This window comes from Actinoallomurus sp. NBC_01490, assembly GCF_036227085.1.
Lineage (GTDB): Bacteria > Actinomycetota > Actinomycetes > Streptosporangiales > Streptosporangiaceae > Actinoallomurus > Actinoallomurus oryzae.
Map to the genome: position 1 here is coordinate 3,611,059 of NZ_CP109433.1, position 55,966 is coordinate 3,667,024.

The window sequence follows — 55,966 nt, forward strand, 5'->3', positions numbered from 1 at the left end:
CGGCGACGCCGAACTGGACGAGGGAAACGTCTGGGAGGCCATCGCCGACCCGGCCACCCAGGGCCTCGGCAACGTCATGTGGCTGGTCGACTTCAACCGCCAGTCGCTGGACCGGGTCGTGCCGGGCGTGCGGATCGCGCAGTGGCGCGGCCAGTTCGAGGCGGCCGGCTGGCACGTCGTCGAGGTCAAGTACGGGCGGCGGCTGCGCGAGGCGCCCGCGTCCGTACGCGGCTGGATCGACCTGATGTCCAACGAGCAGTACCAGGCGCTGTTCGGGCTGACCGGCCCGAAGCTGCGTGAGGTGTTCCTCGACGGCGCGCCCGCCGAGGTCGGCGAGGCCGTGGCCGGCCTGCCCGACGACGAGCTCGCCCGGCTCGTCCAGGACCTCGGCGGCCACGACCTGGTGGCCATGCTGGAGGCGTACGCACAGTGCGACGCCGTCACCGACCGGCCCAGCGTGGTGTTCGCCTACACGGTCAAGGGCCACGGCCTGCCGATCGCCGGCAACCCGCGCAACCACTCGGCGCTGCTCACCGCCGAGCAGATCGCCACGCTGCGCGAGAGCATGGGGCCGGCCGGAGACTGGGACCGGTTCGACCCGGCCACGCCCGCCGGCATCCTGTGCAACCAGCGGCGCGAGGCGCTGCGGCGCCCGCCGGCGAACGTCGCGCTCGACGTGACCGTGCCCACCGCGACCGGCGTGCGCACGACACGCCCGGTCTCCACCCAGGACTCCTTCGGCAAGATCCTCGTGGACCTGTCGCGGGAGGAGAGGCTCGCGCCGTACCTCGTCACGACCGCGCCGGACGTGGCGACCTCGACGAACCTGGCCGGCTTCATCAACCGCATGGGCGTCTTCGCGCCCGCCGAGCAGCGCGCCTGGAGCCCCGACCCGCTGCTGAGGTGGACCGAGGGGCCCCAGGGCCAGCACATCGAGCTGGGCATCTCCGAGATGAACCTGTTCCTGCTGCTCGGCCAGCTCGGTCTCTCCGGTGACCTGCACGGACGCCCGCTCCTGCCGGTCGGTACCGTCTACGACCCATTCGTGTGCCGCGGCCTGGACGCCTTCATCTACGGCGTCTACTCGGGTGCCCGGTTCGTCGTCGCCGGGACGCCGTCCGGTGTCTCGCTCGCCCCCGAGGGCGGCGCGCACCAGTCGAGCATCACCGCCTCGATCGGCCTGGAGCTGCCGAACGTCACCTACATCGAGCCGGCCTTCGCCACCGCGCTGGACTGGCTGCTGTGCGACGCCCTCGGCCGGATCGCGGCGGGGCCGGGGGAGACGCCGACCGCGGTGCCGGCCGAGGAGGGCGCCTACTACTTCCGGCTGACGACCCGGCCGCTGGACCAGACGCCGTTCGAGGAGGCGCGGGCCCGGCACGGCGACGCGGTTCTGCGGCGGCAGGTCCTCGCCGGGGCGTACTCGCTGCGCGAGTCGAACGTGGACGGACCCTCGGTCACCCTGGCGGCCACCGGAGCCGTGCTGCCGGAGGTGCTCGCCGCCGCCCGCGAGCTGGAGGAGGAGGGCATCGCCGCGAACGTCGTCGACGTGACCTCGCCGGACCGGCTGTACTCGGCCTGGCGGCGCACACTGCGTCAGGGCGTGCGGACCGCGACGACCCCCTCCCAGGCGGGTGCGCTGCGGGCGGCGTTCCCGGACCGGGCGCCGGTCGTCACCGTGCACGACGCCGCCTCGCACGCCATGGCCTGGCTCGGCTCGGCGCTCGGCGTGCCGTGCGTGCCGCTCGGCGTCGATGAGTTCGGCCAGTCGGGTTCGATCCCGGAGCTGTACGAGCTGCACGACCTGCTGCCGGGCTCGATCGTCAACGCCGCCCTGGCCGCCTTGTCCCTGTGAGACTCGTCCCTGTGCGGCTCGTCCCTGTGCGGCTCGTCCCTGTGCGGGACCGCCCGGAACCCACGAGGGCTCCGGGCGGCCTCCGGGTCAGCCGGCCAGCGACTCTCCGGTCTCCAGTAGCGTCTTCAGCCCGCTGAGGACGCGCATCCAGCCGGGGCCGGAAACGCTCCTGGCCGTCTTGGGTGCGCCCTCCAGCCGGTCGTGGACGGCGGTCAGCAGGCACGTGCCGTCGTCCTGGGGCTCGATCTCCCAGGTCACCCGGCTGGTCTCCTCCTTGGCCATCTCCTCGTCGTACAGGGAGCGCCAGCCGTGGACGAGCCGGCGCGGCGGGTCCCACTCGATGACCTCGTCATCGCCCCACAGCTCGCCGTTCGGACCATGGGCGACGTACCGGCCGTTCGTCATCGTGATGCGGGCGCCGTGGAAGTACTCGGCGGTGAACTCCGGGTTGGTGATGGCCTCCCAGATCCGCTCCGGGGTGGCCTTGATGAACACCTGGTAGACCTGCGTGGTCAGTGTGTCGGTCGTGCTGGTCACGGTCTCCTCCAGCCGGGTCTTGAGCTCGCTGAGGGCGGCTGCCCGCCGCTCGGTGTACTTGCCGATCCAGCGGTCGTGGATCCGCCGGACCGGCACGGGGTTGAGGTAGTGCGTTCGGCTGCGTCCGGTCTTTCGCGAGACGACCAGCCCGGCCTCCTCCAGCACCCGCAGGTGCTTCATCACGCCGAAGCGGGTCATGTCCAGCTGGGACTCCAGCTCGGTGAGCGTGCGGCCGTCACGCTCGAAGAGCCGGTCGAGCAGCAGCCTCCGCGTCGGGTCGGCGAGCGCCTTGAAGACGAGGTCGTCGTCCATGCCGGAGAGAATAGGTGACCAAACGGTCACATGTCCAGGGATGGGTGGGCCATGGCCGGGTCGCCTTGGTCGTGGGCCCGAGCCGGGGTGTCACGTATCCGCTGAAAGCCGTCGTCGTACGGATGTCTCGCAAGGTGGCCGAATGCGGGCATGGTTCCGGCGGAACCGTGCCCGGCACGCCGCTCGTCTTACGATTGTGATCATGTCCGGGCCGTATACGTGGTCGACTCTTCCTGAGGGGGACGGGGTCGAATTGCGGGACACGGCCTCCCAGCGGTCGACCATCCTCCGCCGGCCGCCCCCCGACCTGCTCGAGATGGACGACATCGTCCGCATCGAGGCCCTGGCGTTCCGCGAGGGCGACCGGCCGCAGGCGGAGCTGTTCGGCGCGATGGACACCGACCCGTTGCGCGTGCTCACCGGGATGAACTGGCTCATCGCCTTCTGGGCCGTTCTGTGGGACCTGCGCACCGGCGAGCCGGCCGACGGGCTGATTCGGTCACTCGACTACAACGGCCCCTGGCGCAGCGGCGCCATCCCCGAGCGGGAGCAGGTCTGGCACACGATGAGCCAGCGCGTGCGCTCGGGCGTGCTCGCCGCGCTCACCGGCAACCCCGAGGCCCACCGTGTGTACGAGGACGAGGTGCGCCGGCTCGCGCCCGACGTCTTCCTGCACGTCACGCTGACCATCATGGACACGCTGAGCCGTGACCTGGTCCGGCGGGGACTCGGCCTCGACGGCATGGCCGCCGGTCTGGCCGAGCGCACGCGCCCCGGCCCCGCCGGCGGGCCGTCGTTCTCACCGCCGCGCTGACGGCCCGGGCCGGCGGCGATCCGGCCGGGGGTCAGCCGCCGGGCAGCCGTTCGCCGCGCACGGCCTGGATGTCGATGGCCACGCGCAGCGTGGTGCCGATCGCGCCGATGCCCGCCGAGAGGATCTGGTTGTAGACCATCGAGAAGTCCTCACGCCGCAGCTCGGTCGTCGCGCGGAACGCCGCGCGGACGCCGCCCCACGGGTCGGGGCCGGTGCCGAGGTAGGACATGTCCAGCTCCACCGGACGCCGGACGTCCTTCAGGGACAGCGCGCCGTGGACGGTCCAGCGCTCACCGCCGACCGGTACGACGTGGGTGCCCAGATAGCTGATCACCGGGAAGCGCTCCACGTCGAGGAAGTCGGGGCCGCGCAGGTGCCCGTCCCGCATGGCGTTCGCGGTGTCGATGGTGGCGGCCTTGATCTCGGCGCTCACCCGGGACCGCTCGACCGGCTCGGCGATGTCGATGCGGCCCCCGAACTCCCCGAACCGCCCGTGGATGCTCGACAGGCCCAGGTGCCGGACGGTGACCATGATGCTCGAGTGCGCCGGGTCGATCGTCCATGGCCCGGGCAGGGGCAGCTCGCTGTCACCGGTCTGGCGGTCCAGCACCACGGTGCCGAGCTCGGCCGCGCCCGCCGGCCCCACCTTGGCGGTGGAGGCCGCCGGGGCGTAGCCGATGGCCGTGACGATCGCGGTGTAGCGCCCGGTGGGCAGCGGCCCGGTGCACACGACGCCCTCGGGGTCGGCCTGGGCGCGGGAGACCTGCTGGCCCGTCATGTCGGCGACGGTCACGACCGCGTGGGGCACGGCCCAGCCGTCCTTGGTACGGATCCGTGCGCGCACGCCGCGGTGGTCCGTTGACATCGATGTTCTCCTCGAAGGGTCACTCGTCCGGGTGGCTGAGGGTGAGACCGAACGGCTCGGGCGCCGTCTCGCCGACCGTCACCGCGGCGGCCACCGGCGGGTAGCCGCTGGCGATCACGGTGTACGGGCCGGGGTCGAGGTCCTCGAAGGAGTACGCCCCGTCGGGACCCGTGGTGGCGGTCGCGACGACGTTGCCGGCGGCGTCGACCAGCGTGACCCGGGCGTCGGAGAGCAACAGGTCGTCCGATCCCGCGCGTACGGTGCCGTGCACGCGGGCGCCGGCCGGCAGCCGGACCTCGCAGCGCGTGGTGCCCTGGCCGTCGACCGTGACCGGCAGCGCGCCCGGCCGGTGACCGGCGGCGGTCACCGCCACGACGAACGCGCCGGCGACGAGGTCGTCGAACTCGAACTCCCCGTCCGCGTCGGTCCGGGCCGAGGCGATCACCTCGCCGTGGGCGTCGGTCACGACCACGATCGCGCCCCCGACGCGCTCGCCGGTCGCGGCGCTGCGCACCACGCCCGCCAGGCCGGAGGTGCCCGAGAGCGTGACGTCGTAGTGGAGCGGCTCACGGGCGACCGCGACGGAGGCGGCCTGCGGCTGGTGCCCGTCGGCCGCGGTGATCAGCATGTACGGACCCGCGCTGGGCGCCCGCAGCGTGTAGGCGCCGTCGACGCCGGTGGTGGCCCGGTCGACCTGGCGTCCGCCCAGGTCGATCAGGGTCAGCGCGGCGCCGCAGACGGGCCCGCCGTCGCCGCCGCGCACCCGGCCGTGCACCGGAGTGCCGAACGCGCCCGAGCCGGCCGACGCCATCGGCGCGTACGCCGGTGACGTCTGGGCGGCGAGCGGCCCGTCGTCCGCCGGCTCGCCGCGCGCGCCGACGGAGGCGAGCACTCGGGCGGGTGGCGGCGCCTCGGCCGTCACGGCCTCGCGTACGCCGGGCTCGGCGACGACGCGTGCGGTGCGGCGCTCGCCCCGGCTGTCGACCAGCACCGAGACGACGACGGCCGCGAGGCAGATGACGCCGACCGCCCACCAGAGCGCGACGGTGAAGCCGTGCACCAGTCCGGCCGCGGCGAGCGCGGGCGAGGGCGGGCCCTGGGCGTGCGCCGCGATGTAGGAGGTCGTGGCCGTCGCGCCGATGGTGTTCAGCAGCGCCGTGCCGAGCGAGCCGCCGACCTGCTGTGAGGTGTTGACCATCGCCGAGGCGATGCCGGCGTCGTGCGCGTCGACACCCGCGGTGGCGAGGTTCATCGCCGGCATCAGTGCCGTGCCCAGCCCGATGCCCAGGAGTAACTGGGCGGGCAGCACCGAGGCGGCGTAGGGGCTGTCGACCTGCAGGCGGGTGAGCAGCATGACGCCCGCCGCGGCGACGAGAAGGCCGGGCACCATGAGCAGGCGCGCCGGCACGTGGTTCATCAGCCGCGCGGAGATCTGCGTCGAGCCGGTGATCATGCCGGCTGTCATCGGCAGGAACGCCAGGCCGGTCTCGACGGGGGAGTAGCGTTTGACGGTCTGGAGGTAGTACGTCAGGAACAGGAACAGGCCGAACATGCCGATCACCGACAGGCCGACGGACAGGTAGGCGCCGCCCCGGTTGCGGTCGAGGATCACCCGCATCGGCAGCAGCGGCGACCGGGTCAGCGTCTCGACGACGACGAACGCCACCAGCAACACGCCCGCGCCGGCGAGCAGGCCGACCACGCCGCGCTCGCCCCAGCCCTCGGACTCGGCGCGGGTGAAGCCGTACACCAGCGCGACCAGGCCGGCGGTGACGAGCACGACGCCGGGCAGGTCGAGGCGGGTGTGGGAGCGGGTGCTGACCGGGTCGCGGACGAAGGCGATGCCGCCGGCCAGCCCGACCACGGCGACCGGCACGTTGACGTACAGCGCCCAGCGCCAGTCGAGGTACTCGGTGAGCAGGCCGCCGACGATCAGGCCGACGGCGGCGCCCCCGCCCGCGATCGCGCCGTAGATGCCGAACGCCTTGGCCCGCTCGGCCGGTGCGGTGAAGGTGACGGCGAGCAGGGAGAGCGCCGACGGGGCGAGCAGCGCGCCGAACGCCCCCTGCAGGGCACGCGCGGCCAGCAGCATGCCCTCACCGGTCGCGGCGCCGCCGACCGCCGAGGCGGCGGCGAACCCGACGAGCCCGATGAGGAAGGCGTACTTACGGCCGATGAGGTCGCCGACCCGGCCGCCGAACAGCAGCAGGCCGCCGAACGCGAGCGTGTAGGCGGTGATGATCCACTGCCGGTCGGCGTCGGAGATGCCCAGGGCGTGCTGGGCGGAGGGCATGGCGATGTTCACGATGGTGGCGTCGAGGACGACCATGAGCTGGGCGAGGGCGATGAAGACCAGCGCGATCCAGCGCCGGGGGACAGGTGGGCCGGAGACCGGTGCGGTCATCGACATGAGGAGACGTCTCCAAAGTTGGGGAATCAGCGCCTGGGCGAGCGGTGTGTCGGCAGGACTGCCATCGATCGGAGATCGTGGGGCCGGGCGGCGCGTGCACCATGAGCCGCGCCACCCCCTGTCGCCCCGAATAACATAATGTACTGGTTCCGTCACTGAGGGTACATCAACCGTGTGACGGGATAAAGACCGAACACATCGCAAATGACCCCGCCGCTGACCAGGCCGTACGGAGCCAAGCGTCGTGTGTCAGTAACCTCCGGGCCGCCCGGCGGACCATGTCCGTCCACCGACGTTGATCAAACTGCTCGGTCGGCACGTCATGGGACGAGCCGGGGAGGATCGGATGAATCGCCTGCACACCGCCGTTGCCGCCACCACCGTCGTGGCGCTGTCCCTCGCGCTCGGCGGCAACGCCGGAGCCGCGCCCGCGCACGGCCGTACGCTCGCGCCGCACGACGACACCTACCGCGTGCGCGCCGGTCACACCTTGAGCGCGCCGGGGCTGTTCCGGAACGACGACGGCGACCCGATCACGCTGACCTCGCACACCTCGCCGGCACACGGCTCGCTCAGCCTCAGTCCGGACGGGACCTTCCGCTACACGCCGGCCGCGGGGTTCACCGGCATCGACACGTTCACCTACACGGTGACCGACGCCGTCCGGCTGTACCCCACGCACCTGGCGCCGCTCGCCACGATCGGCGGCGTGAAGATCACCGGCGGGGCGTACGGCTCGTCGCTGGCCCCGGTGCCCGGCTCGCGTGACGAGTACTACGGCCTGACCGACCGCGGCCCGAACGTCGACGGCCCGGACGGTGAGAAGATCCTCCCGCTACCGGGCTTCACGCCGTCCATCGGCCGGTTCCGGCTCGCCGGCGGGAAGGCGGCGCTGGAGCGGAAGATACCGCTCAGGGAGGCCGATGGCACCCCGTACACCGGGCGCGTCAACCCGGAGGCCACCACCGGTGAGAAGCTCGTCGACCTGAACGGCGAGGCGCTCGCACCGAACGAGTCCGGTTACGACTCCGAGGGCCTGGTGGCCATGCCCGACGGGACGTTCTGGGTGTCGGACGAGTACGGCCCGTTCATCACGCACTTCGACCGGAGCGGACGGGCGACCCGGCGGCTGTCGCCCTTCGACGGATCCCTCCCGCGCGAGCTGGCGAACCGCGTGCCCAACAAGGGCATGGAGGGTCTGACGGTCACACCGGACGGCCGGACGCTGGTCGGCGTCATGCAGTCGGCGCTGCAGCAGCCCGACGTCACCGCCAAGCCGGGGAACGTCACCACTCTGCGCATCGTGACCTACGACCTGCGCACGCGGGCGACGCACGAGTACATCTACCTGCTCGACGACCCCAAGGACAACAGCGGCGCGGTGAGCGAGATCACCGCGCTGGGCGGCACCCGGTTCCTCGTCGACGAGCGCGACGGCGGCTTCGAGCCGGACGCCTACAAGAAGCTGTTCACGATCGACCTGGCCGGTGCGACCGACGTCGGCCCCTCCGCCTCGGTGCCCGGTGCCACGTACGACGCGGCAAGGGGCGGCCTGCTCGTCGGCGGCAGGAGCATCGACGCGTACGTCGGCAAGGACGACACCGCCCAGTCGCGGGCCGACCTGGCCAAGGTGGGCATCACGCCGGTGCGCAAGTCGCTGGGGCTGGACCTGGGCGCGCTGCTGACCCGCCTCGACCCGAGCGGCGGCTTCTTCGGCCACGACAAGGTCGAGGGGGTCGCGACCACCGACGGCGGGCGCACGATCGTGGTCAGCAACGACAACGACTTCGGCGTGGACGGCGTCACCGGCGACACGCCGCCGTTCCAGCTGCACGCCAAGACGCTGCCGAACGGCGCGCAGGACGACGGCGAGTACCTCGCGATCGACACGACGCGGCTCCCCGTCGCGACGCGGACGGCGACCGTGACCATCAGGGTCACCGCCCGGTAGCATCGGCGGCCGTCCGGCCGCGGTCCGTGGCCGGACCGGTCGAGCGGGGCGAAAGATGGCGAGCACACACGCGGTCGAGGTCGGCGCCACGACGGTGGTCAAGCGGTTCCGCCGGTGGGACCAGGACGAACACCGGCGCGAGTGGCGCGCGCTGACCCTGCTCGCCGAGCACGCGCCCGGGCTGGCCCCCTCTCCCGTATGCGCCGACCTGGACGCGGACCCGCCGAGCGTGACGATGGCGCGCCTGGACGGGACGCCGCTCGACGGCCGGCTGACCGGCGTCCAGGTCGACGGGCTCGCCGAGGCGGTCGCCGCGGTCCAGACGGCGATCCCCGAGCCCGTCCTGCGCGGCCTGCCGTCGCGGCTGCTCCACCCCCTGGTCGCCCTGCGCCGGCTGCGTGGCCGGTGCGCACGGCGACCGCCGCCGGGCGAGGACCCGGTCGTCGCGCGGGCCTTCGGCGAGGTCGCCGGCTGGGTCGCCCGTCCCCGGCTGGATGAGGTCTTCGCCGCCGAGTTCACGCCGGTCTTCGGGCTCGGGGACGGCAACCTGGCCAACTACCTGTGGGACGGCGACCGGGTCCGGGTCGTGGACTTCGAGTACTCCGGGCGGAGCGACCGCGCCTACGAGCTGGCCGAGGTGGTCGAGCACATCAGCGTGTGGGTGGATGACGGTCTCGACGCGCCGGCGCTCCTGTCGCGGTTCGAGCTGACGTCCGCGGAGACGGCGCGCCTCCGTGAGTGCCGGCGGCTGCTGGCGCTGTTCTGGTTCCTGTCCGTGCTGTCGGAGGATCCACGGCACCCGCGCAACCCGCCCGGCACCGCCGTACGCCAGGCCGGGCGCCTGCTGGCGCTGCTCGGCGCCTGAACGCGAGGACCGGTCCCGCTGCCACCCGGGACCGGTCCTTCGCCGTCTCGGTCCGGACGCGCAGAGGACCCCTCGAGACGGTGTGCCGCGCCGGCGAAGCGATGGCTGCCGCTGAGGCGCCGGGCACATTACCTACTATATCTACCGGAAATCCTTTGTAAAGGCTCACGCCAGGGCATCGAGGGCGGGGCGGTACAGCTCCGCGCGGATCCTGGCGATCGTGGCGCCGTCCTTGGCCGCCAGCGGAGCGGCGAGGGCGAGCGCGGCCGCGGTGACCTCCGGCTCGGGTACCGCCCGGTGGGCGATGCCCGCGGCGACGGCGTCCTCGCCGCCGTACCGGCGGCCGGCGACCATGGCCTCGTGCGCGGTGATCTTCGGCAGCCGCGCCTGGATCAGCGCGCTCATGCCCGGCGTGAACGGCAGCCCGAGGTCCACCTCCGGCAGGCAGAACCATCCCCGGTCGGCGCGCATCACGCGGTAGTCGTGGGTCAGGGACAGCATCGCGCCGGCGGCGAACGCGTGTCCGTTGACCGCCGCGACCGTCGGCATCGGCAGCGTCAGCATCCGGGCGAACAGGCCGTGCACGCGCTCGAGGTACGGGCCCCACTGGTCGGCGTCGGCGCCGAGCCGGTCCAGATCGAGGCCGTTCGAGTAGAACTTGCCGGCGCCGGTCGTCACGAGCGCCTTGGGCGCCGGTGCGTCGGTCAGTTCGTCGAGGGCCGCGGACAGCGCGTCCAGGAACTCGGGGCTGAAGCGGTTCTCGCCGTCGTCGAACCGCAGGACGTACACGTCGCCCTCGCGCCGCAGATCGATCATCGTGGCCTCTCTCGCATCGTTATTACCCGTGGGTAACTGTAGAGGATCGGGCCGGCGTCTCGTTCTTCCCGCCGCGAGAGCGCGCGGACTATAGCCTTGGCCCCGGGGCGACCTGCGGCATGGCGCCGGCGCCCGTCTTCCCCGAAACAGAAGAGGCCCGCATGACCGAGGAATCCGGGGCCGTCGAGATCCTGTTCGTCGACGGCAAGGACGTGCCGATCAAGCACAAGCACGCTGACCGCATGGTCGTCATGCGCGACTCCAGCAAGCCCGACGGCGACGCGCTCTACTACACCCCGAACGAATGGGAGGCCTTCATTCTCGGGGTCAAGGACGGCGAGTTCGACGACATGGTCGAGAACTCCTAGGGCGTGTCTCAAGGTTCCCGTCCGTAGCGAGCGGCGCAGGAGGACAGCGGGGCTTTGAGACACGCCCTAGCCGTCGGAGAGCACGCGGTGTTCGCGCAGCTGCGCCGCCACCCGGCGGGGATCTTCGGGTGGCAGCGCGGCGGCGAGCCGCCCGAGGATCTCCAGGTCGTCGTCGCCCGTCTGGGCGTAGGCCCACAGGTCGTCCACGTCGCCGCGGTGCAGCAGCTGCCGGCGCAGCTGATTGCCGAGGTCGTCACGCTCGATCTTGATCGCCTTCGACTCCGAGCGCGGCAGTAAGGGCCCGGTGTAGAGACGCACGGCGCCGGCGACGTCGCCCGAGCCGAGCAGCCGCCGCACGTTGAGGAAGTCGGCCTCCACGTCGCAGTCGAGGCGGTACGGCTTGGCGCGCACCACGTCACCGAGCTGGCCGCGCAGCCGGTGGATCTCCGCGCGCACCGTCACCGGATTGCCCTCGTCGCCGTAGAGGTGGAACGAGGACTGCTCGCACGTCAGGCCGCGCGGGTGCAGGGCCATCAGCGCGAGGAGCTCGGCGTGGCGCAGCGACAGCGGGATGCGCCGGCCGTCGAGGACGGCGCACGGCTGCTGGTCGCCGAGCAGCCGCAGCTTGAGGGAGGGCCGTCCGCTCTCGACCGTGCGCAGTAGGAACGCCGAGCCGAGGTCCTCGGCGATCGCGCTGCGGCCGTCGGGCAGCGTCACCCGCCCCGCCTCCGGGATGACGATCCGCCGGTCGCGCCAGCGGTCGGGATCGGCCGCCAGCACCCGCCCGGTCGTCGTCACCAGCACCCGCGTGTCGCCGCGAAGGCGGTGGAGGTGCCGGGCGCGCAGGCGTTCGTCGCGGCGGTGCATCTCCACCGTGAGCTGTGCCTCGGTCAGCCGGGCCGCCGCCTGGGCGAGCGCGACGACGGCCGGGTGCAGGGCGCTCTTCGTGCCGCTGATGTCGACGCAGCCGATCACCTGGCCGGTGTCGGGGTCGGTGATCGGCGCGGCAGCGCACGACCAGGTGTGCAGGACCCGGACGAGGTGCTCGGTGGCCTGGATGCACACGGGCCCGCCGACGCTCAGCGCCGTGCCGATGCCGTTGGTGCCGACCGACTCCTCGGCCCAGCGGAACCCCTCGGCCAGGCCGATGCGGTCGGCCCGGCGGCGTACGGCGCGCGGCCCCTCACTCCACAGCACGTGACCGTCGGCGTCGGTGACCACCATGAGGTGGGCGGACGCGTCGGCCATCCCGCGCAGGGCCTCGCGCAGCATGGTCAGGTGCCGGTCGAGCGGGTGGGACCGCCGTACGCCGGCGATCATGTCGGCGTCGAACACCAGCGGAGCCGACGCCAGGCCGGGATCGACGCCCGCGGCGAGCGAACGCCGCCACGAGTCGGTGACCATGGGGCGGGGGGCGTCGCCGGGGGCGTGTCGGCCACGGTCGGCGATCGGATCGCGTGCGTCACTGCTCCGCGTCAAGGGCGTCTCCATGGGCTGTGGTCTTATGAGCATCCGTGCCGACGGCTCAGGTTGCAACCCAGTACGTAAAACCTTCACCTGGTATTTGTCACATGCTGCTATCGAGTGAGTGCAACCTGTTTGCAACCCGGTGTCGCCTAGTGTGCGTGTCGCGGCACGGCGGGTGACGACTTTCGCCCGGACGCAGCCGCACGACGGCGGTCCGCCCGGAGCCGTTTGAGGGGACGGGTCCGGCGCGCCGCGCCAGCGCCCGCCGCCGGGGTGCCTCAGGGAGAGGGGCATTCCCGGTGGCGGGTCGCGGGCAGGGGGGGAGATGGCTTTGCTGTGCCTGACCTGCAATCGGGTGCGCCCGGCGCGGAGCCCTGCGGAGTACACCGTGGTCCGCGCCCAGGCGATCACCGTCCACGGCCTGTGCACCTGCGCCCAGCCCGGCGCCTGGCCGCCCGAGGCGTACGGGGTCGCGGTCGCCGCGAGCCCGCGCGACCGGGGCGGCTGAGCGACCGGGACGCCTGAGCGGCCGGGCTGCCTGAGCGACCCGGCCGGGGCCGGTCTACGCCGTGGGGCTCAGGCCTCCGGCAGGTCGTCGAGCAGCTCGGCCCAGAAGCCCTCGACCGTGCGCTCGTAGCGGATGCCGAGCTCGAGCGACTTGAGCTGCCACCGGTCGATGGAGCCGCCGAACGCCTGGTGGATCCGCTCGTACTCATCGGCGCGCTCGCGGTGCGAACGACGCTGGTCGATCGCGAGGTGGCGGATGTCGCGGGGCCGGGCGTGCCTGGCGAAGAAGAGCTTGAGCAGGCCGGGGTCGCGCACGTCGGTCCGGTCGGGCGTGGGCGCGGCGAGCCAGTCGGCCAGGGCGGCCCGGCCGGCGGCGGTGATGCGGTAGGTGCGGCGGCGCCGGCCGCCCGGCTCGGTCTCCACGTCGACCAGCCCGGCGTCGGCCAGGCGCGCGGGTTCGTCGTAGAGCTGGGAGTGCGCGAACTCCCAGAAGTTGCCGATGCTCACGGCGACCTTGCGCTTGAGCTCATAGCTCGTCGCGGGACCGTCGGACAGCAGTCCGAGTACGAGGTATGACGTCGCGGTCATCCGATGGTCGGCCACGGGGCTCCTCTCCGCCGACGCCTATCCTGGCCCATGGCCGGACCACGGCCGACCGTCGAATGCGACCGTTTGATCGAGCGACGGCGAGAGCGTCCGGCGCCGGATTCCGCTCGGCGTCGTCGGCCGCCGCGCCGGAACCCGGCTCGCGGTGCCGTGAGACCGCGGCGGGGCCGCCGTCGCACCCGGCCGAGCTCGCTCTTCCTCACCGGCGCCTTCGATGGCGCAGGGGCGCGCGATCAGCCCGCGCCGGCGACCGTGGTGGGGACGTCGTGGTCGGTGAGGGTGGCCAGGGCGTCGGGCGGGGCGGCGTGGTCGGTGATGGCGCGGGAGAAGTCCGCGAGGTCGGCGACGCGGTGCAGGGCGGTGCGGCCGAGCTTGGCGTGGTCGACGAGCAGGACGCGGTGGGTGGCGACGGACAGCAGCGCCCGCTTGGTCACCACGATCTCCTGCTCCTGGTGGTGGACACCGCCGTCGGAGACCCCGGCGAACGAGTAGAAGCCGAGATCGGAGTGGAGCGCCCGAGCCGACGCGGTGCACGGTGAGCCGAGGAACGCGTCATGCGCCTCGTTGTACTCGCCGCCCAGCGCGATCAGCCGGATGTTCTTGCGGCCCATCATCAGCTGGATGATCGGCGCGAAGTTCGTGATGACGGTGAGCGGGTCGATGTCGACGGCCAGCTCGGCCAGCACCAGCGTGGTGGTGGAGTCATCGAGCAGGACGGACATGCCCGGCTCGATCAGGTCCACCGCGGCGCGCGCGATGGCCCGCTTCTCCGCGACGGCCAGCTGGCGCCGGTAGGTCACGTTGCTCTCGAAGACGCTGGACGGCTGGGCGGTCACGCCACCGTGGAACTTGCGGACCAGCCCGCGCTTGGCCAGCTCGTCGAGGTCGCGGTGGGCGGTGACGAGGCTGACGCCGAAGCGATCGGCCAGCTCCTGGGCGGTGGCCGTGCCGACCCGCAGGATGTGCTCGGCCAGGTCCTGCTGGCGGGACGCCGGGTCCTTGCGGCTTCTCATGCCATGAAATTACCACCTTGATTTTAACTTCGCTGATGGTAACTTCTCGGTCCAGACTGATAATTCGCAGTCGGAGGCCTACCGGACGGAGACCCGGATATGGCGGCCACCACCCTCGACCTGGCGGACCTCTCGGGATTCCGTCGCAAGCTCACCCTGCTGTCGTCGATCGGCATGTTCCTTGACGGCTTCGATCTGACGGTGATCGCCGTCGCACTGCCGGTACTGAAGAAGTCGTGGACGTTCACCCCGTTCACGTCCGGCGTCACCAGCTGTTCGGCCATCGTCGGGATGTTCGTCGGCGCGCTGGTCTTCGGCCGGATCGCCGACCGGCTCGGCCGCAAGAAGATGTACCTGGTCGACCTGATCGGCTTCGTGGTGTTCGCCGCACTGGCCGCGCTGTCCCAGAACGTGTGGGAGCTGATCACCGCGCGTTTCCTGCTCGGGCTGTGCCTCGGCGCGGACTATCCGATCTCGTCGTCGCTGACCGCGGAGTTCGGTGCCGTGCGTGACCGCGGCCGGCTGGTCGTGGCGCTCAGCCTGATGTGGAACGTCGGCGCGCTGGCCGCCTACCTGGTGGGCGTGGCGTTCCTGCCCATCGGCCCCACCGCGTGGCGCTGGATGCTGCTCGTCGGCGCGGTGCTGGCGCTCGTCACGCTGGCGTTCCGGACCAGCATCCCGGAGTCGCCGCGGTACCTCATCGCGCAGGGCCGGCACGACGAGGCGCGGCGGGTCATCGCGAAGGTGGTATCCGGTAGCGGTACGGCGGTCGCGCCGGAGGACGTGGTGCTGCCGGAGCCGCAGGTCGAGCCCGACCGCCCCACCGCCGCCGGCAGCGCCTCGTGGCGACGGCTGTTCGCCCGCGGGCTGGCCGGAGCAACGATCTTCGTCTGCGTTTTCTGGTTCGCGCACGACGTGGCGTACTACGGGATCCAGATGTACAGCCCGACGATCCTGACCGGGCTGGGCGGCTCGACGCAGCTGGCCGCGTACCTCGGATCGGCCATCATCGCGCTGCTCGGCGTGGTCGGCGCGGCGATCGCGCTCGCGTTCGTCGACTCGTGGGGCCGGCGGCCGGTGCTGATCACGGCGTTCGCCGGCGAGACGGCGGTGCTGGTGGTGCTGGCGCTGGCCCACGCGCCGGCGCTGGCGCTGATCGTGGTGCTGTTCGCGATGGCGATCCTGTTCTCCAACATGGGTCCGGGCACGCTCGACATGGTCTACTGCACCGAGCTCTTCCCGACCGAGCTGCGCGCCGTCGGCACCGGCCTGGGCACCGCGGTGAGCCGGCTCGGCGCGATCCTCGGCGTGCTGGTCTTCCCCGACATGGTGGACGCGTGGGGCGTGAGCGGCGCGCTGTGGCTGTTCGTCGCGGCCGGGCTCCTCGGCCTGGTGACCACCGTGTTGCTGGCGCCGGAGACCAAGAACCGCAGCCTGGAGCAGACCGCCGGGGCCCGCCGCGTGTTCGGCGGTACCGCGCCCGCCGCCGCGAGCCCCGGACTGGTGGCATTCACAACCGAGGAGGATCGGTGAACGACACGACACTGACGGTGCTCGGCTTCCGGGCCGGCCGGCCGGACGCGGACTCGGCCTGCTCCGGCTACCTGGTAGAGCACGCCGGCTCGACGGTTCTCGTCGACTGCGGGCCGGGCATCGTCACCGAGTTGGTGTCGCGCGGCCTGGAGCACCGGCTCGACGGGGTCGTGCTCACCCACCTGCATCAGGACCACATGTTCGACGTGGTGCCGCTGGCCTTCACCCGGCTGCTGACGAAGACGCCGCCGGCCCGGATCCCGCTGTGGGTACCGGAGGACGCCATCGGCACGCTGGCCACGCTGGACGAGTGGGTGGCGGTGCCGACCGATCCGGTGGTCGGCCGGCCGCTCGCCACCGCGTTCGACATCCGGCCGCTGGAGCGGGACGGCCGCACCGAGGTGGCGGTCGCGGACGGCATCACGCTGACCGCGTTCCGGGCCCGGCACGCGGTGCCCAGCGCGTCGCTGCGCTTCGCGCTGGGCGACCGGACGCTGGCGTTCTCGTCCGACACCGGCTGGTGCGACGGCGTGCTGGCCGCCGCGACCGGCGCCGACGTGTTCGTCTGCGAGGCCACCTACCTGGACGCCGACCCGGCCATGCTGGCCGAGCACGGCCACCTGACCGCCGCGCTCACCGGCAAGCTGGCCGTCACGGCCGGGGTGGGCCGGCTGGTCGTCAGCCACCTGCTCGGGTACGACGACACCGAGTCGTTCGAGGCGGCCCGGGCGGCGGCCGGTGCGGTACCGGTGACGGCCGCCCGTGCCGGGCTGGTCGTGCCGGTCCGGGCGGCGCGGTAGCCGATGACGCTCGTGCTCTGGGACATCGACCAGACCCTGCTCGACGCCGGCACGCTCGATCGGGAGGTGTGGTTCACACTCTGCGGTGACCTGCTGGGCGTGCCGCCACGGCCGGTGCACGTCGTACCGGGTCGCACGATCCGCCAGATCCTGCGCGCGATCCTGCGGGAGTACGGCGCGGACGCGGCCACCGCGGAGCGGCTGCTGCCCGAGGCGCTGCGCCTCGAGGTGGAGCGGCTCGCGGCGGAACGACCCCGGATGGCGTCGCGGGGCCGGCTGCTGCCCGGCGTCCGCGCGGTGGTGGAGGCACTGGACCGAACGCCCGGCGCGGTCCAGTCGGTGCTCACCGGCAACCAGGCCGCCACCACCCGGCTGAAACTGGCGGCGTTCGGCCTGGCGCCGCCGCTGGACCTGCGGGTCGCCGCGACCGGCACCGACGACGAGCACCGCCCCAGCCTGGTTCCCGTCGCCCGATCCCGTGCCGAGGCCCGCTACGGCCCCGGCACGGCCACCCCGACCGTCCTGGTCGGCGACTCGGTCCTGGACATCGAGGCGGCCCGTGCCAACGGCGCCCGCGTCGTCGCGGTCGCCACCGGCATCACGTCACGTGCCGACCTCACCGCCGCCGGCCCCGACGCCGTCCTCGACGACCTGGCCGACCTCCGGGCCGCCCTCACCGCCATCCTCCCGTCGCCGGTTCCCGGCCACGCCGGTCAGTAACCGGCTCCCGTGAGCATTCCGCCGTCGACCACGAACTCGGCGCCCGTGCAGTACGTCGCCTCGTCCGAGGCGAGGAAGACCACGAGCGCGGGGATCTCCTCCGGTGTGCCCATCCGCCCGAGCGGCAGCGCGCGCAGGAACGCGTCGGCGCTCTCGGCCTTGGCCGACACCAGGGCCGCGTCCTCGGTGACCATCGGCGTGAGGATGGCGCCCGGGTGGATGGAGTTGACCCGGATGCCGTACTCCCCGAGCTCCCGCGCGGCCGCCTTCGTCAGGCCCCGTACGCCGAACTTGCTGGCGCTGTAGGCGGCCAGGCCCGTGGCGCCGACGAAGCCCTCGGTGGAGGAGACGTTGACGATCGCGCCGCCGCCCGCGGTCCTCATCGCACCGATGACCGACTTCACCCCGAGCCACTGCCCGACCAGGTTCACCTCGATGATCCGGGTGAACTGGTCGAGGGACATGTCCTCGATCCGCCCGTAGCGGAGGATCCCGGCGTTGTTCACCAGCACGCCGAGCCCGCCGAACGCGGCCAGCGCGGTGTCGACGGCGGCCTGCCAGTCGTCCGGCCGGGTGACGTCCATCCGGACGAACCGCGTCGCGTCGCCGAGCTCTTCGGCGAGCCGGCGGCCCTCCTCCTCCAGCACGTCGCCGAAGACCACGCGGGCACCCTCGGCGACGAAACGCCGGACGTGCGCCTCGCCCATGCCACGCGCGCCGCCGGTGATGAGCGCCGTCTTGCCCTCAAGCCTGCCCATGGCACCTCTCATCTGGTCGAACGTCCGAACGAGGCCGGAGGGCGGACGCCCGGACATCCGGCCCCGCGGCGCCAGACACTACGATGACCGATCAGACCAGACATCCGGGGGAGTGTCACGAACTCGTGCGACACAAGATCCTGTGGGCGTCCATCGCGGCGGGGACGGTGGTCGTCCTCGGCGTCGCGGGTGGCGCCTATCTGCTGCTCAGAACCAAGGGGAGTCCGGCGGCGACGGCGCGCGCCTTCCTGTCCGCGTGGGAACGCGGCGACGCCACCGCGATGCGCGGCGAGACGCTCGCGCCCCCGCCCGACCTCGACCAGCAGTACCAGACGCTGCGCAAGGGGCTGGGCGTCACGAAGGTACGCGCGGAGCCCGGCGCCGTGACCAAGCAGGGCGGCCACGCGACGGTACCCTTCGCCGCCGACCTCACCCTTCCGATGGGCACCTGGCACTACCAGGGGCGGCTGCGGCTGACGACGGACCACCGCGAGTGGAAGGTCGCCTGGTCCCCGGAGAGCATCCACCCGGACCTGCACAGCGGGCAGCACATGACGATCACCTACCGGTGGCCCAAGCGCGCCCGGGTGCTCGCGGCCGACGGCAGCCCGATCGACGGCACCGGCGTCTCCGGCTCGGTGCAGCAGATCGTCGGCTCCACCGCGCCGCTGACCGAGAAGCAGGCCAAGAAGCTCGGTACCTCCCACAGCAAGGGCGACGTCGTCGGACAGTCGGGCATCCAGCAGCGGTTCAACGACCGCCTCGCCGGCACGCCCTCCGCCTCGGTCATCGTCGCCGACGCGTCGAACCACCCGGTCAAGACGGTCGGCGGCTTCGCCGGCAAGGCGGGCCGCGACGTGAAGACGACCCTGGACCAGCACGTCCAGAGCGCCGCCTCGGCGGCCCTGCAGGGGCAGACCAAGCCGACGTCGATGGTCGCGATCCGCCCGTCCGACGGGCGGATCCTCGCCGTCGCCAACTACCCCGGCGGCTTCGACCGCGCGTTGCAGGGCACCTATCCGCCCGGTTCGACGTTCAAGGTGGTCACGGCGTACGCGCTGCTGCGCAGCGGGCTCAGCCCCTCGGACACGGTGGAGTGCCCCAAGACCGCGAACGTCGGCGGTCAGGTCATCCACAACTCCGAGGGCGAGGAGTCCGGCAGCATGACCTTCACCGAGGCGCTCGCCCAGTCGTGCAACACCGCCTTCGCGCTGCAGACGCAAAAGCGCCTCAACCCGTCCCGGCTGTCGAGCGCCGCGAATCTCTTCGGTTTCAACCAGAAGATCGACCCCGGCATGCACGTCACGGCGGGGAGCTTCCCGTCGCCGACGAGCACCTCGGAGATGGCCGTCGCCGGGTTCGGGCAGGGACGCGACCTGGCCAACGCCCTCAGCATGGCCGGGGTGGCCGCGGGCATCGCGAGCGGCACCTGGCATCCGCCGGTCTTCGTGTCCGACCCGCAGATCTCCCAGAAGGCCAAGGCGGGCCGGCTCGACTCGAAGCTGCGCTCGGAGCTGGCCACCATGATGCGCGCGGTCGTGACGACGGGCACCGCCAAGGACGCCGGCCTGCCGGCCGGTACGGCGGGCAAGACGGGTACGGCCGAGTACGCCTCGGGAAAGAACGGCAAGGAGCCGCCGACCCACGCGTGGTTCATGGGCTTCCGCGGTGACGTGGCGTTCGCCATGGTCGTCGAGGACGGGGGGTTCGGCTCCAAGGCCGCCGCGCCGATCGCCCGGCGTTTCCTCAACGCGCTTTGAGCGTCACCCGCGACAGGTGGTCGGCCCGGCGCGTCGTCTCCGGCAGGCGGTAGCGCGGCGCCAGCCGCAGGGTCATCGCGCACGCCGTGTCCAGGTCCGCGCGGTGGCCGACGGAGACGAACACCGGCCGCACGCGAGTCTGCGTGCGCAGCGCCCGCCCGACCACCTGCCCGCCGTCGCTGACCGGGCTCCAGGCGCCGCGCTCGGTGCCGGGCTCGTCGTAGTCGCCGACCAGCCGGGTCTTGCCGACGCCGATCGAGGGCAGCCCGGTCAGCACGCCGAGGTGGCAGGCCAGCCCGAACCGCTTGGGGTGGGCCAGCCCGTGGCCGTCGCAGATCAGCAGGTCGGGCGTGACGCTCAGCGCGCGCAGCGCGCCGACCAGCGCCGGCAGCTCGCGGAAGGCGAACAGCCCGGGGACGTAGGGGAAGCCGGGCCGGTCGAGCGCGGTCGCCTCCTCGATGACCTCGAGGGTCTCGGCGTCGAGCACGACCGCGGCCGCCGCCAGCCGGTCGTCGGCGTACGCGACGTCCAGACCCGCCACCGTGCGCACGGTCCGCGGGCCGGCCGAGGCCAGGTCGGCGAGGGGACGGAGGCGGTCCTGGATGGCCAGGGCCTCCTCGGCGACTTTGGGCCAGGGATGCAGATCCGCTACCTTCACGAGGGCACGCTACCCGTATCCGGCATGACGGAAATCCGGGCGTCTGTTACTTGTGACCGTCCGTGAAATGGTAAATGCGCGTCGTGTTTGGGTCAAAATAGGTCAAATAACGTATTTCAAGTTGGGTCGTGAGCTTCTAACCTCGGTTTCAGGAGATCATCGCATCAGGGGGCGGGGTCACAGTGAAGATCTGGGGAGAGGAAGGCGCCATGGGCGGAGTGTCCTGGACCTGACAGTTCGGTGAATGAAGGGGCGGCTCGGTTCCACCGGGCCGCCCCTTCCGCCGCCGCGCGGCTTCCGTAAGGTCGGGTGCGGAAACGTTCTGTAGTGAAGGAGGCTCTGTGTCCGGATTTCGGCATGTCGTGGTGTTCCGGTGGCGTGACGACGCGACCGCGGAGCAGAAGAAGGCCGTCGAGGACCGGCTCAGGGAGCTGCCCGGCGCGATCCCCGAACTGCGGGCCTACGCGTTCGGACTCGACGCCGGAATCAACGACGGGAACTTCGACTTCGCGGTGGTCGCCGACTTCGCCGACCGCGACGCCTACCTCGCCTACCGCGACAACCCCACGCACCGCGCGATCGTCGACGAGTTCATCGTCCCGATCACGGCCGAACGCCACGCGGTCCAGTACGTACTCGAGACGTAGACGGCCGTACTCCTCGCGGGGTACGCACCGGTCCGAGGTGTCATCGCGGGCATGACGCCTCGGGCGTGCCGGGAACGGGAGTCTGGGGGCCGGTAGACGAAGAGGAGACTTCCGTGCACGACGGCCCGCTCGTCCGGCTGGCCCGGCTGTGTCATCGCCGCCGGCGCCGCGTCCTGCTGCTCTGGATCATCGGCGCCGCGGTGGTGATGACGGTCGGGTTCGGTTACTCGGCCCCGGCCGACAACGCCTTCGGCGGTGGCGGCAGCGAGTCCGCGCAGGCTCAGGACCTGATCAAAGAACACTTCCCGCGGCAGAACGGCGACACGCTGACGCTCGCGATCCACGCCGACCAGGGCGTCGCCTCCGTACGGCCCCGCGTCGAGCGGGTCATCGACGAGCTGTCCCACGGCCCGCACGTCACCTCGGTGAGCTCGCCGTACCGCGTGCGCTCCCAGGTCTCGCCGGACGGGCTCACCGCATTCGCCCCGATCCAGCTCGACCGGATCTCCGCGGAGATGCCGGTGGCCGGTGTGAAGAAGATGATCGCCCAGGCGCGAGACGCCTCGGGCGACGGGCTGACGCTCGCCCTCGGCGGTGACGCGGTCGTCGACGCCGAGACTCCAGGAGGCGGCCCCACCGAGGGCATCGGCCTGCTCGCGGCGGTGATCGTGCTGCTCATCGCGTTCGGCTCGCTGCTCGCGATGGGGCTGCCGATCGTCACCGCGATCTTCGGGATCGGCACGGGCCTGGCCGGCATCTCGCTGCTCGGCCACGTCCTGCCCGCTCCGTCATTCAGCCCGATCGTGGCCGGGCTGATCGGCCTCGGCGTCGGCGTCGACTACGCGCTGTTCATCGTCACGCGCTACCGGGAGGCCCTCGGCGAAGGCGCCGACCCCGAGCACGCCACGGCCACGGCCATCGCGACGGCGGGCCGGTCGGTCGTGTTCGCCGGCACGACGGTGGTGGTCGCGCTCCTGGGCCTGCTCGTCATACGGCAGCGGCTGCTGAGCGCGGTGGCCGTGGCCGCCTCGCTCACCGTCCTGATGACCATGATCGCCGCGGTGACGCTGCTGCCCGCGCTGCTCGGCTTCGCCGGCCGGCGGATCGACCGGTTCCGGGTGCCCGTACTGGCCCGGCGGAGCGGACGCCGCCCGCTCTCCGAGCGCTGGGCCGGGGTCATCCAGCGGCGCCCGGTCATCGCGGGCACCGCGGCGACGCTGCTGCTGCTCGTGCTCGCGGCCCCGGCGCTGTCGATGCGGCTGAGCTTCAGCGACGCCGGCAGCCGCCCGCACGACACGAGCGCGTACGCCGCGCACCGCATCCTCGCCTCGGGCTTCGGACCCGGGTACGACGCGCCGCTGGTGTTCGTCTCCCGCTCGCCGGGCACCGCGCGCACCGTCGCCACGGCGGTCGGCCGCACGCCGGGCGTCGCGTCCGTGAGCCCCGTGAGGACCAGCGATGACGGCGCCGCCGCCATGTTCGTCGCCTACCCGCGGACCGGGCTCCAGGACGCGGCCACGCCGGGTGTGGTCCACCGGCTGCGCGACACCGTCGTGCCCCGGGCCGGCGGCGGCGTGCTGATCGGCGGGCCCAACGCCGGCACGATCGACTTCTCCGACTCCGTACGCGCGCGCCTGCCCTGGCTGATCGTCGTCGTGGTGGGCCTGTCCCTGCTCCTGCTGCTCGTGCTCGTGCGCTCGGTCGCCATCGCCGTGAAGGCCGCGGTGATGAACCTCCTGTCGATCGCGGCGGCGTACGGCGTGCTCACCGCGGTCGTGCAGTGGGGCTGGCTCGGTCACCAGCTCGGCTTCCCGGCCGCCACGCCGGTGACGCCGTGGGTGCCGCTGTTCATGTTCCCGATCCTGTTCGGGCTCTCCACCGACTACGAGGTGTTCCTGATCTCCAGGGTCCGCGAGGAGTACGACCTCGGTGCCGGGACGAGGACCGCGGTGACCCGCGGCCTGGCCCGTACCGCCCGTGTGATCACCGCGGCGGCGGCCATCATGGTCTGCGTGTTCCTGTCGGTGCTGCTGGTCGGCGACATCGCGGTCAAGCAGGTCGGCCTCGGCCTCGGCGTCGCCGTACTGATCGACGCCACGGTCGTGCGGATGGTGCTGGTGCCGGCGGTGATGGAGCTGCTCGGCCGGGTGAACTGGTGGCTGCCGGCCTGGCTGGCCCGGATCCTGCCGGCCGTCGAACCCGGCCCGCTTTCCGCGCGGACGCCGGACCTGCCGGTGCGGTCGTAGCGAAGAAGGAGGTATCGGCCCGCGCCGGGGAGTGGCTCAGCGCGGGCCGGTGGAGATGCCGTCGAACAGGACCGCGATGTAGTGGTCGGCGACGCGCTCGGCGTCGAGGCGGCCGGCCGGATGGAACCAGCGGACCGCCACCCAGATCGTGTCGCGGATCATCCGGTAGGTCAGCCGGGCGTCGATGTCGTCGCGGAACAGGCCCGTCTCCTGACCTCGCTTGATCTGGCCGACCCACAGGCGCTCGGTCTCCTCCTCCGCACGCGCCAGGTAGTCGAACCGGTCGAACTGGCGGAGGTAGTTCCAGTCGTTCTGCATGACCATGACGGCCGCGCGGTGGGGCACGAGCGTGCGGAAGCAGTTGCGCACGAGCTCGGCCAGGACCGTATGCGGGTCGCCGCCGCCTTCGAGCACCGCCTTGTTGGCGGCGTTCAGCTCGTCGAAGAAGGAGGAGAGGATCTCGTCCACGATCGACTCCTTGGAGTCGAAGTGGTGGTAGAGACTGCCCGACAGGATCCCCGCCTCGTCGGCGATGTTGCGGACCGTCGTGGCCTGGTAGCCCTTTTCGGCGAACAGCTCGGCGGCGAGCCGCACCAGATGTTCACGGCGCTCCGAGGCGAGTACGGACGAACCCCTGCCCCGGCGCCGGCCACCGCCCGAGCCTCCCGAGCCACCCCGATGCGGCCCGCTGTCCTTACCCGCGCTCACCACGGTGCCATTATGGCCCGTGGACCCAACCGCTTGCTCGATCATCGAGAGCGCCTGCCGTACGCCGGATGCCCGGAGAGAACGGCCCGGTCAGCGGGGCCGGCGACCGGTGCCGAAGGAGATGACGAGGTAGTCGTCCAGCGGCTGGTAGCCGACGCGCTGGTGGACGGCGATGCCCGCCGGGTTGGCGAGGTCGGCGAAGACCACGACCTCTTCGGCGCCGGCGTCGACGGCGGCCCGGCTCACCGCGGCGCTCGCCGCCACGCCGTAGCCGTGTCCCCGGTGTTCGGGCGGGGTGTAGATGGGCGCGATCCGCACCATGCCGGCGACCATCCGGGTACGGCCCGCGAGAGAGACCGGGACGCCGTCCCTCTCCCACAGGGTGAGACCGCCGTACCCGATCCGGTCGTCGACCGCGGCACCGTGGTCGCCGGGGCGCTCGCGTATCTCCCGTTCGGCGGAGTGATACCAGGCGAGCAGCAGGTCCCGGTCGGCGGGCGCGGCCGGGCGGGCGCGGCCGGACGCCGAGGCCGGCCGGATCCGGTCCAGGCGGTAGAGCCGCCGGCGTTCCCAGACCGTGAAGTCCGTGCCCGTCGCCGCGCGCCAGCGGGCGGCGAAGTCCTCGGCGATCTCACGGCGCGCGGTCACGCCGGGCAGCGGCCGCCCGCCGGCCTTCAGCGCCTGCACCAGCTCGCGGACGCCCTGCTGCGGCATCAGGCTGAGCAGCATCGGGAAGGGCGGGGTGTGGACGAATGCACCGGAGACGCAGCCCCCGGGCGGCATCCACGAACCGAGCACGGCGGGAGTGTCCCCGTACGCCGCCGCGCCCCGGGCGCGGAGCGCCTCCAGGACCGTGACGAGAACGGTGTTCTCGACCGGCCGCGACCTCAGGAAGTCACCCGCGATCGCGTCAAATCGCGCGACATCCGACGTTGTGCCCCAGTTCATACTCCATAGTTGCGTTTCACCCCGTGTGTTCGCTGGGAACTCGCCAACATGATCCACTTTGTGTCGCGAGAAGGTCGCGTGGAGAGACGTCCGCATGGACGGCGCGGGCCGGACGCTCATGGCATCGTGGACGCATGATTCAGATCGCGACCCGAGAGGTCTACCGGAACCGCTGGATGTCCGTCCGCGAGGACGCCATCCGTCACCCGGACGGTTCGCCGGGGATCTACGGGGTGGTGGACAAGCCCACGGCGGCGCTCATCGTTCCCATGGAGAACGACGGATTCCACCTCGTCGAGCAGTTCCGGTACGCGCTGTCGCGCCGGTCGTGGGAGTTTCCGCAGGGCACCTGGCCCGACGACCGGGAGACCACCACGGAGGAGCTGGCGCGGGCCGAGCTGGCCCAGGAGACCGGGCTCCGCGCGGCGACGATCGAACGGCTCGGCTCGTTCGCGATCGCGCCCGGGCTGACGAGCCAGAACTGCGACGTGTTCCTCGCGACCGGCCTGACCGCGGGGGAGCCCGACCGCGAGCCGGAGGAGCAGGGCATGCGGCAGCAGTGGTTCTCCCGGGCCGAGTTCGAGCGGATGCTGCGGACCGAGGAGATCGTCGACGCGCTCACCGTGGCCGCCTACGCCCGCCTCCTCCTGCGCGGGTAACTCTTTGCGGATCTGAGGGGCTGTCCGGCGCTCCGCTGCGCTACGCGCCGGATAACCCCCAGTACCCTTTGCGGGAAATGCGGATCTGAGGGGCTGTCCGGCGCTCCGCTGCGCTACGCACCGGATAACCCCCAGTACCCTTTGCGGGAAATGCGGATCTGAGGGGTTATCCGGCGCTCCGCTGCGCTACGCACCGGATAACCCCTCAGAGGGCGGTGAGGGTGCGGGTCAGCGCGTCCGCGCGCTTCTGTGCCAGGCCGCCCTCGCGGACGCGTTGGATGATCTTGCGGCGCAGTTCGTTCACCCGCTGGTTCACGTCGACGTCCACGCCTGCGGCGATCTCCGCCAGCAAGTTGCCGATGAGGTTGTCGAGGTCGACCGCCACGTCCGCGCGTACCTCGCTGGCCGCCAGGCCCTCGTCGACGGTGCGGCGCATCCGGGTCAGCGCGTCGATCGCGCCCGGCGGGGTGGCGCCGGGCGCCGGTGACGTGGCCGAGGCGGTCGCACTCGGCGTGACGGGATGGCCTGACCGCTGCTGGGCCGCCTTCGAGGACGGGTGTGAGGCGCCCGTCACGGTGCGCTCCGGTGAGGCGCTGAGCGTGGCCGGCGGCGGAGAGGCGTCCGGCGCGTTCCCCGGCGCCGCGACCGGGCGGAACGCCGAGCCGCCCAGCAGCAGGCCGACCGCGGCGACGGTCGCGACGGTGGTGCCGCCCGCGACCAGCAGCAGCCGGCCGTGCGTGCCGTCGTGTGCGGCGGGCCGCCGGGCGGTCGTGAGCGTGCGCGTGCGCCGGCGCGGTGACGGCTCGGCGGGGGCGAGGGCGCGGTAGGCGGCGGCCGCCTCGTACGCCGCGGTCCGCTCGGCGCCCAGCACCTCCTCGGCACCGGTGTCCACGCCCAGCGCCGCGGCGATCTCGGCGGCCGACGGCCGGTCCGGCGCCGCCGCCGCGACACAGCGCTCCTGCAGCCCGCCGAGGGTCTCCCCGGCCTCGGGCCGGCGCCCCTTCACCGCCTCGAACCAGACCACGCCCAGGGCGTACACGTCCGCCGACGGCGACAGGTCGTGTTCCGGTGGCAGGTAGGCCGGGGTGCCCATGCGCTCGTCGTCGGCGATGCCGAAGTCGAGCACCTTGACCCCGGCGGAGGTCAGGAAGATGTTGGTCGGCTTGATGTCGCGGTGGACGATCCGGGCGGCGTGCGCCGCGGCCAGGGCGGAGGCGATCTCGCCGATCACCCGCTCGACATCGGGTACCGGGAAGCACGCGTCGAGCGTGCCGCCGGTGAGCAGCTCCATCACGATGTACGGGGTGCCGTCGGACTCCCCGTAGTCGTGCACGGTCACGATGTTCGGGTGAGAGAGGGCGGCGGCCGCGCGCGCCTCCTCGCGGAAGCGGTCGCGGAAGTCCTGGTCGCGGGCCAGCTCCGGGTCGATCAGCTTGACCGCGACCGGACGGATCAGCACTTCGTCGCGGGCGAGCCATACGGACGCCATGCCACCGGTGCCGATCCGCCGGCGCAGCCGGTATCTGCCGGCGAGGAGCGAGTCCATACGATCAGTGTGGCGTACAGGAGGAGGCTCGTGTGACGAGATGAGTGTCCAAAATCACCGTGGAGTTCCCGACCGGTTCCCCGCGGATGCGCGCGACCAGCAGCCGGGCCATCTCCCGGCCCATCGCCTCCAGGGGCTGATGCACCGAGGTCAGCGGCGGGTCGGTGTGCCGCGCGGTGGCCGAGTCGTCGAACCCGACCAGCGCGACGTCGCCGGGGATCCGCCGTCCCTGCTCCTTGAGCACCCGCATCGCGCCGACCGCCATCGGATCCGACGCGGCGAACACGGCGTCCAGGTCCGGCGAACGCGCGAGCAGCTCGCGCATCGCGCGCTCGCCGGACTCCTCGCTGAAGTCGCCGGTGGCCACCAGCGAGGGCAGCCCGGCCGCCGACAGGACGTCCTGGTAGCCGTCGAGGCGGTCGACGCCCACGCGCATGTCCTGCGATCCGGTGATCGCGGCGATCCGCCGGCGGCCGAGCCCGATCAGATGCTCGACCGCCAGCCGGGCGCCGCCCCGGTTGTCGGCGTCGACGCAGCTCACCGGATCGACGCCCACCGGCGCGCCGCCGAGCACGGTCGGCACGCCGCTGTCCTCCAGATGCCGGGGGAGCGGGTCGCCGCCGTGCAGCGACACCATCAGCACGCCGTCGACGTGCTGACCGGTCAGGTACCGCTCGAACCGGCGGTGGTCGTCGGCCGACTGGGCGATGGCCAGCAGGAGCTGCAGGCCGGTGCCGGACAGGCCCGCGCTGATCCCGCGGATGATCCCGGCGAAGTACGGCTCGCCGAAGACGCGTTCCTCCGACTCCGACACGAACAGCGCGACGGTGTCGGTGCGGCGGGTGACCAGCGTGCGGGCCGCCCGGTTGGGGACGTACCCCAGCTCCTCGATGGCCTGCAGCACCGCCTCACGCGCCGCCGGGCTGACCTTGGGCGACCCGTTGACGACGCGAGAGACGGTGCCACGGCCGACACCGGCCCGTGCCGCCACCGCCTCGAGCGTCGGCCGACCCTGCGAACGTTCGCTCACAGCCCCTCCTTCGCCGAGCTGTGAACAAGGTTGCTGTGCCTGATGGTTCGCTCGCTGCGCTCGCTCACGGACTCATTCTGCCGGTGACCGGTCGATGCCGCCCCGTTCGATCACCGAGGCGTACCAGCGGGCGCTGCTCTTGGGGATGCGCGCCTGCGTGGCGAAGTCGATGTACACCAGGCCGAACCGCTTGGCGTACCCCCATCCCCACTCGAAGTTGTCCATCAGCGACCAGGCGAAGTAGCCGCGCAGCGGCACACCGGCGGTGATCACCGAGTGGCACGCGCGCAGGTGCGCCTCGATGTAGGCGATCCGGTCGGGGTCCTCCACTCCCTCGGCCGAGACCACGTCGTCGAAGGCGGCGCCGTTCTCGGTGACGTACAGCGGGACGGACGGGTACTCGGTGCCCACACGTGTCAGCACCTCGGCCAGGCCCGACTCGTCGATCTCCCAGCCCATCGCGGTCACCGGCCGTCCGACCTGGACGAATCCGACGTGCTCGCTGCCCGGCCACGGCGACGCCTGCGCGAACGGCGAGGTGATCGCCGGTGCCGCGCCCTCGCGGCCGGTCACGAAGAACCGGTTGTAGTAGTTGATGCCGAGCTGGTCGATCGGCCCGCCGACGATCGCCATGTCGCCCTCCCGCACGCCGAGGTCGTACGGCTGCACGTCGGCGAGCACGTCCTCGGGATAGCGGCCGAGCAGCAGGGCGTCGAGGAAGAACCGGTTCTGCAGCCCGTCGATGCGGCGCGCGGCGTCGACGTCCTCCGGGGCCTCGCTCGCCGGGGAGACCGCGTACAGGTTGACCGCGGCGCCGACCCGCCTGCCCTCGCCGCGCAACGCCTGCGCCGCGAGCCCGTGGCCCAGCAGCAGGTGGTGCGCCGCGCGTACGGACGCCTCGGGTTCGCGGCGGCCCGGCGCGTGGTCCCCGGAGGCGTAGCCGAGGAAGGCCGCGCACCAGGGCTCGTTGATCGTCGTCCAGTTCACGACCCGGTCGCCGATGGCCTCGCGCATGAGCGCGGCGTACTCGGCGAACCGGTACGCGGTCTCCCGCTCCGGCCAGCCGCCCGCGTCCTCCAGGGGCTGCGGCAGGTCCCAGTGGTAGAGCGTCGGCCACGGCTGGATGCCGGCCTCGAGCAGGGCGTCGACGAGGCGCCGGTAGAAGTCGAGGCCCTTCTGGTTGACCGGGCCGGAGCCGCCGGGCTGCACGCGGGGCCAGGAGACCGAGAAGCGGTACGCCGTCAGCCCGAGCGAGGACATCAGCGCGACGTCCTCGGCGAACCGGTGGTAGTGGTCGACCGCGACGTCGCCGGTGTCGCCCCCGAGCACGGTGCCGGGAGTGTGCGCGAAGGTGTCCCAGACCGAGGGCCCGCGGCCGTCCTCGGCGGCGGCACCCTCGATCTGGTACGCGGCGGTCGCCGCGCCCCACACGAAGTCCGCCGGGAAGCCGAGCAGCGTCTCCGCCTGCGATGGCTGAGTTGTCATGCCTTGACTGCACCTTCCATGATCCCGCCGATGATCTGGCGGCCGAAGACGACGAAGACGACGAACAGCGGGATCGTCGCGACGACGGTCCCGGTGAACATCAGCGTGTAGTCGTTGAAGTAGGCGCTGTTGAGCAGCGCGAGGGAGTACTGCACGGTCGGGTTGTCCGGGTTGAGCACCGCCCGCGGCCAGATGAACTCGTTCCAGGTCTGCATGAACGTGAACAGGGCGAGCACGGAGGCGGCCGGGCGCAGGGCGGGCAGCACGACGCTCCAGAAGATCCGGAACGTCGAGGCGCCGTCGACGCGCGCGGCCTCGATGAGTTCGTCCGGCACGGCCTGGGAGGCGTACTGGCGCATCATGAAGACGCCGAACCCGGTGACCAGGAACGGCACGATCACCGCCTGGAGCTTGCCGGTCCAGTGCAGGTGCACCATCACCATGTAGAGCGGGATGATCCCCATCTGCACCGGCACCATCATCGTGGCGACGATGACGAGCAGCAGCGCGTTGCGCCCGCGGAAGCGCAGCTTGGCGAAGGCGAAGCCGGCCAGCGAGGCGAAGAACACCGTCGAGAGCGCCACCACGGCGGAGGCGATCGCGGAGTTGACCAGGGCCTTGGCGAAGTGCGCCTGCTCGTTGTCGAACAGCCGGCGCATGTTGTCGCCGAGGTGCTGCCCGGCGATGAACGGGGGCGGCACCGCGCCGACCACGTCGTTGGTCCGGGTAGCGACGACGAACATCCAGTACAGCGGGAACGCCGACAGCACGATGGCGAAGATCAGCACCACGTACGTGAGGGGGCTCGCCTGCCACAGCCGCGCCGAGCCCGCCACGGCGGCCCGCGTATGGCGCGCGACGAAGGTCTTCATTTCTCGCCTCCCGCGAGCCGGCGGATGATCAGGAAGTTGAACAGGGAGAAGATCAGGATCAGCAGGAACAGCATCCAGGCGACCGCCGAGCCGTAGCCGTACTGGAAGCGCTGGAAGGCGTTCTCGAACATGTACATCGCCACGGTCTGCGACTGCCGCAACGAGCCGCCGTTCATGTAGCCGTTGTTGAACAGCAGCGGCTCGGTGAACAGTTGCAGGCCCCCGATGGTGGATGTGATGGTGACGAAGACGATCGTGGGCCGCAGCAGCGGCACGGTGATGCGCCAGAACTGCCGCATGCGCGACGCCCCGTCGATCGCCGCCGCCTCGTAAAGGGAGTGCGGGATCGCCTGCATGCCGGCCAGGAAGATCAGCGCGTTGTAGCCGGTCCAGCGCCAGTCGACCATGGTCGAGACGGCCAGCCAGGAGGACCACTTGTTCGCCTGCCAGTCGATCCTGTGGACGCCGAAGAAGTGCAGGATCCAGTTGGCCATGCCGTAGTCGCGGCCGAACATCTGGGTGAAGACGATGGCGACCGCCGCGACCGAGGTGACGAGCGGCAGCAGCACGCCCATGCGGAACAGCGTGGGCGTCCGCATCCTCCGGTTCAGCGCGTTCGCCAGCAGCAGGGCGAGCAGCAGCTGCGGCACCGTCGCGATCACGAACATGCCGAACGTGTTGCCGACCGCGTTCCAGAACTGGTCGTCGGTCAGCAGACGCGTGTAGTTGCGCAGGCCGATGAACTCGTGGCCGCCGATCATCTCCCAGTGGTTCAGCGAGACCCAGAACGTGTAGCCGAGCGGGAACAGCCCGAACACCAGGAACAGCAGGTAGAACGGCGAGATGTACAGGTACGGCGAGAGCGACACGTCCAGCCGGGAGAGCCTGGTCCGCAGGCGGCGCCGTCCCGGCGGCGCGACCGCGGCGCCGGCCGGTGCGGTGGGCCGCACGTCGAGAGCCATCGAGAGGTCCTTTCGGTCGATGAGGCCGTCGCGGGGATGGGGGCGGCGCCGGCAGGTGTCCCTGGGGAGCCCGGCGCCGCCGCCCGGCCTCACCCCGTTCCGGCGGCCTTCTTGGCGTCGGAGACGGCCTTGCCCCATCCGGAACCGGGCGAGAGCTTGCCCTGCGCGATGGCGCGCAGGTCGGCCTCGACGGCCTGGCGTACCTCCTGGTTGTCGGCACCGAGGTACACCGGCTTGAGGCTGGTCGCGGCCGGGCCGTAGATCGCGCCGACCGGCGCGTTGTTGAAGTACGGGTTGTCGAACGCCTTGACCGCGGAGTCGTTCAGCGCCTGCGGAGAGGACGGCAGGTTGTTGGCCGCCTTGAACGCCCCGACCTGTCCCTGCGGGCTGGTCAGGAACTTCACCAGGTCGGCGGCCTCCTTCGGGTGCTTGCTCTGGGCGGGCACCGCGAGCCACGACCCGCCCCAGCTGCCGCCCCCGCCCGGCACCCCGGCCACGTCCCACTTGCCGCTCTGGGAGTCACCGCCGTACTGCTTGATCAGGCCGAGCATCCAGGCCGGGCAGGGAGCGGTGGCGAACGCGTCCTTCTTCAGCGCCTGGCTCCACGGGTCCGACAGGAACTGCACGCCGTTGGCGAGCCCGGCCTGCGACATCTTCACGGTCTCGTCGAAGGCCGCCTTCACGGCCGGGTTGGACTCCATGACGAACTTGTTGCTCTGGTCGAAGTACGTCTGGTTGGAGCCCTTGCCGGCCTCCTGCATGAGGATCGTGTTGTAGTACGTCTCAGGGGAGTCGATGAACTTCGTGTTCCCGCCGATCGCGGCGGTGAACTTCTTGCCGACGTTGATGAAGTCGTCCCAGGTGGCCCACTGCTTGGTCACCGCGTCCCGGTCGCTCGGCAGACCGGCCTTCTTGAACAGGTCGCGCCGGTAGCACAGGGCCATGCTGCCGACGTCGGTGCCCAGACCGATGAGCTTGGAGCCGTCCGGGCTCATGCCGCCCTGCCACTTCCAGGCGATGAAGTTGTTCTGCAGTGAGCCCGCGCCGTACTTCTTCAGGTCGACGAACTTGTCCGGCTGGGCCTTGAACTTGACCATGATGCCCTCTTCGATCGCGACCACGTCGCCGGCACCGGCGCCCGCGGCGATCCACTGCTGGAGCCGAGGGGTGTAGTCGTCGAGCTTGGGGACGGTCCGTTCCTTGATCTTGATGTTGGGGTGCTGGGCCTCGTACTGCTTGAACAGGTCCTGGTAGCCGAACGTGCCGAAGTCGTCGACGGTCAGAGTGATCTTCTCGTTGCCGTCGCTGCTCTTGCCGTCGTCCCCCGCGCACGCCGTCGCCGCCGCGAGTGCGGTCGACAGCACCACCGCCAGGGCGAACCGCCCGCGATGCCTGATGACCCTCATGACGAACCCCTCTCAGGTCGTCTCGTTTGTCGGGTTCCAATGCGCCGGGCTCCGCGGGCCCGACGTCGTGGGAGCGCTCCCACGCAGCGAAGCGGGGAGAAGCGGGGAGTGTCAAGAGTTCGAAACCGCTTCGTTACACGGCCGCCACACGGCGCTGACGCTCCGGACACATGCCAGGCTCGGAGGCATGAGGCTGACCGAGGACGCCGCCCGCGCACGGCTGGCGTCGGTGCCCGTCATGCGCCTGGCCACGGCGGATGCCACCGGACGCCCGCATCTGGTCGTGGCCGCGTTCGCCGTCGAACACGACCGGATCTACACCGCCGTCGACGCCAAGCCGAAGAGCACCCGTGACCTGAAACGGCTGCGCAACCTCCGCGTCAATCCGCGGGCGGCCGTCCTGGCGGACCACTACGAGGACGACTGGACGCGCCTGTGGTGGGTGCGCGCCGACGCGACCGCCGAGATCCTCACCGAACCGCGCGCGATGGCCCGCCCGATCGCCCTGCTCCGCGAGCGTTACCCGCAGTACCGCGAGAACCCACCGGAGGGCCCGGTCATCGCCCTGACCGTCGAGCGGTGGACCGGCTGGGCGTACGAGCGCTAGCCGGCCAGGAGAAGGATGCCGCCGATCAGCAGGGCGAGGACCTTGAGGGACTCCAGGGCGATGTAGACGTGGTGCGCGTGCGACCGGGGCGCGTCCGCGCCGGCCAGGACGGCGTCGGAGCGGCGCGTCAGCCGGGGCCGGACGGCCACCAGCTGGGCGAGCAGCAGAACGATGGCGACGATCAGCGTCACCAGCCCGCCCGCGTCCGGCCGGTCCACCACCAGCACGACCACGAGGACCACGGCGAACGCCGCCTCGACGGCGTTGAGCGCGCGGAAGACGATCCGTCCGATGCCGAGCCCGACCCGCAGGGTCACGTCCGGGGCGCGGAACTTCAGCGGGGCCTCGAGGAACGAGATGGCCAGCACCATGCCCAGCCAGACGAACGTCACCGCGACCGCGATCGCCGGTGCCGTGCTCATCGGGATCCTCCTTCGGCGTTCGCGCCGTGTCGGCGTCGATCCAGCTTCTCACGCGGGTCTCGATCGGCGTGCGGACGGTCGTCTCGGCGAACCGCACGCCGATCCGGCCGGCCACGGCCACCGGCCGCCTCGCGTCGTACGGCGTGCGACGCGCCCAGTGCCGGTCCGGCACCATTTCCGGTCCGTCAGATGGGCTGGAATGAACCCCTTCGGCCTTTCCTCCGTATGCGGAAGTGAGCGGCTGATGGCCGCCGATATCGGTGCGTGGTCACTTTGAAGGGAATCGGAGCATGGGATTCAAGACCAAGGCTCTGCTGGGACTGACCGCTGCGGGCGTCGCCGCGTCGGTACTGGTCCCCACGGCGGCGAACGCCGCGAGCGGATTCTTCAGGTTCTGCAACGTCAGTTCGGCCGGTGAGTACGTCGACGTCCCTCCGCGGGGAACTCACGCGGGAATCACGACGCGAATCATCAATCCGGGCGCGTGCACCACATTTTCGCTCGGCGGCAACGCCTATATGGAGGCAATAGCCTATCGTCGGGTCAACGGAGTTTACCCGGCCGTCGCCACCAAGTGGTTCTATACAAGTAGAAACTACGTGTGGAACGTCTGATCCGACAGGCATCGAATAACGGCCCGGCCCGCCCATCGCGGGCCGGACCGCCTCTGCTCGCCCGCCACGACGAGTTCGGCCGCACCTCCGGCGCGGTCCGTCAGGCGGCGACCAGGGTGCGGACCTGGTCGGGGGCGCGGAAGACCTCGGCTCGCATGCCGAGTTCGCGGGCGGCGAGCACGTTGGTCTCGTTGTCGTCGATGAACAGGCACTCGCGCGGCGCGACGCCGAGCCGCTCGGCGACGATCTCGTACGCCCGGCGGTCGGGCTTGGCCACCCCGATGTCGCAGGAGTAGGCCAGCGTCGTGAAGTGCCGGAGCCAGTCGCCGTGCCGCGCCTCGAAGATCGGCACGAGGTCGGCGACGATGTTGGAGAGCAGGCCGAGCGTACGGCCCTGAGCGGCCAGCTCGCTGACGAGGTCCACCATGACCGCGTCCACGTTGGTCCAGCTCTTCATGTCGGCCTCGACCAGCGCGCGGACCGTCGCGTCGGTGAACCGCACGCCGATCCGGTCGGCCACCGCGGCCCAGTACTCCGCGGCCGGCTGCCCCGCGTCGTACGGCTTGCGCAGCGCCCAGTAGGCCTCCCAGAAGGGCTCGGGCTCCACTCCGGCGGTCCGCTCGATCGCGCGGACGTCCTCGGGCGTCTGGGTGGATGCGATGACGCCGAACAGGTCGAACACGATCGCGCGCGCCATCAGAGTCTCCGGAGGGGATCGTCGCCTTTGGGCGGCGGGGGGCTCGGGAGCGGGCGGGTCGCCGAGGTCCGAGTGTGTCCTGGCCTGTCAGGTGTGCGCATCACAGGTTTCCTTTTTCCTTGCGGGTTTTGTCGGCGCCGGCCGATACCGCAGTGTTCTGGTTACCGAGCGTGAGGAGTGGGTGTGCGTAGGTCGTTCAAGTTCCTGCTGCGCCCCACCGGCAAGCAGGCCGCCGCGCTCACGCAGTGTCTGGAGGACCACCGGGAGTTGTACAACGCCGCTTTGGAACACCGTCGTACGGCCTACCGCAGGGCGGGGGTGAGCGTGCGGTACGGCGATCAGTCGGCGGAGTTGAAGCACATCCGCGCCGATGACCTTGATGGTCAGGGTCGGTGGTCGTTCTCCTCCCAGCAGGCCACGCTCCGCAGGCTGGACAAGGCGTTCCGTGCGTTCTTCGACCGCCGCAAAGCAGGCCGCACGCCGGGGTTTCCGCGTTTCAAGGGGCGGGGTTGGTTCGACACGGTTGAGTGGCCCAAGGACGGCGACGGGTGCCGGTGGGACTCCCAGCCCCACCACCGGACCGCGACGTATGTGCGGTTGCAGGGCGTCGGGCATGTGCGGGTCCATCGGCATCGGCGTGTGCTGGGCACGGTCAAGACGATCAGCGTGAAGCGGGAAGGCGCCCGCTGGTTCGTCGTGCTGTCGTGTGACGATGTGCCCGCCGAGACATGGCCGGTGACGGGCGCGGTCGCCGGGATCGACCTGGGGGTCGCGTCGCTGGTGACGACCAGTGATGGCGAACATCTGGCCAACCCGCGCCATCTCGCCGTGACCGCCGGCCGTCTCGCGGCGGCACAGCGTGACCTCGCCCGCAAGAAACGGGGCAGTAGGCGGCGGCGTAGGGCCGTCGCCCGTGTCGCCGCCCTGCACGCGAAGGTGCGGCGGCAACGCCTCGACGGTGCGCACAAGGCCGCGCTGAGGCTGGTCCGCGACCACGACGTGATCGTGCACGAAGCGCTCAAGGTCACCAACATGACCAAGCGGGCAGTACCCGAACCGGACGGCAACGGCGGCCACCTGCCCAACGGTGCCGCCGCCAAATCCGGGCTGAACCGTTCGATCCTGGACGCGGGTTGGGGGGTGTTCCTGACGATCTTGTCGCACAAGGCTGAAAGCGCCGGTCGAGAGCTGATCGCGGTGAACCCCGTCAACACCTCCCGCACGTGCGCCGAATGCGGGCGTTGCGCGAAGGAGAACCGCGTCACCCAGGCCGTGTTCCGGTGTACGGCGTGCGGGCACAATACGCACGCCGACGTCAACGCGGCGATCAACATCTTGAGGGCAGGGCTTGCCCTTCGCGACGCTGCGCAAGCGGCTTAGCGAGAAGCCGCTCCCGTCAGGGAGCGGAGGAGTCACGGGTTCCTCTCGTGCGGTGTGTGCGGCCAGGCTTTGAGCCTAACCGCCGCATGACGGACGGCACGCGCCACCGGCGGCGCAACGCCCACCGGCTGGCGTCGACGAGTGTCCATGCCGGGATCGATTCTTGGCGGCCGACGTTCGGACCGGATCCGCAGTGCTTTCGTGCTCTTATCGGAGTCGACGAAAGAACCATGCGGCGTTTTGCCTTTCACGACCGATCAAGGCAGGGAGAGTCCGGTTATCTCATTCGCGCGATCCGCCGGTCGAATGGGCGTCGCGATACTCGCCGGAACGGTGCTCGCGGCGCGACCGGCCCGGGCCGACCGAGAGCGTGTCGTCCGGGTGCCGTGCGGCGCGGCGGCACCGACCGGCATGATCACCGCGGCCAACGCGACACCGTCGGTGCTCCGGCTGGCGCCCTCCTGCACGTACCTCATCGGTGCGTGCTCCGCAGGTCACTGGCAGGATCATGCTGCTCGGCGGGCCCTCGACGAGCATCCAGGCGCGATACGGTGGTGAGCGACCTGCGGGTCCTCGACGTCGCCGCCGGAGGGGCTGTGCGTGCTGGACGTCACGCTCCTGGGCGGTGCCACCTCCACGGCCGGGGCGGCGAAATCCGCAACGCGGGCACGCTCGTGCTCGACTTTGTTACGCTCGCCCGAAACGCCGCACTCGACTTTAACGGCGGGGAACTGGACGATACCGGCAGAGCGCTCGTCGTCCATTCTCTCCTCACAGCGAATACCACTCAGGGAGCGGAGAACGCGGCGGCGGTGCCATTAACAACGCCGGGACGCGCCCCGTTTTCGCGAGCCGACTGTCCGGAAACGTCGCCGTGCGCGACGGCGGTGCGATCTTCACCGAAGTCGGGCACGGCGACGCGGGTCCTCCAGAGCACGATCACGAGCGGCATCGCGGCCGACCTCGGTGGCGGCATCGGCTCCGTACCGACCTGCCGGCGTTAGACCACACCGCCCTTGGTGACGTCGGCGACCACGCAGGTGACGTTGTCGGGGCCGCCGGCGTCGTTGGCGAGGTCGACCAGCCGCCGTACGGCCTCGTCGGGGTCGGCGGCCGAGGCCAGAGCGTCCTGGACGGCCGGGAGCGGGACCACCGTGGACAGGCCGTCGGAGCACAGCAGGTACCGGTCGCCGGGGCGTGCCTCGCGGAGCTTCAGGTCGGCCGCGACCCCGCGGCCGGCCAGGGCGCGCAGCAGCAGCGACCGCTGCGGGTGCGACGCCGCTTCCTCGGGGCTGAGGCGGCCCTCGTCGATCAGCGACTGCACGTGCGTGTGGTCGTGGGTGATCTGGAACAGCTCGCCGTCGCGCAGGACGTACGCGCGGGAGTCGCCGATGTGCACGAGCCCGAGACGCGACCCCGACCACAGCAGCGCCGTCAGCGTGCTGCCGACCCCCTCCATCGAGGGGTCGGTGCGCATGATGTCGCGCAGCGCGGCGTCGGCCTCGTGCACGGCCTGGTCGAGCGCGTTCAGCAGCTCGCCCGCCGGGATGTCGGTGTCGAGCGGGCGCAGCGCCTCGATGACGGCCGCGCTCGCCGGCGCCCCGCGCCCCTCACCGCCGTGGCCCTCACCACCGAAGCCGTCGGCCACGGCGAGCAGCCGCGCGCCGGCGTACGCCGCGTCCTCGTTGCTCGGGCGGACTCTGCCGGTGTCGGATCGCACGGCGTAGCGGATGCCGAGTGTCATGTGCTCATCGCCTCTTCCCTGGAGCTGGTCGATGAGGAAGGCGGCCAGGTCGCGCCGCGCGGCGGTGTCGGCCTCCACCCGCGCCCAGTACGCCGCGACCTCGCGGGCCGCGTCGGCCGGCTCTAGCTCGCAGACGACCCGGATACGCGCGAGCGGCATGCCGAGCCGGCGGAGCCAGGCCACCAGCCGGGCCCGTTCGAGCTGCGCCGGCTCGTAGAACCGGTAGCCCGAGGCCGGATCGACGCGAGCCGGCCGGAGCAGGCCGAGCTCGTCGTACAGGCGCAGCGCCTTCGGCGACAGCCGCGCCGCCCGGGCGAACGCCCCGATCGTCAGCGAACCCATCGCCGCCCTCCTCCTGTCGCGATCGATGCTGTGGCCTGACCCAGGGACAAGGTCAAACAAGGTCGAACGCGACCTCGCTCAGCGCCGTCCGTACGGCGGTGAGGGCGGGGCGCGCGAGGCCGTCGTCCCGTACGACGGTGAGCACGCGCCGGGAGATCCCGGTGTCCCGTACCGTCACCGAGGGTTCGCGCTCGGGCCGGGACAGGTCGGGCAGGAGGGTGACGGCGCGTCCGGTGGCGACGAGCGCGAGCAGTACGAGCAGGTCGGTGGTGCGGTGACGGATGTCGGGCACGAAGCCGCCGGCGGTCGTGCACGCGAGCATCAGCAGCCGGTCGTGGCTGGTGCCCGGCTGACCGCCGGCCCAGGCGGCCTCGTGCAGGTCGCGCAGCCGCGTCGCGGGATGCCCGCGGGGGAGCACGAGGCGCACCCGCTCGACGTACAGCTCCTCGAAGGTGAGCCCGCGCGGGCGCGGCCTGCGCTGCCCGCCGTACTCGTCGCAGATCGCGAGGTCGCACTCGCGGCGCAGCAGCGCGTCGAACGCCTGGTCTGGCTCGGCCTCCGTCACCTCCAGGCGCAGCTGCGGATGGCGGTCGGTGAGGCGGGCGAGCGCGGGCGCGACCAGGCTGATGGCCGCCGTCTGGAACGCCGAGACGCGGACCGTGCCGGCCACGGCGCCGGCGGCGGCCGCCATCTCGGCCTCGGCGCGTTCCATGCGGGTGAGCAGGACCTCGGCGTGGCGGACGAGCACGTGCGCCGCCTCGGTGAGGCGCAGCCGGCGGCCGTCGCGTTCGAAGAGGGTCACCCCCGCCTCCCGCTGCAGCTCGGCGAGCTGGTGAGAGACGGTGGAGGGGCTGTATGACAGCGCCCCGGCCACGGCGGCGACGGTGCCGCGGGCGTGCAGTTCGCGGAGGAGCCGCAGGCGCCGGAGATCGAGCATCGTTCGTTTCCTTCCACGGATATCCCGCGAAAATCATCGCTGGATCCGGCGCATGCGCGGAGAGACGATCGCGGCATGGACCCACGTGCACGCCGCCTGATCCGCTACAACGGCGAGTTCTCCTCCGACGTCATCGCCCGCGCCTCCGGTTCGTGGCTGGAGACCACCGACGGGCGTCGCGTCCTCGACTTCACCTCCGGCCAGATCTGCGCCACCATCGGCCACAGCCATCCGCGCATCGTCGAGGCGGTGCGCCGGTCGCTGACCGAGGCCGTCCACCTGAACTCCGGCCTGCTGTCCGAGCCCGTGCTGGCCCTGGCCGAGCGCGTCGCCGCGCTGATGCCCGCCGGGCTGGACCGCTCGATGTTCCTCAGCACCGGCGGGGAGGCCAACGAGGCGGCCGTCCGGATGGCGAAGCTGGCGACCGGCGGCTTCGAGGTCGTGTCGCTCACCCGCAGCTGGCATGGCATGACCTCGGGCAGCCAGTCGCTCACCTACTCGGCCGGGCGGCGCGGGCACGGACCGACGATGCCCGGGGTGTTCGCGCTGCCCGCCCCGTACGCCTACCGGTGCCCGGTACGGCACTGCGCCGGCACCTGCGATCAGACCTGCCTGGAGATCGGCTTCGAGCTGTACGACCAGCAGACGAGCGGGGCCGGTGCCGCGGTCGTGGCCGAGCCGGTGCTGTCGTCCGGCGGCATCCTCGTGCCGCCGCCGGGTTACCTCGCGCGGCTCCTCGAACTGACCCACGAACGCGGCATGCTGCTCATCCTCGACGAGGCGCAGACCGGCTTCGGCCGGCTCGGCGCGATGTTCGGCATGGACGTCTACGGCGTCGTGCCCGACATCGTCACGCTGTCCAAGACGCTCGGCGGCGGACTGCCGATCAGCGCGGTCGTCACCACGGACGCGATCGAGCGGGCGGCCTACGACGCGGGCCTGATGTACTACACCTCGCACCAGTCCGACCCGCTGCCCGCGGCGGCGGCCCTCGCCGTCCTCGACGTCGTGGAAGAGGAGGATCTCGCCGGCCGCGCCGCCCGGCGCGGCGAACGCCTCGGCGGCCACCTGCGCGAGCTCGCCACGCGCCACGAGCTCATCGGCGACGTCCGAGGGATGGGCCTGCTCTGGGGCGTGGAGCTGGTGGAGGACCGGGCGACCAAGGCGCCCGCCGTCGAGCGCGGCGAGCAGCTGACCGAGGCCTGCCACGCCTGCGGCCTGTCGCTGAACATCACCAAGGGCCGGGCCGGTGGAGCCGCCGCCTGCCTGCGCATCGCCCCTCCGCTGACCGTGACCGAGGAGGAGATCGACACGGGCGCGGAGATCATGGACGACGCGCTCACCAAGCTCACCTGACCGGGCCCCGGGGTGCCGGCCGTGCGTCCCGATGTGTAGACATGATGCTCGTGAGCGGCTCAGTGAACGGGCACGAGGACCCGGCGGATCAGCCACCGTGGGCGATGCAGCTCGCCCTGCGCGTGGAGAAGAACGCACCTCCCACGCACCTCGCCGTGTGCGAGGCGGCGGCGATGGCCGCCGTCACGCTGCTCGCCGACCCGCGCTCCGCGCCGGGCGGTGAGTGGCACGAGGCGGTCGCGGCCTGGGAGTCTCGGCGCATCCGCAAGGTGGTCCGGCGTGCGCGCGGCGCCCGCTGGGAGGCGCTCGGCGCACTGCCCGGCGTGCTCGTCGACCACGAGGGGGCGCCCGCGCGGGCGTTCGTGCCCGGTCCGGTCACCGAGGTGGCGCCCGAGATCGCGCGTCTCCAGGTCGGCGGCACCGACCTGGAGCGCGAGGAGGAGCCCAAGCCGCCGCCGGCCCCGCCGTACGCCCTGATCGGCCTGAATCCCGGCGTGCCCATGACGACCGGCAAGGCGGCCGCGCAGTGCGGGCACGCCGCGCATCTGCTGCTCCGCGCCCGTGGCGCGTGGCCGGGCCTGCGAGTGCGCGTCGTCGAGGCGGACGAGTGGAGCCGTACGGTCGCCGAGGCGGACGTCGTCGTGCGCGACGGCGGTTTCACCGAGGTGGCCCCCGGAACGATGACCGCGGTGGCCCGCCTGGTGGTCTGACCCTCAGGAGGGCGTGGGCGGGCGGCGTACGGGGAGGTCCTGCCGGGTCGGGTCGGGGCTGCCCGCGGGCAGGTCCCGGCGGGTGGCGTCGGGCCGGCGTACGGGCAGGTCCTGCCGGGTGACGTCCGGGCGGCGCACCGGCAGGTCCTGCCGGGTCGGCTCCGCCGTGGCGGTGGGGAGCTTCTGCGTCGGGTCCGACGTGGCGGTGGGGAGCCGCCGGGTCGTGTGCGGCGGCGGGGACGCGGCCTGGTCCGGCGCGCCGGTGCGGCGCGGCAGCCGTACGGCGCCGGACTTGTACAGCACGGTCAGCAGGGCGGCGATGACCAGGAACGCCGTCCCGTGCTCCAGCAGTCGGCCGAGGTCGCCGCAGACCGCGGCCACGACCGTCAGCACGGCGAGATCGGCGGTCCAGCCCGCCACGGCGGCGGCCAGCAGCGTGTCGCTCGCGCGGATCAGGGCCAGCACGGCGAGGACGGTGAGCGCCAGCTCGGCGCCCTTGCCCGTGAGCAGCAGCCCGGTCACCGTGCCGGAGCCGGCGCCGAGCATCGCCGCGACGTCGTGGTGCAGGCGGGACCAGTCGAGGAGCTCGGCGAGCTTGGCGACGCCGTAGAGGGTGAGAAAGGCACACGCGGGCGCGCGCAGGCGCCCCTGCGTCATGCCCTTGCGGAGTACTGCCGCGACCACTGGGCCCCCTGTCCGTGACTCCGCCGCGTACGGTGCGGTGATCTTTCGAGCATAGGGGGAAACCGCCGCAGTTCCCGCGCTTTCGCCTCCGCCCCGGGGCCGAGTTCGGCGGCGCCCGGTGCTGCGGATTGCGCGGCGACCGGGGCGGCGAAATGCTGATGCTCCATCGGGCCACACGCTTGAAGATGAGGTGATCCGATCGTGTCTGATGACAATGCCGCGTTAGCGCGGACGCGAATCGCATATCTCGAAAGCCTCGGCGACGAGCTCCGCGACCGGGGCTTCGCCGTCCGGCTGACGATTCCGCAGGGAGGACCGCCGAGCCTGCACGTGGTGAACCCACACGCATCGGCCCTGACGGAGAACATCCTCGCGGAGACGACCGCCGGAGCCTGGTGGTTCTGGTGGTCCTGGGCGGAGCGCATCGCTCCGGCCGACGACCCCGCCGAGGCGGCCGCCCGCGTCACCCGCGTGCTCGCCGCGACGGGGGAGTACAGCTCCTGAGACGGTACTGGAGGTGAACGGCGCCTCCAGTGCCCCTCCGTCACCTCTGGAAGCGGCCGTAGGAGCCCTTGTAGAAGATGAGCGGCTCCCCGTCGTGATGGCGGTCGAGGTGGTGCACGCGAGCCACGACGATCATGTGGTCGCCCGCCGGGTACTCGGCCTCGACCGAGCACTCCAGCCACGCCAGTGCCCCGTCGATCACCGGCCCGCCGCCGGGTGACTCGCTCCACTCCAGGCCGGCGAACTTGTCGGCGCCCTTCGCGGCGAACTGCAGGCAGACCTCGCGCTGCGGCGCGGACAGGATGTTGACGCAGTGCCGTTCGGCCGTGCGGAGGCGCGGCCAGGTCGTGCTCGTGTGCGCGACGCAGAACGACACGAGCGCCGGCTCGAGCGACACGGAGGTGAAGGAGTTGGCGGCCAGTCCGGTGGGGGCGCCGGTCGCCGGGTCGATCGCCGTGATCGCCACGACGCCGGTCGCGAAGCGCCCGAGGATGCTGCGGAACCGGCGGCCGTCGATCGCACGGACGTTCGGGGTGTCCGGGTCGGCACCGGGCGCGCGGCCGGACGTGAATTCCGGGCCGTCGCTCGCGCCCGCCGGGTGCTCGGGCGACCGTTCGGAGGGGCCGTACGGCGTCGCGGCCGTCGCGCCGTCGGCCATGGGGGCGTCTCCTCTTCCGGCCGGTTCGGCCACGCGCTCGTTCGGATCCCGTCACCCCCGCGGCGGTGAGGCGTGCCGCTTCCCGGGGCTCCTCCAGTAAAGCGCCGCACGGCCCGGGAGATTCCGACAGACGCTGCATTTCGGTCCAAAGGCCTACGACCGGTGCCCCCGAGCGGCGCGCGGGAACGCCTCTGTCCAGGCGCGGGACCGTCCGGACCCGGAGAACGCTTTTCGACCGGTCCCCACGTCGGATTTGGGGTCATCGGGTAAATTCGTGCCTCGTGGTCTTGCGGGCGTCCGTCCCCTCGTGCGCTCTGACCTGCGATGTCAGGCAGTCTTACGCCTGGATCGTCACGTCCCCCAACGCAGGCTCGGAGGAGGCTGCTTGTTCTACGGCATCGTCCTCGGGCTGATCGCGACCGTGCTGTACAACGCCGGATTCGTGCTGGAGAAGCGGGCGCTGCAGAACCTGCCGCCACTCAGCATGCGACGCGTCGGACGGCTGGTGTGGGTCCTGGCCACGAGCAAGGCGTGGCTGACCGGCTTCCTGGTCATGGGCATGGGCATGGCGTGCCAGATCGTCGTCATGTCGCTGGTACCGCTCAGCGTCGCCCAGCCGATCCAGCTCGCCGGGCTCGCGCTGCTGGTGGTGTTCTCGGCCGTGTTCCTCGGCGAACGGACCACTCAGCGAGAGTGGGCCGGCCTCGGCGTGCTGGCGCTGTCCCTGCTGCTGGTCTGCCTGTCGATGGAGCCGACGAGGCTCGGGCTGCACGCGGGCACGGGAGAGATGCTCGCCGTGGTCGGCGGCACGGTGTTCCTCGGGCTGGCGGCGTTCGGCACCGCTGTGCGATCCGGCTCGCGGTCGGGCCGCCGGCCGGCGCCGGGACTGCTGTACGGCGGCGCGTCCGGCCTGCTGTACGGGGCGGCCGGCCTGCAGACCAAGGGCGTGTCGGGCTTCCTCGCCGAGGACGCGCACCACTTCGTGGGCCGTACGCTCGCCTCTCCGTACCCCTACCTCTACCTGACCCTGTCCGGCGCGGGCCTGCTGCTGTTCCAGACGGCGCTGCAGCGCGGACGCGCCTCCATCGTGGTGCCGGTCTCCAGCGTCGTGGGCAGCGTCTACACGGTCCTGGCCGGCACGGCCGTCTTCGGGGAGCCGCTGCCCCAGGACCCGGTGCGCCTGGTGCTGCGATCGGCGGGCTTCGGCGCGGCGATCGTGGTCGTGGTCCTCATGCCACACCACGAGGAGCAGCCGGAACCCTCGGTGAACGTCCAGTCACTGGTGCCCGACCGGGTGCCGTAGCCCCGCGCACGCGCCGGGGCCCTGGACGCGGCGCTCAGGCGGTGTCGAGCGCCGGAAGGGTGCGGTCCCTTTCGCCGTTCCGGCCGCCGTCCTGGTCGTCGGCCTTGACCGCGAGCCAGGCGAGCCAGCCGACGCCGACGACACCCCAGAAGGACACCAGGCGGTACAGGGCGACCGCCGCCCCGGCCGGCGCCGCCAGCGCGCCGAACGCGACGAGCGACGCGGCGAGGCTGCCCTCCATGGCGCCGAGCCCGCCGGGCAGCAGCGGGACGAGCGCTCCCGCCGCCTGCGCCGCGAAGTACGCCAGCGTGATCGAGTACAGGGCGGTGTGCACGCCGACCGCGCGCCCGGCGGCGGCGAGCGAGAGGATGTCGAAGATCCAGTTGGACAGGGACGCGAGGGTCAGCATCGCCCAGTCGGACGGACGCAGCCGCAGGCCGGCCCCGCCCTCGCGAAGTCGCTCGGCGTACGGCGCCGCCAGCCGGTGACGCAGGACCGGGCGGACGAGACGGCGGGTCAGCCGGGCCAGAGAGGCCCCGTGGCGCCACGCCACCACCGCGCAAACGCCGGCCCCCACCGCGAGAACCGCCAGCCCGGTCACCGCGAGCGCCCGCGAGCCCGGCGCGGCCACCAGCGCGGCCAGTCCCACGACGGCGTACGCGCCGGTCATGATCACACCGCCGAGCATGATCACCGCGGTGGCCAGGCGCGGAGGCGCACCGGCACGGCGATACTGGCGGAAGTTGAAGGCGGTGCTGATCGCCGGCCCGGCGGGCAGCGTGGCGGACAGGGCGTTGCCCGCATAGGTCATCCGGAGCGCGCGCGGCAGCGACATGCGCACGCCGCCCGCCCGCAGCAACCGCCGCTGCACCCGGGCGAACATGCCCATCGAGGCGGCCTGCGCCAGCACCGCGCACGCGAGCCACCCGGGTCCGGCGTGAAGCGTGGCCAGCCACATGGCCTCGGGGTCGGGCAGGTCGCCGTGGAAGACCACGAGACAGACGACGACGGACCCGGCCATGACCACCCGCCCGGCCCACATGAGCCGTCGCCGGCGCCCGGCGTCCGTCGGAGCCGGGAGACGGCCGCGACCGAGGACGCCCGGCAGCGCCAAGGGACCGGACCGCGCGGGGGCCGTGAATCCCTCCTCCGCGGGCGTGGACCGCGCGAGGGCCGTGGACTCCTCTGGGGGCGCGGGCCGCGCGAGGACCGAGGATCCCTCCTGTGCGGGACCGGGCCGCGCGGGGGCCGTAGTCCCCTCCTCCGCGTGAGGCGACCGCGCGGGGGTCGTGGATCCCTCCTCTGGGGGAGCGGGCCGCGCGAGGACCGAGAATCCCTCCTGTGCGGGAGCGGGCCGCGCGGGGGCCGTAGTCCCCTCCTCCGCGTGAGGCGACCGCGCGGGGGGCGTGGATCCCTCCTCCGCGAGGGTGGCGGCCGTGCCCGCCGAGGTCCCGGCCGAATGCGGGGACTCCGCCCGTTCCGTCGTCTCGGACACGCGTTCACCCCGTCATAGCTCGGTCTTTGCCCAGCTCAACGGCCACATCAAGATTCACATTCCCGGCATACCGGCGAGCCCCGGCCCGCCTCCGCCCCGGGCGGAGGTCAGTAGCCGCGCGTGCGGCGAGCGGCCGGCCGGGCGCCGCGGCCCGAGCCGCCGACCCCCACACGCTGGAAGGCGCGGATGAACTCACCGCCCAGGTTGACGCCCGCGCCCAGGGCCAGGGCGACCGAGATGCCGCCGATCAGGGTGAGCACGCCCTGCGACGGTTCGCCGCCGTTCAGCTGGATCATGCCGCGGTACAGGGCGGTCCCGGGCAGCAGCGGCGCCACCGCCGGCACGATGTACGGCAGCGCCGGCAGGTGCCGCCGCCGCGCGAGGATGTGCCCCAGCAGACCCGCGATCACCGCGCCGATCGCCGCCGCCAGTAGCGGGGCCGCCCCCAGGCCCCGGCCGAGCACGTACACCGTCCAGATCAGCGCCCCGCTCAGCGCCGCCGCCGGCAGCGTGCGGCGCGGCACGGCCAGGGAGACGGCGAAGGCGACCGACACGCCCGCCGCCGCGAGCACCGCCACCGGCCGCAGCGTCACCGGTGCCGCCGGCAGGTCCCGTACGTCGATCGCGACACCGAGGTGCACCGCGGCGTACACCGTCACGCCGAGCCCGGAGACGATCGCCGCCACGATGAAGAACACCTCCAGCAGCCGGGCCCCGGCGCTGACCAGGTCCCCGGTGATGCCGTCCTGGATGCTCGCGACCAGCGGCCGCCCCGGCAGCAGCGCCACGATGGCGCCGGTGACGATCGTCGACGCGTTGCCCGGCGATCCCGCCGCGATCACCAGTACGGCGCTCGTCGCGCCGATCGCCGCCGCCACGGTGAGCTGGAAGAACTCCGCGATGCCCCGGCGGCCCAGCAGCGCGGCGGTCCGGTCGGCCAGCACCGTCGCGACGAACGCCGTTCCCACCCCGAGCGGCCCGCCGCCCATCGACAGGCTCGACGACGCGGCGATCAGGCCCAGCGAGACGACGGCCAGCCACGCCGGATACGGCGACCCGTACGGCGGCTGGCTCCGCTTGATCCTCCGGAGCCGGTCGTGGGCCTCATCGAGGTCCAGCAGGCCGATGGAGGCCTCCTGGATGAGCGTGTGCAGCGCCGCGAGCCGCCAGTACGCCGGGTAGCGCCGCCGGATCGCCCGCGAGCCGGTCACCGGCAGGGCGCCCCGGCCCGGATGGACCGAGGCGGAGATCACGGTGAACGTCACCGACACCTCGCAGCGGGGCAGTTCGTACGCGACGGCCAGGCTGAGCATCGACTCGTTCACGCGTTCGGTGGCCTCACCGCTCGCCAGCAGCAGTTCACCGACGCGCAGGACCAGGTCCAGCGCCTCCCCGGAGACGGCGTCGCCGGGTTCCTCCTCGGGCGGATCGACGATCGTCTCACCCATGAGGGTCCGCCAGGTGTGCCGTAGCCTCTCGCGACCCACGCTCACGGGCCCTCCTTCGTCGGAGGAGTGACCAGGCGCGCGTGTTCTTTGGTTCGCTCGCTCCGCTCGCTCACGGGCCCTCCTTCGTCGGAGGAGTGACCAGGCGCGCGTGTTTTCGATTCGCTCGCTCCGCTCGCTCATGGAGCGCCTGAAACCTCCCCAGTCGTGATCTTGTTGTGATCTCGACTGGCAGGTTACCTATCGCCGGTTCCGGGCTACTTTTCCGCCCTGGGGTACAACGCCGCGCTGGTCAGACCGGGGAAGGCGGCCGAAGGCGAGCCGCGCCACCGGATCGCGCGCACGGTCGCCTCCTGCATCGCCAGGGCGGCGTAGCGGCGCAGGCTCGCGTCGGCGACGCCCGCCAGCCCGGCGTACCCCGCGGTCACGCCGTCCTCCAGCCGGGCGGCGAGCTGGGCGGCCGTGCGAGGCGAGGAGACGGGCGAGGGCAGGCGGTAGGACGGCGACGCCGCGACCGGGGTCGCGCCGCCCGCCTCGACGTAGGAGCGCAGCCGGTCGCGCCGGGCGCGGTGGGAGTCGCAGATCCGGGCGGCGTTCTGCCGCTGGACGCCGGCCAGGTGCGCGCCCAGCACGCCGTACCCGAAGATCGCGGCGTGCTCGGCGGCGAGCGCGCCCTGCAACGCGGAGATGGTCTCGGGGGCGGTCGTCATGTGAGCTCCTGGGCGTGCCCGGCCTCGCAGGCGCCGATGGAGGCGAGGAGCTGGGACAGCCCCGGCGACACGCGGCGCACCTCGTCGGCGCGCGCGGAGGCCGCCTTGCGCTCGGCGCTCCGGATGGCGCCGAGGGCGCCGGACTCGGTCCGCGGCGCGGCGGCGGAGGGTCGCGGCGCGGGCGTCGCGGTGCCGCTGGTGCTGCCGGGGACATAGTGGCGTTTGAGCACGGCGAGATGCTGGACGTGGTGCTCGCGCAGCTTCTTCAGCCGCCCGCCCAGACCCGGGTGGGCGGCGAGGACCGCGTCGTACAGGGCGATGAGCGCGGCCTCGTTCTCGATCACCCCGTCGAGCAGCGTGACCTCGGGGCCCGGGGAGGGAGCCTCGCCCGGCCCGACGGTCGTGCATCCCGTGGTCGTCACGAGCGCCGCCACGGAGACCCCGAGCACCGCCCGCCGCGTCGGTGTCACGGACCGCAACGCCTCCAAGCGTGCCTCCGTCCATCGTCTTCCACTCAGGTGCGCAAGCATTCCACAAGGGCGCGCCCGTCGGCTGGCGATGCGGCACCCGGCGCCCGCAGCTGTGGATAGTCTTATGTGCGGAGTGGACGCACCGGGCGGCCACCCGTCCATCGGCCGCGCGGCCGCACAGAAGGAGGCCCCATGAGCGTCAACGCCGACTCCGGCCGCGCTCAGCGGGGCCGGCGGGGGCCCGGACACCAGGCGCGGGCCGCGCTCATGCGCCTGCTCGAGCCGGTGGTGGCCGAGTCCGGGTTCGATCTCGAGGACGTCATCGTGACGCCGGCCGGCAAACGCCGGCAGGTCCGTGTGATCGTCGACGGAGACGGCGGCGTCAGCCTCGACGACGTCGCGGTCGTGAGCCAGCGTGTCTCCGCCGCGCTCGACGAGAGCGACGCCATGGGCTCGGGGCCGTACGTCCTCGAGGTGACCTCACCGGGGATCGACCGTCCCCTCACCCAGCCACGGCACTGGCGGCGGGCGAGCGGCCGCCTCGTACGCGCGACGCTGTCCGGCGGCGAGGAGGTCACCGGCCGCGTCTCGACGGCCGATGACGAGGCCGTCGTGCTCGACACCGACGGCCAGGAGCGACGGCTCGGTTACGACGAGCTCACCCGCGGGCTGGTCCAGGTGGAGTTCAACCGCCGGGGTGATGATGATCCCGGCGGCGACGAGGACTAGGGGGAGGCCTCGTGGACATCGATATGACCGCTTTGCGCAGTCTCGAGAGCGAAAAGGACATCTCTCTCGAACTCGTGGTCAAGGCGATCGAAGAAGCACTGCTGATCGCCTACCACCGCACCGAAGGTGCCGCTCCGAAGGCCCGTGTCGAGCTCGACCGCAAGTCCGGTCACGTCACGGTGTGGGCCACCGAGACACCCGCCGACGACGCCGAGGGCGAGGCCGCCGAGCCGCGCGAGTACGACGACACGCCCACCAACTTCAGCCGCATCGCGGCGACCACGGCCAAGCAGGTGATCCTGCAGCACCTGCGCAACGCCGAGGACGAACTCACGTTCGGTGAGTACGCCGGGCGCGAGGGCGACATCGTCGCGGGCGTCATCCAGCAGGGCAAGGACCCGCGCAACGTCCTGGTCGACCTCGGCAAGCTCGAGGGCGTGATCCCGCCCGAGGAGCAGGTTCCCGGGGAGAACTACGACCACGGCGAGCGCATCCGCTCCTACGTGGTCCAGGTCAAGAAGGGGCACCGCGGGCCGCTCGTGAAGCTGTCGCGCACCCACCCCAACCTGGTCAAGAAGCTCTTCGCGCTCGAGGTTCCCGAGATCGCCGACGGCACGGTCGAGATCGCGGCGATCGCCCGCGAGGCCGGCCACCGCACGAAGATCGCCGTTCGCTCGCGGAAACCCGGCGTGAACGCCAAGGGCGCCTGCATCGGACCGATGGGCGGCCGGGTACGCAACGTGATGCACGAGCTCCATGGGGAGAAAATCGACATCGTCGACTGGTCGGACGAGCCCGCCGAGTTCGTGGGGAATGCCCTGTCTCCCGCGCGGGTAAACCATGTCGAGGTGATCGACGCCGAGGCGCGGGTGGCGCGGGTTATCGTGCCTGATTATCAGCTCTCTCTGGCGATCGGCAAAGAGGGGCAGAACGCCCGTCTCGCCGCCCGTTTGACGGGGTGGCGGATCGACATCCGCCCGGACACCGAAAACGGATCTTCCACCGAAGGGGAGCATGCGGCAGGTCCCGCCGACGCGCCGACGCGGTAGACTTATGGTTCGTGGTCGCGCGGTCCCACGGCGTACATGCGTGGGCTGTCGGATTTGCACGGCCAAGTCCGACCTGCTGCGCCTGGTCGTGGTCGAGGGCCCTGTTGGTTTCAACGTGGTCCCTGACCCGCGCGGGCGAATGCCGGGTAGGGGCGCCTCCCTGCACCCCGATCTGGCATGTCTTGAGCTGGCCGAGCGTCGTCGGGCGTTCCCCCGGGCATTTCGCCGGACGGGGCCGCTCGAGGTTCGCATGCTCCGCCAATGGCTCGAGTCTCAGCAGGCCGGTTCGTAAGCGACGTCTAGTCGGAAGCAGGTCGAGATTGCTATGAGCGCTCGATGAGCACGCAGCGATGATTACCGCAAGGTAGCGACGGTCCGAGGACGTCCCCGGACCGAGTAGGGAGTGCAGTGGCAAAGGTCCGGGTATACGAGCTCGCCAAGGAATTCGGTGTTGAGAGCAAGGCCGTCATGGCCAAGCTCAACGAGATGGGCGAGTTCGTCCGGTCGGCGTCGTCAACGATCGAGGCGCCGGTCGTTCGCAGACTCAAGGAAGCATTCGGAGGTCCGTCGGCCAAGTCGGCCGACGGAAAGAAGTCCCAGGCCCCAGCGCCCAAGCCGGGTCCGCGCAGGCCGGTGCCCAAGCCGGCCGCACCCAAGCCGGAGTTCAAGCCGGAGGCCAAGCCCGCGCCCCGGCCGGAGATCAAGTCGGACGCGCCCCCGGCGCAGCGCCGCGATCTTCCGCCGGTGCCCGAGGCGCCCAAGCCCGGCCCGCAGCCGGGCCCGCGTCAGCAGGCCCCGCGCCCGTCCGCGCCCCGGCCCGCGCCCGGTCCGTCCGGTCCGGGGGGCCCGTCCGACGCGCCCAAGCCGGGCCCGCGTCCCGGTCCCGCGGCCGGCCGTCCCGGTCCGGCGCCCAAGCCGGGCCCGCGGCCCGGTGGCCCCGGCGGCGCTCCGCGTCCGGCCGCGCCCGGTCAGCGTTCCGGCGGCCGTCCGCGTCCGGGTAACAACCCGTTCTCCTCGACCAACACCGGCATGGGCTCGGCCAAGCCGGGTCCGCGTCCGGGCCCACGCCCGGGTGGCGACCGGCCCGCGCCGCCGCGTGGTGACCGGCCCAGCGCGCCGCGTGGCGACCGTGGTGCGGGCGCCCCGCCGCGTCCGGGTCAGGGCCGTCCCGGCGCTCCCGGCGCCGGCGGCCCCCGGCCGAACCCCGGCAGCATGCCGCCTCGGCCTGGAGGCCCGCGCCCCAGCCCGATGAACATGCCCTCGCGCCCGCAGCGCGACACCGGTGGCCCCGGCGGTGCCGGTGGTCGCGGTCGTCCCGGCGGTGGCGGCGGTCGTCCCGGTGGCGGCGGTGGCCGTCCGGGTGGCGGCGGTCGTCCCGGTGGCGGCGGCTTCGGTGGCCGTCCGGCCGGTGGCGGCGGTGGCCGTCCCGGCGGCTTCGGCGGCCCGCGTCCGGGCGGCGGAGGCCGTGGCCGCGGTGGCACGCAGGGTGCGTTCGGCCGTCCCGGCGGCCGTCCGACGCGTGGGCGCAAGTCCAAGAAGCAGCGGCGTCAAGAGTTCGACAACATGCAGGCGCCCTCGATCGGCGGCGTCCGCGTCCCGCGCGGCAACGGCAAGGCGATCCGCCTGCCGCAGGGTGCCTCCCTCACCGACTTCGCCGAGAAGATCGGCGCCAACCCGGCGTCGCTCGTCGAGGTGATGCTGCACCTCGGTGAGATGGTCACCGCGACGCAGTCGGTCAACGAGGAGACGCTGCAGCTGCTCGGCGCCGAGCTGGACTACAACGTCCAGGTCGTCAGCCCCGAGGACGAGGACCGTGAGCTGCTCGAGTCCTTCGACATCGAGTTCGGTGAGGACGAGGGCGGCGACGAGAGCCTCGTCTCCCGTCCGCCGGTCGTGACCGTCATGGGTCACGTCGACCACGGTAAGACGAAGCTGCTCGACGCGATCCGCAACGCCAACGTGGTGGCCGGCGAGGCCGGCGGCATCACCCAGCACATCGGCGCCTACCAGGTCGCGACCGAGGTCGACGGCCAGGAACGCAAGATCACCTTCATCGACACCCCGGGTCACGAGGCGTTCACCGCCATGCGTGCCCGCGGTGCCGAGACGACCGACCTGGTCGTGCTGGTGGTCGCCGCCGACGACGGGGTGAAGCCGCAGACCACGGAGGCGATCGACCACGCCAACGCGGCCGGGGTGCCGATCGTCGTGGCGGTCAACAAGGTGGACAAGGAGGGCGCCGACCCCCAGCGGGTGCGCGCGCAGCTCACCGAGTACGGCCTCGTCGCCGAGGAGTTCGGTGGCCAGACGCAGTTCGTCGACATCTCGGCGAAGCAGCGCATGGGCATCGACGACCTCCTCGAGGCCGTCGTCCTGACCGCCGACGCCGAGCTGGACCTGCGGGCCAACCCCGAGCAGGACGCCCAGGGCGTCGCGATCGAGGCGCACCTCGACAAGGGCCGCGGCTCCGTGGCGACCGTGCTCGTGCAGCGCGGCACGCTCCGGGTCGGCGACTCGATCGTCTGTGGTGAGGCCTTCGGCCGCGTCCGCGCCATGCTGGACGAGAACGGCAACAACGTCGACGAGGCGCTGCCGTCGCGTCCGGTCCTGGTGCTCGGCCTGTCCGCCACCCCCGGCGCCGGCGACAACTTCATCGCCGTCGACGACGACCGGATGGCACGCCAGATCGCCGACCGCCGCCAGGCGCGCAAGCGCAACGCCGAGCTGCTCCGCACTCGCGGGCGCCGCACCCTCGAGGAGCTGTTCAAGGACCTCGAGAAGGGCGAGCTCCAGGAGCTGCTGCTCGTCATCAAGGGCGACGTGTCCGGTTCGGTGGAGGCCCTCGAGGACGCACTGCTCAAGATCGACGTCGGCGAAGAGGTCGGTCTCCGGGTGATCCGCCGCGGCGTCGGTGCGATCACGCAGGACGACGTGAACCTCGCGCTCACGTCGGAGGGCACCGTCATCATCGGCTTCAACGTCCGGCCCGAGCGCAACGCGCAGGAGATCGCCGACCGCGAAGGCGTCGACATCCGCTACTACTCGGTCATCTACCAGGCGATCGAGGAGGTCGAAGCCGCACTCAAGGGCATGCTCAAGCCCGAGTTCGAGGAAGTGCGGCTCGGCTCGGCGGAGATCCGCGAGGTCTTCAAGGTGCCGCGCATCGGCAACGTCGCCGGTTCGATGGTCCAGTCCGGCACGATCAACCGCAACAGCAAGGCGCGGCTGGTCCGGGACGGTGTGGTCGTCTCCGACAACCTCACCGTGTCCTCGCTCCGCCGGTTCAAGGACGACGCGACCGAGGTCCGCGAGGGCTTCGAGTGCGGTATCGGCATCGGGTACGGCGACATCAAGATCGGTGACATCATCGAGACCTTCGAGATGCGGGAGAAGCCGCGCGTCTGAGTCACTGCCCGGAACCCTCGCCCGCAGCGAGGCGGTGCCTGAGCACCGCCGAGCGGGGCGCGGGGTTCCGGGCGGTCTCTGCGCGCGGCCCTTCTCGCGGGTCCCGGTACGCCCCGGAGAGGTGGCGTGCGGCTTTCTCGCACGCCACCTCGTCGGTCGACGGCCGGTTCGATCACGGGGGTGACCACCTGTGTATGTGGGAGCACTGACGCTCGACCTGCTGCTCGGCGACGTACGCTCGCTGAAGCAGAAGCGCGCCGTGGTCCGTCCGATCGTCGCCGAAGTACGCCGGCGGTTCCCGGCGGCCGCGGCCGCCGAGACGGGCCACCTCGACCTGCACCGCCGGGCGGAGATCGCGATCGCGGTCGTCTCCGCCGAGGCGGGCAACTGCGTCGAGGTGCTGGAGGCGTGTGAGCGGCTGGTCGCCGGGCGACCGGAGATCGAGCTGCTCTCGGCCCGGCAACGACTCTTCAACGAAGAGTCATAGAGTGCATTCCATTACTGGTTGATGGAGGACCGTGATCGCCCTGGTCACGGGACCGATGAAGGAGAGACTGTGACGGACCCCGCGAGGGCTCGTAAGCTCGCAGATCGCATCCAGCAGATCGTCGCGGAGATGCTGGAGCGGCGGATCAAGGATCCGCGGCTCGGTTTCGTCACCGTGACGGACGCCCGGCTGACCAACGACCTGCGGGACGCGACGGTCTTCTACACCGTGTACGGCAGCGACGCCGAGCGCGCGGACAGCGCGGCGGCGCTCAACAGCGCCAAGGGCGTGATCCGTACGGAGGTGGGCAAGCGCACCGGCGTACGGCACACCCCCAGCCTGACGTTCGTGCCCGACGCGCTGCCCGAGAACGCCCGGCAGATCGACGACCTGCTCGCCAAGGCGCGCGCCGCGGACGAGCAGGTGGCCAAGGCCGCCGAGGGCGCCCTTCCCGCAGGGGAGGCCAACCCTTACCGCGAGGCGCGATCCGATGCGGATGTTGACGAAACCGACGGCGACGATGCCGACAACGCGGGATACTCCGGGTCGTGAACTCCCCGCCGGGTAGCGCCGTGGCCATCACCGCCGACGAGTGGCAACGGGCGGTCGCCTCGATCGAGGAGGCCGGGACGGTCTGCCTGGCGTGTCACGTCTCCCCGGACGGCGACGCCCTGGGGTCGATGCTGGCCTTCGCCCAGGCGCTGCGCGTCCTGGGCAAGCCGTTCACCGCCTCGTTCGGCGACGCGTTCGTCGTGCCGCGGATCCTGCGGTTCCTGCCCGGCCTGGACCTGCTCACCGACCCCGGTGACTTCCCGGCCGAGCCGGATGTCATGGTCACCTTCGACGCGGCCAGCCGCGACCGGCTCGGCAGCCTCGCGCCCAACGCCCGCAAGGCGCGCGAAGTGATCGTCTTGGACCACCACGCGTCGAACACCCGGTTCGGCACGACACATCTCGTCGATCCGGGTGCCGCGGCGACCGCGGCGGTCACCGAGCGCCTCATCGACCGGCTCGGCGTGTCCCTCACCCACGACATGGCCCTGGGCCTGTACGTCGGGCTCGTGACCGACACCGGCTCGTTCAAGTACGCCACG

The 55,966-nt window shown here is 72.0% G+C and carries 55 protein-coding genes (2 of these 55 running past the window's edge); 27 read left to right on the forward strand and 28 right to left on the reverse strand.

Annotated features, from left to right (window positions below; all coding sequences use genetic code 11):
• Positions 1-1,855 carry the 3' portion of a transketolase-like TK C-terminal-containing protein gene (locus OG417_RS17295; protein WP_329256632.1) on the forward strand. The gene continues 494 nt to the left of window position 1, outside the view, so only the last 1,855 of its 2,349 coding nucleotides appear in the window; its start codon lies beyond the left edge, outside the window; its stop codon occupies positions 1,853-1,855.
• A gap of 87 nt (positions 1,856-1,942) precedes the next feature.
• Here the strand turns inward: OG417_RS17295 and OG417_RS17300 are convergent, their stop codons facing one another.
• The gene (locus OG417_RS17300; RefSeq protein WP_329256634.1) at positions 1,943-2,704 is read right to left on the reverse strand and encodes an ArsR/SmtB family transcription factor; all 762 of its coding nucleotides are present in this window, start codon (positions 2,702-2,704) and stop codon (positions 1,943-1,945) included.
• 202 nt (positions 2,705-2,906) lie between these two features.
• On the opposite strand from OG417_RS17300, the gene OG417_RS17305 reads away from it, so the two are divergent.
• Positions 2,907-3,518: a hypothetical protein gene (locus tag OG417_RS17305; protein WP_329256636.1), complete on the forward strand. Its 612-nt coding sequence runs from the start codon at positions 2,907-2,909 to the stop codon at positions 3,516-3,518.
• 31 nt (positions 3,519-3,549) lie between these two features.
• Here OG417_RS17305 and OG417_RS17310 read toward each other — a convergent pair whose 3' ends face one another.
• Positions 3,550-4,383, reverse strand: coding sequence for a YceI family protein (locus OG417_RS17310; protein ID WP_329256638.1), 834 nt, complete (start codon positions 4,381-4,383; stop codon positions 3,550-3,552).
• 19 nt (positions 4,384-4,402) lie between these two features.
• A complete protein-coding gene (locus OG417_RS17315; RefSeq protein ID WP_329256640.1) occupies positions 4,403-6,787 on the reverse strand; it encodes an MFS transporter in 2,385 nt (794 codons plus the stop codon).
• A 352-nt stretch (positions 6,788-7,139) separates the two neighbouring features.
• On the opposite strand from OG417_RS17315, the gene OG417_RS17320 reads away from it, so the two are divergent.
• Entirely contained in the window at positions 7,140-8,744 is a 1,605-nt protein-coding gene (locus OG417_RS17320; protein ID WP_329256642.1) for an esterase-like activity of phytase family protein, read from the forward strand.
• A gap of 55 nt (positions 8,745-8,799) precedes the next feature.
• A complete protein-coding gene (locus OG417_RS17325; RefSeq protein WP_329256645.1) occupies positions 8,800-9,609 on the forward strand; it encodes a phosphotransferase family protein in 810 nt (269 codons plus the stop codon).
• Positions 9,610-9,774: 165 nt separating this feature from the next.
• On the opposite strand, the gene OG417_RS17330 is transcribed toward OG417_RS17325, so the two are convergent.
• Complete coding sequence (locus OG417_RS17330) at positions 9,775-10,425, reverse strand: enoyl-CoA hydratase/isomerase family protein (RefSeq protein ID WP_329256647.1); 651 nt, start codon at positions 10,423-10,425, stop codon at positions 9,775-9,777.
• Between the two features lie 161 nt (positions 10,426-10,586).
• Between OG417_RS17330 and OG417_RS17335 the strand changes: the two genes are divergently transcribed.
• Positions 10,587-10,793 carry a DUF397 domain-containing protein gene (locus tag OG417_RS17335; RefSeq protein WP_329256649.1) on the forward strand — a complete coding sequence of 69 codons (207 nt, stop codon included), beginning with the start codon at positions 10,587-10,589 and terminating at the stop codon, positions 10,791-10,793.
• 66 nt (positions 10,794-10,859) lie between these two features.
• Here the strand turns inward: OG417_RS17335 and OG417_RS17340 are convergent, their stop codons facing one another.
• A complete protein-coding gene (locus OG417_RS17340) occupies positions 10,860-12,272 on the reverse strand; it encodes a helix-turn-helix domain-containing protein (RefSeq protein ID WP_329256651.1) in 1,413 nt (470 codons plus the stop codon).
• Between the two features lie 313 nt (positions 12,273-12,585).
• Here OG417_RS17340 and OG417_RS17345 point away from each other — a divergent pair, with 313 nt between their 5' ends.
• Complete coding sequence (locus tag OG417_RS17345; RefSeq protein ID WP_329256653.1) at positions 12,586-12,768, forward strand: hypothetical protein; 183 nt, start codon at positions 12,586-12,588, stop codon at positions 12,766-12,768.
• 68 nt (positions 12,769-12,836) lie between these two features.
• Here OG417_RS17345 and OG417_RS17350 read toward each other — a convergent pair whose 3' ends face one another.
• On the reverse strand, positions 12,837-13,370 hold the full coding sequence (locus OG417_RS17350) for a PadR family transcriptional regulator (protein WP_329256655.1): 534 nt from the start codon (positions 13,368-13,370) through the stop codon (positions 12,837-12,839).
• A gap of 236 nt (positions 13,371-13,606) precedes the next feature.
• On the reverse strand, positions 13,607-14,386 hold the full coding sequence (locus tag OG417_RS17355; RefSeq protein WP_329256657.1) for a DeoR/GlpR family DNA-binding transcription regulator: 780 nt from the start codon (positions 14,384-14,386) through the stop codon (positions 13,607-13,609).
• 99 nt (positions 14,387-14,485) lie between these two features.
• Here OG417_RS17355 and OG417_RS17360 point away from each other — a divergent pair, with 99 nt between their 5' ends.
• Genes OG417_RS17360 through OG417_RS17370 form a run of 3 tightly spaced genes read left to right on the forward strand, consistent with a single transcriptional unit; the run spans position 14,486 to position 17,439 of the window.
• On the forward strand, positions 14,486-15,919 hold the full coding sequence (locus OG417_RS17360; RefSeq protein ID WP_329256659.1) for an MFS transporter: 1,434 nt from the start codon (positions 14,486-14,488) through the stop codon (positions 15,917-15,919).
• Entirely contained in the window at positions 15,916-16,719 is an 804-nt protein-coding gene (locus OG417_RS17365) for an MBL fold metallo-hydrolase (RefSeq protein ID WP_329256661.1), read from the forward strand. The genes OG417_RS17360 and OG417_RS17365 overlap by 4 nt, the downstream gene beginning before the upstream one ends.
• Positions 16,720-16,722: 3 nt before the next feature.
• Entirely contained in the window at positions 16,723-17,439 is a 717-nt protein-coding gene (locus OG417_RS17370) for an HAD family hydrolase (RefSeq protein ID WP_329256663.1), read from the forward strand.
• Here OG417_RS17370 and OG417_RS17375 read toward each other — a convergent pair.
• Positions 17,433-18,197, reverse strand: a complete 765-nt coding sequence (locus tag OG417_RS17375; RefSeq protein WP_329256665.1) for a glucose 1-dehydrogenase — start codon at positions 18,195-18,197, stop codon at positions 17,433-17,435. The genes OG417_RS17370 and OG417_RS17375 overlap by 7 nt on opposite strands.
• Positions 18,198-18,322: 125 nt before the next feature.
• On the opposite strand from OG417_RS17375, the gene OG417_RS17380 reads away from it, so the two are divergent.
• Positions 18,323-19,957: a penicillin-binding transpeptidase domain-containing protein gene (locus tag OG417_RS17380; protein WP_329256668.1), complete on the forward strand. Its 1,635-nt coding sequence runs from the start codon at positions 18,323-18,325 to the stop codon at positions 19,955-19,957.
• Here the strand turns inward: OG417_RS17380 and OG417_RS17385 are convergent.
• Entirely contained in the window at positions 19,944-20,615 is a 672-nt protein-coding gene (locus tag OG417_RS17385) for an endonuclease V (protein ID WP_329256671.1), read from the reverse strand. The two genes, OG417_RS17380 and OG417_RS17385, sit on opposite strands and share 14 nt — an antisense overlap.
• A gap of 341 nt (positions 20,616-20,956) precedes the next feature.
• Here OG417_RS17385 and OG417_RS17390 point away from each other — a divergent pair, with 341 nt between their 5' ends.
• The gene (locus OG417_RS17390; RefSeq protein WP_329256674.1) at positions 20,957-21,262 is read left to right on the forward strand and encodes a Dabb family protein; all 306 of its coding nucleotides are present in this window, start codon (positions 20,957-20,959) and stop codon (positions 21,260-21,262) included.
• A 113-nt stretch (positions 21,263-21,375) separates the two neighbouring features.
• Positions 21,376-23,508, forward strand: a complete 2,133-nt coding sequence (locus tag OG417_RS17395; RefSeq protein ID WP_329256677.1) for an MMPL family transporter — start codon at positions 21,376-21,378, stop codon at positions 23,506-23,508.
• 36 nt (positions 23,509-23,544) lie between these two features.
• On the opposite strand, the gene OG417_RS17400 is transcribed toward OG417_RS17395, so the two are convergent.
• Positions 23,545-24,219: a TetR/AcrR family transcriptional regulator gene (locus OG417_RS17400; protein ID WP_442875696.1), complete on the reverse strand. Its 675-nt coding sequence runs from the start codon at positions 24,217-24,219 to the stop codon at positions 23,545-23,547.
• An 87-nt stretch (positions 24,220-24,306) separates the two neighbouring features.
• Positions 24,307-25,164, reverse strand: a complete 858-nt coding sequence (locus tag OG417_RS17405) for a GNAT family N-acetyltransferase (protein WP_329256680.1) — start codon at positions 25,162-25,164, stop codon at positions 24,307-24,309.
• 134 nt (positions 25,165-25,298) lie between these two features.
• Between OG417_RS17405 and OG417_RS17410 the strand changes: the two genes are divergently transcribed.
• A complete protein-coding gene (locus tag OG417_RS17410; protein WP_329256682.1) occupies positions 25,299-25,823 on the forward strand; it encodes an NUDIX hydrolase in 525 nt (174 codons plus the stop codon).
• 205 nt (positions 25,824-26,028) lie between these two features.
• On the opposite strand, the gene OG417_RS17415 is transcribed toward OG417_RS17410, so the two are convergent.
• From OG417_RS17415 to OG417_RS17440, 6 genes are all read right to left on the reverse strand, one after another.
• On the reverse strand, positions 26,029-27,369 hold the full coding sequence (locus OG417_RS17415) for a serine/threonine-protein kinase (protein ID WP_329256685.1): 1,341 nt from the start codon (positions 27,367-27,369) through the stop codon (positions 26,029-26,031).
• Between the two features lie 4 nt (positions 27,370-27,373).
• On the reverse strand, positions 27,374-28,399 hold the full coding sequence (locus tag OG417_RS17420; RefSeq protein WP_329256688.1) for a LacI family DNA-binding transcriptional regulator: 1,026 nt from the start codon (positions 28,397-28,399) through the stop codon (positions 27,374-27,376).
• 72 nt (positions 28,400-28,471) lie between these two features.
• Positions 28,472-29,884: a GH1 family beta-glucosidase gene (locus tag OG417_RS17425; protein ID WP_329256691.1), complete on the reverse strand. Its 1,413-nt coding sequence runs from the start codon at positions 29,882-29,884 to the stop codon at positions 28,472-28,474.
• Positions 29,881-30,756, reverse strand: coding sequence for a carbohydrate ABC transporter permease (locus OG417_RS17430; protein WP_329256694.1), 876 nt, complete (start codon positions 30,754-30,756; stop codon positions 29,881-29,883). The genes OG417_RS17425 and OG417_RS17430 overlap by 4 nt, the downstream gene beginning before the upstream one ends.
• A complete protein-coding gene (locus tag OG417_RS17435) occupies positions 30,753-31,718 on the reverse strand; it encodes a carbohydrate ABC transporter permease (protein WP_329256696.1) in 966 nt (321 codons plus the stop codon). The genes OG417_RS17430 and OG417_RS17435 overlap by 4 nt, the downstream gene beginning before the upstream one ends.
• A gap of 89 nt (positions 31,719-31,807) precedes the next feature.
• Entirely contained in the window at positions 31,808-33,124 is a 1,317-nt protein-coding gene (locus OG417_RS17440; RefSeq protein WP_329256699.1) for an ABC transporter substrate-binding protein, read from the reverse strand.
• Positions 33,125-33,311: 187 nt separating this feature from the next.
• On the opposite strand from OG417_RS17440, the gene OG417_RS17445 reads away from it, so the two are divergent.
• Positions 33,312-33,731 carry a TIGR03668 family PPOX class F420-dependent oxidoreductase gene (locus OG417_RS17445; RefSeq protein ID WP_329256702.1) on the forward strand — a complete coding sequence of 140 codons (420 nt, stop codon included), beginning with the start codon at positions 33,312-33,314 and terminating at the stop codon, positions 33,729-33,731.
• Here the strand turns inward: OG417_RS17445 and OG417_RS17450 are convergent.
• A complete protein-coding gene (locus tag OG417_RS17450) occupies positions 33,728-34,153 on the reverse strand; it encodes a hypothetical protein (protein WP_329256705.1) in 426 nt (141 codons plus the stop codon). The two genes, OG417_RS17445 and OG417_RS17450, sit on opposite strands and share 4 nt — an antisense overlap.
• Positions 34,154-34,443: 290 nt before the next feature.
• Here OG417_RS17450 and OG417_RS17455 point away from each other — a divergent pair, with 290 nt between their 5' ends.
• Positions 34,444-34,767, forward strand: a complete 324-nt coding sequence (locus OG417_RS17455; protein ID WP_329256708.1) for a hypothetical protein — start codon at positions 34,444-34,446, stop codon at positions 34,765-34,767.
• A 100-nt stretch (positions 34,768-34,867) separates the two neighbouring features.
• Here the strand turns inward: OG417_RS17455 and OG417_RS17460 are convergent, their stop codons facing one another.
• Positions 34,868-35,464, reverse strand: coding sequence for an HAD family hydrolase (locus OG417_RS17460; protein ID WP_329256711.1), 597 nt, complete (start codon positions 35,462-35,464; stop codon positions 34,868-34,870).
• Positions 35,465-35,647: 183 nt separating this feature from the next.
• Between OG417_RS17460 and OG417_RS17465 the strand changes: the two genes are divergently transcribed.
• Positions 35,648-36,844 (forward strand): RNA-guided endonuclease InsQ/TnpB family protein, encoded by a 1,197-nt coding sequence (locus tag OG417_RS17465; RefSeq protein ID WP_329256715.1) that lies wholly within the window; start codon positions 35,648-35,650, stop codon positions 36,842-36,844.
• 787 nt (positions 36,845-37,631) lie between these two features.
• Here the strand turns inward: OG417_RS17465 and OG417_RS17470 are convergent.
• The 3 genes from OG417_RS17470 to OG417_RS17480 are packed head-to-tail and all read right to left on the reverse strand — an operon-like array spanning position 37,632 to position 39,867.
• Entirely contained in the window at positions 37,632-37,796 is a 165-nt protein-coding gene (locus OG417_RS17470) for a hypothetical protein (protein WP_329256718.1), read from the reverse strand.
• Between the two features lie 48 nt (positions 37,797-37,844).
• A complete protein-coding gene (locus OG417_RS17475) occupies positions 37,845-38,930 on the reverse strand; it encodes a MerR family transcriptional regulator (protein WP_329256721.1) in 1,086 nt (361 codons plus the stop codon).
• 52 nt (positions 38,931-38,982) lie between these two features.
• Positions 38,983-39,867, reverse strand: coding sequence for a LysR family transcriptional regulator (locus OG417_RS17480; protein WP_329256724.1), 885 nt, complete (start codon positions 39,865-39,867; stop codon positions 38,983-38,985).
• Positions 39,868-39,942: 75 nt separating this feature from the next.
• Here OG417_RS17480 and OG417_RS17485 point away from each other — a divergent pair, with 75 nt between their 5' ends.
• Entirely contained in the window at positions 39,943-41,223 is a 1,281-nt protein-coding gene (locus OG417_RS17485) for an aspartate aminotransferase family protein (RefSeq protein WP_329256726.1), read from the forward strand.
• Between the two features lie 50 nt (positions 41,224-41,273).
• Positions 41,274-41,933, forward strand: coding sequence for a hypothetical protein (locus OG417_RS17490; RefSeq protein ID WP_329256729.1), 660 nt, complete (start codon positions 41,274-41,276; stop codon positions 41,931-41,933).
• Positions 41,934-41,936: 3 nt separating this feature from the next.
• Here OG417_RS17490 and OG417_RS17495 read toward each other — a convergent pair whose 3' ends face one another.
• Positions 41,937-42,617, reverse strand: a complete 681-nt coding sequence (locus OG417_RS17495; protein ID WP_329256732.1) for a hypothetical protein — start codon at positions 42,615-42,617, stop codon at positions 41,937-41,939.
• A 201-nt stretch (positions 42,618-42,818) separates the two neighbouring features.
• Here OG417_RS17495 and OG417_RS17500 point away from each other — a divergent pair, with 201 nt between their 5' ends.
• Complete coding sequence (locus tag OG417_RS17500) at positions 42,819-43,121, forward strand: hypothetical protein (RefSeq protein ID WP_329256735.1); 303 nt, start codon at positions 42,819-42,821, stop codon at positions 43,119-43,121.
• 40 nt (positions 43,122-43,161) lie between these two features.
• Here the strand turns inward: OG417_RS17500 and OG417_RS17505 are convergent, their stop codons facing one another.
• Positions 43,162-43,779, reverse strand: a complete 618-nt coding sequence (locus tag OG417_RS17505) for a flavin reductase family protein (protein WP_329256739.1) — start codon at positions 43,777-43,779, stop codon at positions 43,162-43,164.
• A 385-nt stretch (positions 43,780-44,164) separates the two neighbouring features.
• Between OG417_RS17505 and OG417_RS17510 the strand changes: the two genes are divergently transcribed.
• Entirely contained in the window at positions 44,165-45,082 is a 918-nt protein-coding gene (locus tag OG417_RS17510) for a hypothetical protein (protein WP_329256741.1), read from the forward strand.
• A 34-nt stretch (positions 45,083-45,116) separates the two neighbouring features.
• Here OG417_RS17510 and OG417_RS17515 read toward each other — a convergent pair whose 3' ends face one another.
• The 4 genes from OG417_RS17515 to OG417_RS17530 form a co-directional block, all read right to left on the reverse strand.
• Positions 45,117-46,103: a lysylphosphatidylglycerol synthase transmembrane domain-containing protein gene (locus OG417_RS17515; protein ID WP_329256744.1), complete on the reverse strand. Its 987-nt coding sequence runs from the start codon at positions 46,101-46,103 to the stop codon at positions 45,117-45,119.
• A 581-nt stretch (positions 46,104-46,684) separates the two neighbouring features.
• Positions 46,685-48,070 (reverse strand): threonine/serine ThrE exporter family protein, encoded by a 1,386-nt coding sequence (locus OG417_RS17520; RefSeq protein WP_329256747.1) that lies wholly within the window; start codon positions 48,068-48,070, stop codon positions 46,685-46,687.
• A 209-nt stretch (positions 48,071-48,279) separates the two neighbouring features.
• Positions 48,280-48,732 carry a ferritin-like domain-containing protein gene (locus tag OG417_RS17525; RefSeq protein ID WP_329256750.1) on the reverse strand — a complete coding sequence of 151 codons (453 nt, stop codon included), beginning with the start codon at positions 48,730-48,732 and terminating at the stop codon, positions 48,280-48,282.
• Entirely contained in the window at positions 48,729-49,202 is a 474-nt protein-coding gene (locus OG417_RS17530) for a hypothetical protein (RefSeq protein ID WP_329256753.1), read from the reverse strand. The genes OG417_RS17525 and OG417_RS17530 overlap by 4 nt, the downstream gene beginning before the upstream one ends.
• A gap of 192 nt (positions 49,203-49,394) precedes the next feature.
• On the opposite strand from OG417_RS17530, the gene rimP reads away from it, so the two are divergent.
• From rimP to OG417_RS17565, 7 genes are all read left to right on the forward strand, one after another.
• A complete protein-coding gene (rimP, locus tag OG417_RS17535) occupies positions 49,395-49,931 on the forward strand; it encodes a ribosome maturation factor RimP (protein WP_329256756.1) in 537 nt (178 codons plus the stop codon).
• A 23-nt stretch (positions 49,932-49,954) separates the two neighbouring features.
• The gene (nusA, locus tag OG417_RS17540; RefSeq protein WP_329262361.1) at positions 49,955-50,980 is read left to right on the forward strand and encodes a transcription termination factor NusA; all 1,026 of its coding nucleotides are present in this window, start codon (positions 49,955-49,957) and stop codon (positions 50,978-50,980) included.
• 4 nt (positions 50,981-50,984) lie between these two features.
• Positions 50,985-51,272 (forward strand): YlxR family protein, encoded by a 288-nt coding sequence (locus OG417_RS17545; protein WP_329256759.1) that lies wholly within the window; start codon positions 50,985-50,987, stop codon positions 51,270-51,272.
• 116 nt (positions 51,273-51,388) lie between these two features.
• Positions 51,389-54,385, forward strand: a complete 2,997-nt coding sequence (infB, locus tag OG417_RS17550; protein WP_329256762.1) for a translation initiation factor IF-2 — start codon at positions 51,389-51,391, stop codon at positions 54,383-54,385.
• A 190-nt stretch (positions 54,386-54,575) separates the two neighbouring features.
• The gene (locus OG417_RS17555) at positions 54,576-54,872 is read left to right on the forward strand and encodes a DUF503 domain-containing protein (protein WP_329256765.1); all 297 of its coding nucleotides are present in this window, start codon (positions 54,576-54,578) and stop codon (positions 54,870-54,872) included.
• A 69-nt stretch (positions 54,873-54,941) separates the two neighbouring features.
• On the forward strand, positions 54,942-55,424 hold the full coding sequence (gene rbfA / locus OG417_RS17560) for a 30S ribosome-binding factor RbfA (RefSeq protein ID WP_329256768.1): 483 nt from the start codon (positions 54,942-54,944) through the stop codon (positions 55,422-55,424).
• Positions 55,421-55,966: the 5' portion of a DHH family phosphoesterase gene (locus OG417_RS17565; RefSeq protein WP_329256770.1), read on the forward strand. It continues 483 nt past the right edge of the window; the window shows 546 of its 1,029 coding nt (coding positions 1-546); it begins with the start codon at positions 55,421-55,423; its stop codon lies off the right edge, out of view. The genes rbfA and OG417_RS17565 overlap by 4 nt, the downstream gene beginning before the upstream one ends.

Excerpts from the sequence above, each read along its gene's own strand:
- OG417_RS17300 (WP_329256634.1), bottom strand. The coding sequence starts at position 2,704 with ATGGACGACGACCTCGTCTTCAAGGCGCTCGCCGACCCGACGCGGAGG.
- OG417_RS17305 (WP_329256636.1), top strand. The coding sequence starts at position 2,907 with ATGTCCGGGCCGTATACGTGGTCGACTCTTCCTGAGGGGGACGGGGTC.
- OG417_RS17310 (WP_329256638.1), bottom strand. The coding sequence starts at position 4,383 with ATGTCAACGGACCACCGCGGCGTGCGCGCACGGATCCGTACCAAGGAC.
- OG417_RS17315 (WP_329256640.1), bottom strand. The coding sequence starts at position 6,787 with ATGACCGCACCGGTCTCCGGCCCACCTGTCCCCCGGCGCTGGATCGCG.
- OG417_RS17320 (WP_329256642.1), top strand. The coding sequence starts at position 7,140 with ATGAATCGCCTGCACACCGCCGTTGCCGCCACCACCGTCGTGGCGCTG.
- OG417_RS17325 (WP_329256645.1), top strand. The coding sequence starts at position 8,800 with ATGGCGAGCACACACGCGGTCGAGGTCGGCGCCACGACGGTGGTCAAG.
- OG417_RS17330 (WP_329256647.1), bottom strand. The coding sequence starts at position 10,425 with ATGATCGATCTGCGGCGCGAGGGCGACGTGTACGTCCTGCGGTTCGAC.
- OG417_RS17335 (WP_329256649.1), top strand. The coding sequence starts at position 10,587 with ATGACCGAGGAATCCGGGGCCGTCGAGATCCTGTTCGTCGACGGCAAG.
- OG417_RS17345 (WP_329256653.1), top strand. The coding sequence starts at position 12,586 with ATGGCTTTGCTGTGCCTGACCTGCAATCGGGTGCGCCCGGCGCGGAGC.
- OG417_RS17355 (WP_329256657.1), bottom strand. The coding sequence starts at position 14,386 with ATGAGAAGCCGCAAGGACCCGGCGTCCCGCCAGCAGGACCTGGCCGAG.
- OG417_RS17360 (WP_329256659.1), top strand. The coding sequence starts at position 14,486 with ATGGCGGCCACCACCCTCGACCTGGCGGACCTCTCGGGATTCCGTCGC.
- OG417_RS17370 (WP_329256663.1), top strand. The coding sequence starts at position 16,723 with ATGACGCTCGTGCTCTGGGACATCGACCAGACCCTGCTCGACGCCGGC.
- OG417_RS17375 (WP_329256665.1), bottom strand. The coding sequence starts at position 18,197 with ATGGGCAGGCTTGAGGGCAAGACGGCGCTCATCACCGGCGGCGCGCGT.
- OG417_RS17405 (WP_329256680.1), bottom strand. The coding sequence starts at position 25,164 with ATGAACTGGGGCACAACGTCGGATGTCGCGCGATTTGACGCGATCGCG.
- OG417_RS17410 (WP_329256682.1), top strand. The coding sequence starts at position 25,299 with ATGATTCAGATCGCGACCCGAGAGGTCTACCGGAACCGCTGGATGTCC.
- OG417_RS17415 (WP_329256685.1), bottom strand. The coding sequence starts at position 27,369 with ATGGACTCGCTCCTCGCCGGCAGATACCGGCTGCGCCGGCGGATCGGC.
- OG417_RS17425 (WP_329256691.1), bottom strand. The coding sequence starts at position 29,884 with ATGACAACTCAGCCATCGCAGGCGGAGACGCTGCTCGGCTTCCCGGCG.
- OG417_RS17430 (WP_329256694.1), bottom strand. The coding sequence starts at position 30,756 with ATGAAGACCTTCGTCGCGCGCCATACGCGGGCCGCCGTGGCGGGCTCG.
- OG417_RS17435 (WP_329256696.1), bottom strand. The coding sequence starts at position 31,718 with ATGGCTCTCGACGTGCGGCCCACCGCACCGGCCGGCGCCGCGGTCGCG.
- OG417_RS17440 (WP_329256699.1), bottom strand. The coding sequence starts at position 33,124 with ATGAGGGTCATCAGGCATCGCGGGCGGTTCGCCCTGGCGGTGGTGCTG.
- OG417_RS17445 (WP_329256702.1), top strand. The coding sequence starts at position 33,312 with ATGAGGCTGACCGAGGACGCCGCCCGCGCACGGCTGGCGTCGGTGCCC.
- OG417_RS17450 (WP_329256705.1), bottom strand. The coding sequence starts at position 34,153 with ATGAGCACGGCACCGGCGATCGCGGTCGCGGTGACGTTCGTCTGGCTG.
- OG417_RS17455 (WP_329256708.1), top strand. The coding sequence starts at position 34,444 with ATGGGATTCAAGACCAAGGCTCTGCTGGGACTGACCGCTGCGGGCGTC.
- OG417_RS17460 (WP_329256711.1), bottom strand. The coding sequence starts at position 35,464 with ATGGCGCGCGCGATCGTGTTCGACCTGTTCGGCGTCATCGCATCCACC.
- OG417_RS17470 (WP_329256718.1), bottom strand. The coding sequence starts at position 37,796 with ATGCCGCTCGTGATCGTGCTCTGGAGGACCCGCGTCGCCGTGCCCGAC.
- OG417_RS17475 (WP_329256721.1), bottom strand. The coding sequence starts at position 38,930 with ATGGGTTCGCTGACGATCGGGGCGTTCGCCCGGGCGGCGCGGCTGTCG.
- OG417_RS17480 (WP_329256724.1), bottom strand. The coding sequence starts at position 39,867 with ATGCTCGATCTCCGGCGCCTGCGGCTCCTCCGCGAACTGCACGCCCGC.
- OG417_RS17485 (WP_329256726.1), top strand. The coding sequence starts at position 39,943 with ATGGACCCACGTGCACGCCGCCTGATCCGCTACAACGGCGAGTTCTCC.
- OG417_RS17505 (WP_329256739.1), bottom strand. The coding sequence starts at position 43,779 with ATGGCCGACGGCGCGACGGCCGCGACGCCGTACGGCCCCTCCGAACGG.
- OG417_RS17515 (WP_329256744.1), bottom strand. The coding sequence starts at position 46,103 with ATGGCCGGGTCCGTCGTCGTCTGTCTCGTGGTCTTCCACGGCGACCTG.
- OG417_RS17525 (WP_329256750.1), bottom strand. The coding sequence starts at position 48,732 with ATGACGACCGCCCCCGAGACCATCTCCGCGTTGCAGGGCGCGCTCGCC.
- rimP (WP_329256756.1), top strand. The coding sequence starts at position 49,395 with ATGAGCGTCAACGCCGACTCCGGCCGCGCTCAGCGGGGCCGGCGGGGG.
- nusA (WP_329262361.1), top strand. The coding sequence starts at position 49,955 with ATGACCGCTTTGCGCAGTCTCGAGAGCGAAAAGGACATCTCTCTCGAA.
- OG417_RS17545 (WP_329256759.1), top strand. The coding sequence starts at position 50,985 with ATGGTTCGTGGTCGCGCGGTCCCACGGCGTACATGCGTGGGCTGTCGG.